A 57,129-nucleotide genomic window follows, 5' to 3' on the forward strand; every position below is an offset into this window, starting at 1 on the left:
GCGTGAGCCGCCCTCCGAGGGCAACCACTACAGATCTTCGCAGGCATTGCCGGGACCAGGGCATTCGCTCCTGACGTCTTCAGCCTCAAGAGCCGATAACGCAACAGGCCCCTTGTGGGAGAGGGTGGCTCGTCGCGAAGCGACGAGACGGGTGAGGGGCATGTCTCTGCAAACACCGATCTAAGTTTGAGGAGCCAGACCCCTCATCCGGCGCTTCGCGCCACCTTCTCCCACAAGGGGAGAAGGAAGAAAGCTACGCCACAGCCCTGCGCCCAATAATCGCAAACCGCAGCTTGCTCGATATGAAATCAATCGCGGCCACTGCGACCAGAATCATCAGGATCAGGAACGACACCTTCTGCCATTCCAGCACGCGGATCTGCTCGGCAAGCTGGAGGCCGATGCCGCCGGCGCCGACGATGCCGATGATGGTGGCCGAGCGCGTGTTCGACTCGATGAAATAGAGTACCTGGCCGGCGATCACCGGCAGGACCTGCGGCAAGAGGCCGAAGCGGATCTCGTGCAGCGGGCTGCCGCCGGAGGCGCGGATGCCTTCGACCTGCTTCTGGTCGGCGCCTTCGATCGCCTCCGAGAACAGCTTTCCGAACGCACCGAAATCCGACACGGCAATCGCCAGCACGCCGGCGAACGGGCCGAGGCCGACGACATTGATCCAGACCAGCGCCCAGATCAGGGTGTCCACGCCGCGGATCGAATCCAGGAAGCGGCGAACCGGAAAACGCAGGATCTGCGAGGGTATGACGTTGCGCGCGGCCAGCAGGCTGACCGGAAGCGCGAACACCGCCGCCAGCGTCGTGCCGAGCAGCGCGATCGACAGCGTCTCGCCAAGCGCCTTCAGATAGACCGGCAGCGAGGAACCAGGATCGGGCGGGATCATCATCACGCTGATCCAGCCGAGCTGGCTCAGGCCTGCGAAGAAGCGCGATGGCGAGAAGTCGAGATCGACGAGGCCGTAGACCAGGATCGCCAGCGCCGCGACGATCATCGCCGGCGTCGCAAGCCGTGCGGAGGCGGGCCGGTCGAACACATCAGGATAGCGCGCGCGGATCTGCGCGGTATCGACCTCGCGCTGCTTCGTCACGTCCGCGCCTCCTTGCCGAACAGGCGGCCGCGCAGCCAGCCGGTGCTGATGTCGATGATGAAGACCGTGACGATGATGGCGAGCAGGATGGCGCTGACGTCCGAATAGTAGAATTTGCGGATCGCGACGACGAGTTCCTGGCCGATGCCGCCGGCACCGACGAAGCCCATGACCGAGGCCTCGCGGACGTTGATCTCGAAGCGCAGCAGCGCGTAGCTGGCATAGCCCGCGGTCACCTGCGGCACCATGGCGAAGCGCATGCAGGACAGCCAGCTCGCACCGGTCGAGCGGATGCCCTCGACCGGCTTCATGTCGGCGTTCTCGACGATCTCGGAGAACAGCTTGCCGAGCGCGCCGGTGGAGTGGATCGCGATTGCCAGCACGCCCGCCATCGGGCCGAGCCCGAAGGCGATCACGAACACCAGCGCAAAGACGATGCCAGGAACGGTGCGGGCGAATTCAAGCAGGCGCCGCACCACGAAGCGCAGCCAGGGCGACGGCGAGGTATTCTCTGCCGCGAAGAAATTCAAGGCGAAGGCGAAGGTCGCGCCGATCAGCGTGCCGACATAGGAGATCAGCAGCGTCTCGCCCAGCATCTTCAGCCATTTGCGCCAGCCCCACAGCCACTCGCCGAAATCGGTCCAGACCCGCTGGCCATTGTCGAGCGTGAGGATGCGGTCGAAGTAGCTGATGAAGTTGCCGAAATAAGTGAAAAGCGTGCGCAAATTCACTTCGGCGCCGATCGCGGCGAGAACCAGCGCGGCGGTGAAGATCACAACTCCCAACAGGAGGCGGAGTCGCTTGCGCGCGACCGCCCGGTCATAGGCGGCGTTCAACGCAGCCAGCTGCTGCTCGGGGAGGATCGAAACCGCGACGGTCATCTGGCCAGGAAAGGTGGTCGATCAAAGAGAAAGAGCCGGGTCCATCGACCCGGCTCCAGTGCTATCGTCCTGAAACTCAGGACGCCTTCTTCTTACGCAGTGCATCGACGAACTTGATCAGCTCGATCGTGCCATCCCAATCCTTGGTGGTGGCGGGATGAAAACCCTTCTTCTGGCCGTCGGAGAGGCGGTCGAACGCGGCCTTGTCCTTGGACGGCGCGTCGAAGAACGCCTTGGCGATGGCGGCCTTCGCGTCTTCCGGCAGGTCGGCATTGTAGGCGTAGGGACCGTTGATGATCGGCGCCGACTTGTGGATGATGCGGAAGTCGTCCTTCTTCATCGCCGAGCCGTCGGCATTCTTCAGCATGTTCTTAGTCAGCATCTGCGCCAGCGTGGAATCGTCGTCGCTGGTCCACTGGTTGGCGGCGACGTCGACGGTGCCCTGGGCCAGAGCGAGGATCGCGTTCTCGTGGCTGCCGGTGAAGACCACCTTGCTGAAATAGGTGTCGGCATCCGGGATGCCCATCTTGTCGAGCTCGAAGCGCGGCACGTTGTTGCCGGAGGTCGAGTTCGGGTCGACCAGGCCGAGGTTCTTGCCCTTGAGGTCATCGACCTTCTTGTACGCGCTGCTCGCCTTGACGAAGAACACCGAATAGTAGCCGGTCGAGCCGTCGGCGTTGATGTCGTTGGCGAAGGCGTCGGTCTTGACGCCGGTCAGGCGGGCGCGCGCGAACGAGGCCGAGCCGTAGCTGGCGATGTGGATGTTGCCGGCGCGCTGGCCCTCGATGACCGCGGCGTAGTCGTTGGCGATACGCAGCGTGACCTTCACGCCCAGTTCCTTGGAGAGGTAGCTCACGAACGGCGCCCAGCGCTCGGTGACGCCGGAGGCGTTCTCGGCCGGAACGACCGCGAAGGTCAGCTCCGGATATTTGGCTTTCCAGTCTTCGGCGAAGGCGGAAGCCGTGAAGGCGAGCACGGCGGCGCCGGCAAGAACGAGTCTGCGAGTGATCATGATACCCTCTTCATCGGTTGGGGTCGGTTGACGCGAAACTTATCAGCAGGACGTGACAGCGTTGTGCCGCTCAGGCCGCCGCGGCCGTTCCGAGCGCCGGCACGCCCTCGGGCACCGGTGCAGATGCACCGCCCATGACGTCGGCGGCTTCGAGATCGTAGAGTTCACGCGCGACGTGGTCGGTGAGCTCGGACGGCACGCCGTCGAACACCACGCGGCCCTGCGCCATGCCGATCAGGCGATCGCAATAGCTGCGGGCGAGATCGAGCGAATGCAGATTGCACAGCACGGTGATGCCGAAGTGTTTGTTAATGCGCAGCAGCGCATCCATCACGATCTTGGTGTTGCGCGGGTCGAGCGAGGCAATCGGCTCGTCGGCGAGGATGATGTCGGGTTGCTGCACCAGTGCGCGCGCGATCGCAACACGCTGCTGCTGGCCGCCGGAGAGCTGGTCGGCGCGCTGGGCGGCGAGTGAGGCGATATCGAACTGTTCGAGCGCCGACATCGCCAGCGCCTTGTCGTGCTCGGGCCAGGTCTGCGTCAGCGAGCGCCAGGCCGGCATCGTCGCGAGGCGCCCCATCAGCACGTTGGTCAGCACATCGAGCCGGCCGACCAGGTTGAACTGCTGGAAAATCATCGCCGAGCGCGCCCGCCACTGCCGCAATTCCTTGCCGCGCAACGCCGTGACGTCGAGGCCGTCGAACAGGATGCGGCCCTGCGTCGGCGTCGCCAAGCGATTGATCATGCGCAGCATGGTCGACTTGCCGGCGCCGGAGCGCCCGATCACACCGACGAAGCCGCCGGGGGAGATTTGAAACGAAGCGTCGTCCACCGCGGCTTTTGCGCCGAAGCGGCACGTCAGACCTTCAACCACCAGCATAGAGGGCTCCAGAGTAGCTCGAAGCCACCGCTAACGCTGGCGCTTGACACTTGTGTGACACCGGCGTTGCGGTGCGGCGATCCTACACACCTCTTCCCCTGTCATCGCATCGTCATGACATTGTCATCAGGCCGCTCGAAGAGGTACGCCCGCCCTCGACCTATCGGATGCAGCATGGCCGGCAAAACGCTCTCGGTTCAACCGACCATCGACCCTTCGGCGAAGCTGCATGAGACCAGGCTCGGCACCTATACCGAAGTCGGCGCGCGCACGATTCTCACTGAAGTCACGATGGGCGATTACTCCTATGTCGTGAACGACGCCCAGATCACCTACACCACGATCGGAAAATTCTGCTCGATCGCGGCGATGACCCGCATCAATCCCGGCAATCATCCGATGCATCGCGCCACGCAGGCGCATTTCACCTATCGTTCCAGCGCCTACTTCGAGCGCGAGAGCGACGACACCGAGTTCTTCGACTGGCGGCGCCAGCATCACGTCCATATCGGCCATGACGTCTGGATCGGCCACGGCGCGATCGTGCTGCCCGGCCGCAACATCGGCACCGGCGCGGTGGTCGCGGCCGGCGCCATCGTCACCAAGGACGTGCCGGCCTACACCATCGTCGCCGGCAATCCGGCGCGCATCGTGCGGCGGCGGTTCTCGGAAGACGTCGCCGGACGGTTGGCGCGGCTTGCCTGGTGGGACTGGGATCACGACAAATTGCGTGAAGCACTGCCCGATTTCCGCAAGCTCGGGATTGAAGATTTCCTCTCGGCATATGAAGCACGGGCAAGCTCCCTCACCCGTTCCCCTGCCAGCAAACGAAGCGCGATCGCGTGACAGACATCTTCCTTGAGGGCGGCCGGGCCCTGATCGGATCCGAGCTCGTCGAAACTTCCATTCTCGTGTCCGGCGCGGACATTGCGCGGGTCGATGCCTCTCGCGGCCGTGCGCGGCTGGCGATCGATGCGCGCAACCTGCTGGTATTGCCCGGCATCGTCGATCTGCACGGCGATGCCTTCGAGCGGCAGATGATGCCGCGCGCCGGCGTCGACTTCCCGATCGACGTCGCGCTCGCCGACAGTGACCGCCAGGCGATCAGCAACGGCATCACCACGGTGTTTCACGCCACGACCTGCTCGTGGGAGCCGGGCCTGCGCAGCGCCGGCAATGCGCGCGCCCTGATGGAGGCGATCGAGCGGCAGCGCCCGCAATTCGCCGCCGACACCCGTTTCCACCTGCGGCACGAGACCTACAATCTCGATGCCGAGACCGAGATCGGCCAGTGGCTCGCCGAGGGCCGCGTCGACCTGTTCGCCTTCAACGACCACATGGACGGCACCGTTGCCGACATGGCCAAGCCGCGCAAGCGCAACCGCATGGTGGAGCGCACCGGCCTCTCGGGCGAGGAGTTCGACCGGCTGGTGGAGCGTGTGCTTTCGCGCGCCAGTGAAGTGCCGGCTTCCGTGGCGCGGCTCGCCGCAACTGCTCGCGCGGCCGAGGTGCGGATGCTCTCGCATGACGATGCAACGCCGGCGATGCGACAGCAGTTTCGCGAGCTGGGCGCTGACATCGCGGAGTTTCCGATCAACGAGGAGACCGCGCGCGCGGCCGCGTCCGCGGGCGATGCCATCGTCTACGGTGCGCCGAACGTCGTGCGCGGCGGCAGCCATACCGGCTGGACCCGGGCATCCGACATGATCGCGAAAGGGCTCTGCTCGGTGCTCGCGTCGGACTATTACTATCCCGCACAGCTGCTCGCCGCGTTCCGCCTCGTCGCCGACGGCGTGCTGCCGCTGACCGAGGCCTGGAACCTGGTGTCCGCGGGACCGGCCCGCGCGACCGGCCTTGCCGATCGCGGCGTGCTCGCGGAAGGATGCCGCGCCGACATGCTGCTGATCGACGACAGCGTGCCGCTGCGGCCGCGGCTGATCGCGGTGGTATCAGGCGGAAAGCTCGTGCATCTCACCGATGCGACGCGACTGCTCGCTGCGGCGGCGACGCCGCGCGAGGCTGTTGTTGCCGCCTGAACCGGTTATGCTCGGGCAATGACAGATTTTCCCCGCTACGCGATCTATTTTACCGCCGGCGCCGACAGCGCCCTCACCCGCTTCGGCGCCGAGCTGCTCGGCTACGATGTCTACACCGGCGACGAGGTGCCATTCCCTGCCGACGCATCGCGCGTTGCGCCGGACTGGCGCGACGTCACGGCCGATCCCCGCAAATACGGTTTCCACGGCACGCTGAAGGCGCCGATGGCGCTGGCGCCCGGCAGGACTGAAGCCGAGCTCGTCGCAGCCTGCGCGGCCTTTGCCGGCAAGGCGCGGCCGATCCCGTCGATCCGTCCGGTCGTCGATTCCATCAGCGGCTTCATTGCGGTGATTCCGACCAAGCCGGTGGGTGCGCTCCAACAACTTGCCGCCGATTGCGTCCGCGAATTCGACGACTTCCGTGCTCCCATGACGGCGGAAGACCGCGCGCGGCGCAAGCCCGACAAGCTCACCGAGCGGCAGCGCGACCATCTCGACCGCTGGGGTTACCCTTACGTGATGGAAGAATTCCGCTTCCACATGACGCTGACGGGACGGCTGGATGCGGAACGGCGCGGGCCGATCCTGGAGATGTTGCGCGCGAGGTTTGCGGCGCTCGGTCTCGAGACGCTGGCGATCGACCGGATCGCGCTGTTCAAGCAGGATGATGCCAGGGCGCGCTTCCGCTTTGTCGGCGAGTGGGCGTTGGCGAAGTAGGCCTCAGCGCCAGCTCGCGAGATTGAAGGCGAGCGCCACGGCGCCAACCAGAATGAGGCTGGTCGCCCAGATTGCATCCAGATTGAACCAGCTTCGCGCGACGAACCTCAATCCCAGATAACGGTAGACCAGCCACGCCAGACATCCGCCGGCACTGACCATGGCGACAACGTGCACCAGGGACACCAGCACCGCCATCCCGAGACTTGTCTTCAGAAGACTTGCCTTCATCAGCGCGCCCGCCGCCTCATGGCCGGCATCGAGCTCGAAAGCCTGGCAGAGCCCGAGATAGATCGGTACGAGCATCAAGGCCGCGCCGTGGGCAATGGCAACGGCGAATGACCAGAGCGCCAATTGCGTTGGCGGAATTCGTGCCAGCGTGCGCGGATGGCGCCGCTCGATCAGCCGATAGACGCCGAAGCCGATGACGAGAAGGCTCGCGCCGAGCTGGATCGAACGCTGCCACTCGGCCAGCACGAGCAGGAACGCGAACGGCAGCAGCACGAGAAGTGTTGCCAGGAGATGTCCGGCCGCCAGAGCCCACAACGCGCGGAACAGCGCGCGCGGGCTCTTGTCCATGAGCCCGGCCGACACGGCGAGCGGCCATCCCATTCCCGGATTGACGCCGTGATAAAGACCGCTCGCAACAAGAGCGAGCCACAGCCAGCCGAGCGGCCAACTCCCGTACTGCCAGCCTAGGCCGACGGGTAGCAAAAGGAGTCCGTCGAACAATCGCCGCCCTCCAGCCTGATCTGGTGCGCACGATATCCGTCGGGGAAGCTCACGAAATAGTCCTTGGCGAGCTCGAGGCCGCCGTCGCGACCGACATTGGCCATGACTTCCACGCCCGGAACCCCGTCGGGATAGAACTGGTCATCCCAGGTGGAATACAGCGAATTGGTCCAGTACACGCGCTTGCCGTCGCGACTGATCTCGACCATCTGCGGACCGGCCGCAAATGCCTTGCCGTTCGGATGGGGCGTGCGGCGCGCGATGCCGCCGATGTGAACCGAGCCCGCAAGCTTCGGCTTTCGCGGATCACTCACATCGTACTGGCGCATTTCACCCGTGCCCCAGCACGAGACATAGAGAAACCGATCATCCATCGACAGGTCGATGTCGGTCACCAGCGGCGGCACGGCGCCAAATCCCTGCAGCAGCGGCGGGAGCTTCTCCTTTGGCGCGGGCTCCGGCGGGATCGTCGCCGTCTTCTCCGCATGGAATTTTCCGCCTTCGCGCCACCATGTCCAGATCGATGCTTCGAGGTTGGTGGTGTCGACCACAACGCCAACGAAGCCGTATTCGCGAACCGGATCGTGCGCGGGCCGCACCTCCAGCGCCATCTGATGATTGGCGCCGAGGTCGATGGTCTGCACGTTACGACGGGCGCGGAGATCCCAGAAGTGGAGACGATGGCCATATTTGTTCGCCAGCAGATCTTCCGCGACGATCCCGTTCTCGAACTGCGGCGGCAACGCCCATTCGCTCGTCACCATGTAGTCGCGCGGCAGGTTCCACCAGAAATCATAGTGCAGCGTCTGCGGACCGCGGTCGATCTCCCATCGTCCGAGGACCTCGAACGTCTCGCAATCCATGATGAAGACGCCTGGAGGCCCGTTGGTGCCGTCCTTGCCGCCGCCGCCCAGCGTGCTCACATAGACGCCGTCTGGCCCGCAATGGATGGTATGCGGCCGCGAGTAGCCGGTCTTTTTGAAGATTTCCTCGGGCTCGATGATCTTGTGAATTTTGGCTTGGGTCGGATCGGGCTTGGTATCGATGATGTAGATTCGCGACGAGCGTATCCCGGGGATAATGAGATAGCGCCGCTCGATGAAGGCATGTCCGGCGAGCGGCGACAAGGCGGAGGAGCAGGCATTCCAGCCGAAGTGATGAAACTCATCGCCCTTGTTGGGCATCGTCACCGTGTGGACGATTTGGCTGTAGGTCGGCGATCCCGGCTTGACGTCGATGACCGCGAGAGCATCCGGCTTTGAGAAATCCGGACTGAGCAGCAGCGTGTAGGCAAAGTTCTCTGCAGGTGCTTCCATCGCCAGCTTGGGCGATGCGTGAAAGGTGGGATCCGGCCTCATCGTCATGGCACTGCCTCCCTGTTTCGTCGGCTCGCTCCAACCTGGCTCCGAATAGCGGCATAATGAAGAGCTGCTCACGACGTCTTGAGAAGCTCGGCGGACCTGGTTGGCGAGCGTGCAAGGAGCGTACAATATGTCATCGCCGGCGTGCGGAAAACCGCCCGAACCGCGCTAATTCGACGCCCTCAGTCAGACGGAGGCCAGCGGGATCAGGCCAGCGCGCACCTCACACTCGGCGTCGCCCCCGCGAAGGCGGGGGCTGCCGAGAGGCCTGGCGACAACCGAGTGGGTGCGGCGCTACTTGCCCCACCGCAACGCTAGCGCATCCCGCTCCTTCGCCAGCTCCAGCAGCCCAGCCCGCGTCGCCGGGTGCAGCGGCTGGAGCGGATGCCGCACGGCGTCCGATTTGATCACGCCGCCGGCCTGCATCATGGCCTTGCAGGCGATCAGGCCGCATTGACGGTTTTCGTAGTTGATCAGCGGCAGCCAGCGCTCATAGGCGGCCTTTGCCTCCTCGCGCTTGCCGGCGAAATAGGGATCGATGATCTGGCGGATGCCGTCGGGATAGCCGCCGCCCGTCATCGCGCCGGTGGCGCCGGCGTCGAGATCGGCGAGCAGCGTGATGGCTTCCTCGCCGTCCCACGGGCCTTCGATATCCTTGCCGCCCGCCTCGATCAGGCTGCGCAGCTTTGCCGCCGCGCCCGGCACCTCGATCTTGAAATAGCGGATGTTGGCGAAGTCACGCGCCAGCCGCGCGAGCAGCTCGACCGACAGCGGCGTTCCGGCGACAGGCGCGTCCTGGATCATGATCGGAATGTTGATCGCGCCCGAGAGCACCTTGAAGAATTCGACGATGCCCTTCTCGGGCACGCGGAAGGTCGCGCCGTGATAGGGCGGCATCACCATCACCATGGCGGCCCCCGCAGCCTCCGCCTGCTGGCTGCGCGCGGCGCAGACGGCCGAGCTGAAATGCGTGGTGGTGACGATCACGGGAACCCGGCCCGCGACATGCTCCAGCACCGCATGCATCACGGTTTCGCGCTCGGCATCGGTGAGCACGAACTGCTCGGAGAAATTGGCGAGGATGCAGAGACCATTCGAGCCCGCATCGATCATGAAATCGATGCAGCGGCGCTGGCCCTCGAGGTCGAGCTCGCCGCGCTCGTCGAAGATGGTGGGCGCGACCGGGAATACGCCGCGATAGGGGCGCTGGGCGTTGTGTGGGGTGGCCGGCATCGAACTCTCCATCCTTGATACGTCTGTTGCTGCACTCCCGCAGCGGCACAGATGTACCCGCCACGTGAAGCGGCGGCAATGCCGTTCGCGCGACGCCTAGACGGATGACGATCGAAGTTATGCCGTCTTCACGGCCCCCAAAAAGCCTTCGACCGCGACGCGAAGACGATCGGCATCGCCCGACATCTTCTTCACGGATTCGGACAGCACCGTGCCGGCATTGCCGGTTTCCTGGTTGAGCCTGGCGACGCTGCCGATGGTGTCGGTGACCTCGCGGGTGCCCTGGGCTGCCTGCTGGAAGTTACGTGAGATCTCGGTGGTGGCCGCGCGCTGCTCCTCGACGGCGGCTGCGATCGCCGTCATCTTCTCGTCGATGCCGCTGATGGCGCCCCCGATCGAGCGGATGGCGGTCACGGCCTGGCCCGTCGCGCCCTGGATCTCCTCGACCTGGCGCGAGATCTCTTCGGTTGCGGTTGCGGTCTGCGCGGCGAGGCTCTTGACCTCGCCGGCGACCACGGCAAAGCCGCGGCCGGCTTCGCCCGCACGCGCCGCCTCGATGGTCGCGTTCAGCGCCAGGAGATTGGTCTGGCCGGCGATGGCGTTGATCATCTTCACGACCTCGCCGATCCGGCTCGCGGTCTGATCGAGGATCTCGACCGTCGCGTTGGTCCGCTCGGCCTGCGACACGGCCTCGCGCGCCTCGCGGGCGCTCAACTGCACCTGTGCGGAGATTTCGCCGACGGATGCGGAGAGTTCCTCGGTCGCTGCCGCGATGGTCTCGAGATTGTTGGTGGCCTGCTCGGCCGCGAAGGAGACTGCCGCGGTCTGACTGGTCGAATCCGAAACCAGTGTGCGCACATCGGTCGCGGTGGCATCGAGCTCCCTCGCCGACGCAGCGACGCTGTGGATCACCGCCTGCACGGTGTCGTCGAAGGTGCGGCACGCGTCGTCCACGGTACCGGAGCGGGCGAGTTGCATTGCCTGCTGCGATTCGCGTTCCTGGCCCAGCCGCTCGGCCGTCGCCGCGCTCTCGCGCAGGCTCTCGAGCGCGGCAGCCATGGTGCCGAACTCGTCGGGATATTTCGACTGCGGCACCGGTGTCGTGTAATCGCGGGCGCTGATTCGCGCGATGGCGTCAAGGATGGCGCGGACCGGGCGCATCAGGCGATTGCGCACCACGTAGACGCCGGCGAGGGTCACGGCGAGCGCGAGCAGAAACGCGAGCGACTGCACGATGAGGTTGGTGAGCGCCTTGGTCTGCACGGCCTCGGCACGCGCGATCGACTGATCCAGCGCCTTGGTCGCGACCCCGACGATGAGCGGGAACGGCGACTGGCACAGCGCATTCCACTCCGAAGCGGGCATCGCAGGCTTACCGCTGCCGTCGAAATTCTTGGTGAGATCGCCGATCTGCTTCAGGACGCCATCGGTCTTGGCCTTCGCGTCCGACGCTGCCGTCACCAGCCCCGCGGTCACGTCGGGTGCAGCCAGCAACTCGGCCATGCCCGCCCAGCCGGAGGCGATCGTGCCGTCCCATTGCGCCACGGACCGCTTCTGGGCGTCGTCGAGCGGCTTGCTGCTGTTGACGTTCGAGCGAAGCGACGAGCAATGGATCCCATAGCGGTCGCGCACCTGCCAGGCGAAGCGGCGGACCTGGATCATGCGCGCGATGTAGGGATCGTTCATCCAGGCGCGGTTCGACACCGCGGTGGAGGCGAGGTTCGCCGTGTCGATGACCTTGGTGACAGCATCGTACCAGGAATTGGTCCGCTCCATCTTGCGCTCGGCGCGCGGAAGCCTGGCCTCGTCGTAGAACAGCTGGAATTGCGGCGCGGCTTCGTTCCAGCGCTGCTTCAGCGTGCCGGCGAGTTCGTCGCGGCGTGCGAAATCGACGGTCGAGAGTGCAGCGCTGATCCCTTCATAGCCGCCCTGCTCGGCCTTCTCGGCTTCAGCGAGCTTTGCCTTGGGATCGTCCTCGCCAAGGATGGCGCTCTGGGCATCGCCACGATTGTTGCGCAACGCGAGCACGCCATGGAAGATCGCCTTGTCGGCAGCAGCAAGCCGCGCCGTCTCGAGACTGTCGCTGTAGCGACCGAACGCTCCGAACATCTGGATCGCCGTAGAGGCCAGCGCACCGGCGGCCAGCAGGGCCATCAAGGTCAGGAGAAGCGAGCTTACCGATTTCTTAAACATTGCCATGAGTCAGGGGGCCTGCATTGTACTGCCGGCCACCCTGCATCGCGACATGCCAAGGATCGGTTAAGGTTTTAGTCAAATTACCGGGAGTGCCCGGTCTGCAAGCGCTTTAAGACTAGCGAAATCAGGCAACCTTGGTGAAATCAGGCGGCCGGCGCTCGGCGAAAGCGGTGAAGGCCTCACGCGCTTCCGCCGTGCGCAAACGCTGCGCGAATTGCTCGCCTTCGGCCTGCATCTGCGCGACCAGCGCCTCGCCGTTGCGCATCAGCTTCTTGGTGGCCGTGAGCGCGCCGGCCGGCTGGCGAACGAGCCGCTGCGCCAGCGCGAGCGCCTCGGCATCGAGCTTGTCGAGCGGCACCACGCGGTTGGCAAGGCCCCATTCCAGCGCCGACCTGGCCGGCACGGTCTCGCCCAGCGCGAACATCTCGTAGGCGCGGGCGTAGCCGATGCGTGCCGGCATCAGCAGGCTGGAGGCGGCCTCCGGCACCAGCGCGAGGCTGACGAAGGGCGTCGACAATTGCGCGTTGTCGGCGAGCACGACGAGGTCGCAATGCAGCAGCATCGTGGTGCCGACACCGACGGCGCGGCCCTGCACGGCCGCAACCAGCGGCCGGGTGCAGCGCGCCAGCGACTGGATGAAGCGCACGACGTTGCGGCTGCCTTCGGACTTGCCGGCTGCGACGGCGGCGAATTCGCCGACATCGTTGCCGGCGGTGAACATGTCACCCTCGCCGCGAATCAGGATCACGCGGGCGGAGGAATCGAACTCGGCGGATTCGATGGTGTCGGCGAGCTTGCCATACATCGCATCCGTCAGCGCGTTCTTCTTGTCGGGGCGCGCCAGCGTGAGGGTGAGAATTCCGTTGTTGTTCTCGATCCGGACGTGCTCGGTCATGAGTCTCTCCTTTAGTCGTCTGAAGGTCTTGGAAACTTGTCCTGAATGCTGATCAGCCAGCGCGCGACGATGTCGATCTCCGCGCTGGTAAAGCCGTCCGTCAGCGCGGCGTTGATCTGCGCCGCATCGGTCTTCGCCTGCGCCAGCACGGTGCGCCCCTTCGGCGTCAGCCATACGCGCCAGGCCCGACCATCCTCGCGATCGGCCCGTCGCTCGACCAGCCTCGCCGCGGCACTGCGATCGACGAGGCCTGAGATGCCGGCCGGCCCCATGTCGAGTGCCGCGCCCGCCTCGCCCATCAGCACGCCGTCCTGCCTGCCGAGGATGAACAACAGTCCCGCCTGCGCCGGCGTGACCTCGTTCTGCGGCTGCGCCGCCATCCAGCGCTGCAAGCGGCGTTGCGCGACGTTCAGGAGGTAAATAAGCCGATGATGCCTCGCTGCGGCTTCTTTATTTCGCATGCGAAATAGATAGCCGAGCCGAACCGGATTGTCAAAGGGAGACCGCTACGCGGCGCGGCAGCCATCGAGGAACAGGGACGCGCAGGTCTGCACGCGGCGTTCGATCTGCTTGCGTGACGGCAGCGGCATGCCGCCATAGATCGCCGCGCGCTGCGGCGCCGATGCCACCATGCCGATCAGCATGCCGGCAACTTCCTCCGCATCGTCGATGGCGATGCGCTTGCGCTGGACCTGGACGCACAGCCAGCCCGCGAGCGTCCTGACGGTGCGGGAAATGCCGTTGCTGTAGAAGTTGGCGGCGAGCTCGGGGAACGCGGCGGATTCCTGCAGCACCATGCGCTGCAACGCTACGACCTCTGGATCGAGTGCGAGATCGGCGCAGGCCAGCAGCGCGGCACGCAGGCCCGTCTCGATATCGACCTCGTCGCTTCCTTGCAGATCGACGGCGGAGAGCAGCTGCTCGAGCCTGTCCGCGCACATCGCCTCGAACAGCGCGGCCTTGCCCGGAAACAGGCGATAGAGCGTCTTGGTCGAGATGCCGGCGCGGCGTGCCAGCTCTTCGGTGCTGGTCGCGGCATAGCCGTCGACGGCGAAGGCGTGGCGCGCGGCGTCGAAGACGATCCGCCTCGTCTCCTCGTCGCTGCGCAGTTGCGGCCGCCCGCGGGGGCGGCATTCACCTGATGGTTTTGCCTGAGCCATGCTTTTAAATGACGCCTGTCATTCCATTGACAATTCCAAAGCTAGTCTCATTTTGGAAATCGTCAAGTTTCCTAATTCAGGGGAGCCGGCCATGTCCGTCCACACCACCCCATCTGCTGCGACCCAAACCGTTATTCCAGCAACCGTGCCGGAGGGCGTGCTGCCCACCGCCCCGACCGGCGTCCGCCGGCAAAAACTCAATCTCCGCAAGCTGTTGCTGATGGGTGCGGCGATCGTCGCGCTGGCCGGCGCAGGCTGGTATGGCTACGACTACTGGACCGTCGGGCAGTACCTCGTCTCCACCGATGACGCCTATGTGAAGGCCGACAACACCACCATCGCGCCGAAGGTCAGCGGCTACCTCGACCGCGTCCTGGTCGGCGATAACGAGCATGTGAAGGCCGGCCAGGTGCTCGCCAGGATCGACGATCGCGACTTCCGCGTCGCGCTCGACCAGGCCAAGGCCGATGTCGCCGCCGCGAATGCGACGGTGACGAGCAAGCAAGCGCAGCTCGACGTCCAGCAAGCCGTGATCGCGGCCGCCAAAGCGACCATCGACGTCGACACTGCTGCAAAGACTTTCGCGGAGCAGGAGAACAAGCGTTACACCGACCTCGCCAAGACCGGCTATGGCAGCGTGCAGAATGCACAGCAGGCCCAGGCGCGCGATGCCGGCGCCGATGCCGCGATCCAGCGCGACACCGCCAATCTCGCCTCGGCTCTGAAACAGGTCGAGCTGCTGAAGGCCGAGATCGTACAAGCCAGTGCCGCGGCTGCCCGCGCGACCGCGCTTCAACATCAGGCCGAGCTCAATCTCAGCTACACCACGATCGTCTCTCCGATCGACGGTGTCGTCGGCAACCGCACCTTGCGCATCGGCCAATATGTGCAAGCGGGAACGCAGCTGATGTCGATCGTGCCGGCCGAGGGCGCCTATGTCGTCGCCAATTTCAAGGAGACCCAGCTCACCCATGTCCGCGCGGGACAGCAAGTCGAGATCGAGGTCGACACCTTCCCGGGCCAGGTCGTGCACGGCCATGTCGATTCCATCGCACCCGCCAGCGGCCAGGAGTTCGCCTTGCTGCCGCCCGACAACGCCACCGGCAATTTCACCAAGGTCGTGCAGCGCATCCCCGTGAAGATCGCGCTGGATGCCGAGACGCACTCTGCGATCGAGCTGCGGCCTGGCATGTCCGTGATCCCGACGATCGCAACCCGATCAGCGCCGACCGCGCAAGCGGCAACGACGCCCCAAACGAAGTCCAAAGCGAAGCTTGTTTCCGGAGGGTCGTGCCATGTCAAACAGCCTCACAATCTCGACGCCAGCACAAGCAACACCGGCCGCGACGCCTGATCGCGCCGCCAGCGATCCCAACCGCGCGAGCGCCACGGTCTGGATCGCCGTCTTCGCGGCGATGATCGGCGCCTTCATGGCGATCCTGAACATCCAGATCACCAACGCCTCGCTGCTCAACATCGAGGGCGGCATCGGCACCGGCGCCGACAACGGCTCCTGGATCTCGACGTCCTACCTGATCGGCGAGATCATCGTGATCCCGCTGACCGACTATCTGTCGCGGGTGTTCTCGTTCCGTAACATCATGCTGAGCTTCGCGACGCTGTTCGCCGCGTTCTCGGTCGCCTGTGCCTTCACCCACGATTTGCCCTCGATGATCGCGATGCGCGGACTTCAGGGCTTCTTCGGTGGCGTGCTGATTCCGATGGCCTTCACGCTGGTCTTCACCAAGCTGCCGAAGGGCCAGCAGCCGATCGGCCTTGCCATGTTCTCACTCGCCGTGACGTTTGCGCCGGCGATCGGGCCGACCATTGGCGGCTATCTCACCGAGAATTACGGCTGGCAGACCATCTTCTTCGTCAACGTGCTGCCGACCGCCGTCATGGTGACGATCCTGTTCTTCACCCTGGAGCGCCAGCCGATGAATCTCGGGCTGTTGCGCGAGGGCGACTGGTTCGGCATCGCGACCATGGCGCTTGGCCTGGCCTCACTTCAGGCCGTGCTCGAGGAGGGCAACAAGGACGACTGGTTCGGCTCGCCCTTCATCGTGCGCCTTGCGATCATCGCCGCCGTCAGCCTGTCGCTGTTCATCTATAACGAGCTCGTGGTGGAGAAGCCGTTGCTCCGCCTGCGCCTCTTGACGCAGTGGAATTTCGGCGTCGGCACGATCGCTGCCGTGTTCCTTGGATTTGCGCTGTTCGGCTCCGTCTATCTGCTGCCGGCCTATCTCGGCCAGGTGCAGGGCTATAATGCCGAGCAGATCGGCAACGTGCTGGCCTGGACCGGCCTGCCGCAGCTCCTCCTGATTCCGCTGGTGCCGAAGCTGATGCAGCGCTTCGACGCGCGCTACATCGCGGCCGTGGGCCTGCTGCTGTTCGCCGCGAGCTCGTTCCTGAATATCGAGATGTCGCTCGACTATTCGGGCGACCAGTTCTTCATCCCCAACGTCGTGCGCGCTGTGGGCCAGGCCTTGACGCTGGCGCCGCTGTCGGCGCTCAGCCTCGGCAGTGTCGCACCGCAGGACGCGCCGGCTGCCTCGGGCATCTCCAACATGATGCGCAATCTCGGCGGCGCCATCGGCACCGCGGTGCTTGCGACCATCGTTACCAAGCGCGAGCAGTTCCACTCCAACATCATCGGCCATTCCGTCACGCTCGGCCGCGAGGAGGTCCGTGCCCGCATCGCGCAGATGACCAATTACTTCATCGCGCACGGCGTGCCCGACCCCAACGCCGCGCGCGAGCAAGCCATCATCGCACTCGGCAAGACGGTGAAGCGCCAGGCGCTGGTGATGGGCTATTCCGACACCTTCGCGGTGATCGGCGTGGTGCTCGTGCTCGCCGCGATCGCGGTGCTGCTGACGCGGCGGGTGAAGGCGGCGGCCGGCGGGGGCGGTGCGCATTAGCAAGAAGTCGTCATGCCCGGGCTTGTCCCGGGCATCCACGTTCTCAGTGCTCCGTCGAAGGCGTGGATGGCCGGGACAAGCCCGGCCATGACGCTGTGGAGACGTCGGTGCCTCACGGCGCGCAAGCAAAACTCGCCGCCTCCGTGACCGGGCCGCTCTTGTAACGCGGCCAGGACGGCCAGCGGCACAGCGGCATCGCGCGGAGCGTTGCGAATGTGGGCGCCTCGACCTTTTGCTCAGAGACCTCCAGATCGCCGGGCGCCTTGCCCTTCTCGACCCAGTCGACCAATGCTCTCAGCATGTCGACATTGGCCGGCGCGCCGGAGCCGACATGGTCGACGCCGGGGGCGGTGTAGAGCCGCGCGAACTCCGCCGTCTCGGCCTTGCCGAGCTTGCGCTCGACGCTCTCGAAATAGCGGATGCCGGCATAGGGGCTCTGCGCATAGTCCGCCATGTGCTCGAGCATGATCAGCCGGCCGCCGCGTCCGCGAAAACGGCTGAGATCCGGATCGGTCGAATCCATCAGCTTCGAGACTTCGAGCAACCGCGCCTTGTGGTCCTCCACCTTGTAGGTGGTGACGTCGAGCTTGGGATCACGCGCGAACACATATTGAATGCCGCCGGCGCCGTAGATCCAGGCGATGCCGTTGTTGGGTGCGGGCGGCTGCGCCGGCGGCGCGCTGCCGAGCCACCACGCGGACCAGCCGCCGGTTGGCCCAAACGCCGGCGTATCCTCGCCAGAGACGCCCCAGCCCGGATAGTCATCGAGGTCATTGGCGAGCACGAACGGGAATTTGTAGGTCCCATGCAGCGTGCTGACTGCCTTGATCTGCGCCTCGGTCAGGCACTGATCGCCGGCCTTGCCGGCCTCGCAGCGCAGCGTCTCGACCTTGAACACGGCCTTGCAGGCCACGGGATCGTGCACCAGCGTCTTATCGGAGCCGTCGGCCTTGTCGCAGGCAGTGCGCACCGCATCGGCAAAGAGCTTGACCTGCGCCGGATTGATCCAGCCCTCGCCCATGGTCACAAGGCCGGAGCGCGTGCCGGCATGCTGCAGGCCGACCCAGTTGATCACGGGCACGCGGGCGAAGATGCCGTCGAAATCGTCGGGGTAGCGCTGGGCCATGGTGAGGCCTTCGCGGCCGCCCTCGGAGGAGCCCATGAAGTATATTTTTTCCGGCTTCTTGCCGTAGGCGCGCTCCATCAGCGCGACAGAAGCATCGCGCACCTTCTTGTAGGCGCGGTGAGCGAAATTCTCGAAGGCTTCGTCGTTGAGCGCGAAGACCTGCGGCGGCTCGCCGGGCTTGGACTCATGGCCGGAGTCGGTGCCGTAGGTGACAAAACCGCGCGCCAGCGGCGACGGCTTGTCGAAGGGATAGGCCGGCGGCAGCCCAAGGCCGGTGATCAGCACGCCGTTAAAGCCGCCGCCGCCATATTGGACGGAGCGACCGTTCCACTCGACCGGGAGGTTGACCTGAAACTTGATCGGCGGCGCCTTGGGATCAATGGGGTCGATGTGGCCGAGCACCTTGCAGAAGGCAGGATTGGCGGGCGTGACGCGCCCCAACGGGGTCGGCCCGCGTTCGGCAACAGCCAGTTGTGTCGGCGCCAGCAATGTCGCGGAATCGATCTTCACGGCATCGGCGCCGCCGATGAGCCCTTTGCAGACCGTGTCGGCATCCTCCGCCAGCGTCACGGCGAACGCGCTGCTCGCGCTCATCGCGGCCATCGCACCCACGAGCCATGCACAGAGCTTCGCTCTCTTTCGCGTCATCGTTTCCACCCGGCGTTCGCTGTTTATTGGATTTGGTCAGTTGGCCGCATTGAATGCAACCTTCGCCGTTCCGTCAATCGCTCACGTTCGCATTCTGGTCAGAACGATCCCAGCGCACTACCCAATGCGATTACGGCCACCAGCGCCAGCAGCGACGTCGCGATGCCGACCATCACGATGTCGAAATAGCTGTCGCGATGCGTCAGGCCGCAGATCGCGAGCAGGCTGACCACCGCACCATTGTGCGGCAGGATGTCGAGCGTCCCCGCGCCGATCACCGCCACGCGGTGCATCAGCGCAGGGGCGATGCCGGTGCGCGCGGCGAGCTCGACATAGGTCTGGCCGAGCGCGTCCAGCGCAATGGTCAGGCCGCCTGACGCCGACCCGGTCAGCGCGGCCAGGATGTTGGTCGCAACCGCTAGCGAGACCAGGGGTCCCCCTTCAATCGCCAGCACCCAGTCGCGCACGATCGTGAATGCCGGCAGCGAGGCGACGACAGCGCCGAATCCGACGAGGCTGGCGACGCTGAACGCGGGCAGGACGGATGCATTGGCCCCCGCGTCCATGGTGCGGCGAAGCGCCGGCAGGCGAGCCCGGTTCAGCACGATGGTCGTGACGATGGCCGCAGTCAGCGCGACCGCGACCGACCACACGCCCGCGACGGCCGCGAGTGACGTCTCCCCAAAGCGCTGTTCGGCGAGATAGCTGACATCGAGCCGCGGCAGCACCACGAGCGACATCACCAGATTCACGATGACGACCACGATCAGCGGCGCGATCGCACTCCACACGGGCGAAGGCCGCTCGCTACGTTGACCGTGCTGGAGTTCCGCCGGATCGAACTCGCGCGCGGTCGTGGCGCGCTCGCGCACGAGCTCGTCGGCGGCGGCGCGCTCGGTCGCGCCCTCGATATCGTCGCCATAGCCTTCTCCGGCACGGCGCGCCGCGGCTTCGGCGCGGTGCAGCCACCACAACCCTGTCACGAGCATGATGAGGGAGGCGATGATGCCGAGACCTGGCGCTGCGAACGGCGTCGTGCCGAAGAACGGCATCGGGATCGAATTCTGGATCGACGGCGTGCCCGGCAAGGCCGACATGGTGAAGGTCGACGTCCCCAGCACGATCGCAGCCGGGATCAGGCGACGCGGGATCGAAGCCGCGCGGAACAGCGAGCGGGCCATGGGAACGATGACGAAAAACGCAACGAACAGGCTGACGCCGCCATAGGTCACCGCGGCACCGGCGAGCACCACCGCCAGGATCACGCGACGCTCGCCGAGGCGCTCCGCCATGAAGGCGGCGACCGACGTGACCGCCCCGCTATCGTCCATCAGCTTGCCGAAGACCGCGCCAAGCAGGAAGATCGGGAAGAACTGCGCCAGAAATCCCGCCGCATGCACCATGAACACCTGGGTCAGGTTCGCAAGCAGCGGTTCGCCGCCGAACAGGGCGGCAACGAGCGCTGCGAACGGCGCCAGCAGAAGCACGCTCCAGCCGCGAAAGGCGAACAGGACGAGCAGGGCGAGCCCGACGAGGAGGCCGAGAAGACCCATGCCTCAGCACTCCGACAGGAGGACGTCGAGATCGGCGGTCGATTGCCGGCCGATGTCGGCACCGTGCGCGGCGAGAAACGCGTCCGCGGCCAGGCGCCCCTCGGCGCGCAGCATCGAGACGAACTCCCATTCGGCGTTGAGCTTGGATGACGCGCCGAACTTCGCCAGCATGTCGCTCTTGACGCGGTGGGTCCGCATCTTTGCCCAGCGCGCGCCCTCGCCGCTGCCGGGGTCGGCCGCCTGGCGCAGCAGCGCAATCATGCGCAATTCCTTCATCAGGGGCGAATTGAACGAAATCTCGTTCAATCGATTGAGAATCTCCGCAGCCGTCCGCGGCTCTTCGAGCGTTTCGGTCGGATTGATCTGCACCAGGATCGTGTCGTGCGCATCGCTTTCGCGAATGAGCGGTGTGATCGTGGGGTTGCCGGCGAAGCCGCCGTCCCAATAGGGTTCGCCGTCGATGTCGATCGCGCGGAACATGGTCGGCAGGCAAGCCGATGCCAGCAGCACGTCCGCCGTGATCTCGGCGTTGCGGAAGATGCGGCCGCGGCCGGTGCGCACCCGCGTCGCGGTGATGAACAGCTGGATCGGCGAGCGCGCGAGGCGTTCGAAATCGATGCTCTCGGTCAGCACGGCGCGCAGCGGATTATAGCCGGTCGGATTGAGATCATAGGGCGAGAGCACCCGCGACATCAAATCGGTGAGGATGTAGGCCGGCGACGTATCGAGCGTCCAGCGCCCCATCAAGCGATCGAGCGGCGAGCGCTGCAGCGGACTGAAGGCGGCAGCCTTCGAGACACGGCGCCAGTATTTTTCGAGCGCGTCGCGCGCGCCCTCGGCGCCACCCGCGATCCACCCGTCCGCGAGCACAGCCGCATTCATCGCACCCGCGGAGGTACCGGAGATCGCGGCGATGGTGAGCCACTTCTCTTCCAGAAGACGGTCGAGCACGCCCCAGGTGAAGGCGCCGTGCGAACCGCCGCCTTGAAGCGCGAGATCGATCAGTACGGCGTCCCGTTCCATGGCGGCACCCACGCAACTGAAGCTCAAATTCGACGCGATTGTAGCACGCCGAGGATGACAGCAGTGTGGGAGCAGTGGCCGCAAGATGCAACCGGAACGTCGGGCGATTCAGTGCTCGAATACCAGCCGTGCGCCAACCGTGCCCTCGAGCGCCCGGATCTGCGCAAGCAGCGCGGCCGAATCCTCACCCCCCAGATCGGCGTCGAGCACAACGTAGCCGAGGTCGCCGGCGGTCTCCAGATATTGCGCGACAATGTTGATGTCGCGCTGGAGGAAAACCTCGTTCAGCCGCCGCAGCATGCCCGGCACGTTGCGGTGGACATGGCTGAAGCGCGCACCGGCGGGACGCAGATGCAGTTGCACCTCCGGGAAATTCACCGCGCCCATGGTCGATCCCGTGATGAAATAGTCGACCAGTTTTCGCGCGACTTCCCCACCGATGCGCTCTTGCGCCTCCTCGGTCGAGCCGCCGACATGCGGGGTGAGGATCACGTTGTTGAGGCCCTGCACCGGGCTCTTGAATCGTTCCGCGTTCGAGGACGGCTCAACCGGGAAGACGTCGATCGCAGCGCCCGCGATGTGACCGTCGCGCAAGGCGCCTGCGAGCGCATCGAGATCGACCACGGTACCGCGGCTGTTGTTGATGAAGAATGAGCCCGGCTTCATCGCCCGCAGCTCCTTCTCGCCGATCATGCCTGATGTCTCCGGCGTCTCCGGCACGTGCAGGCTGACGACGTCGCTCTGCGCCAGCAGCTCTTCGAGCTTCTCGACCGGCTCGGTATTACCGTGTCGGAGCTTGTCGGTGCGGTCGTAATAGATCACGCGCATGCCCATGGCTTCAGCAAGGGTCGAAAGCTGCGAGCCGATATTGCCATAGCCGACGATGCCGAGGGTGCGGCCACGCACCTCGCGGCTGCCGGCAGCGGACTTGTCCCAGCCGCCTTCATGGGCGGACACCGAGCGCGGAAAGATCTGACGCAGCAGCATCACGATCTCGCCGATCACGAGCTCGGCAACGCTGCGCGTGTTGGAGAACGGCGCGTTGAACACGGGAATGCCACGCTTCCGCGCTGCCAGGAGATCGACCTGGTTGGTGCCGACGCTGAAGCAGCCGACCGCGAGAAGCCCATCGGCGGCCGCGAGCACCTCATCGGTGATCTGGGTGCGCGAGCGGATGCCGAGCAGCGATACGCCCTTCAGCGCGCGCCGCAGATCTTCGCCGTCCAGCGCCTTGGTCAGCCGCTCGACATTGGCGAAGCCCGCGCTTCGGAACAGGTCGACAGCGCTGTCATTGACGCCTTCGAGCAACAGCGCCTTCGCGTTCCGCTCGGGGCTTTGGCCTGGGGCTGGCATGGAATCTCCGTAGGTCACAGCTTTGCCGCAGCTCATAGACCGCGGGGGAGATGCAGCACAATAGGGTTTGGATATGGGGAGAAGATGGCGGGGTGGGGGAGGCGTGCTTGGCATCCCACCACTAGCTCCGTCATCCTGAGGTGCGAGCTACGCGGCGAAACGCGTCGCGTGGGGAGCCTCGAAGGATGAACGGCCCCCATACAGCCGGGCCGTCGCCCTTCGAGGGCCGCTACGCGGCCACCTCAGGGTGACGGATTTAGATCACATAAAACCCGTGCGTGCCGTCGAGCCGGAGTTGCTCGACGAGACCGTATTCCCAGTCGAGATAGGCCTGCATCGCGCGCTCGGCGACGTCCGTGCCTTCGTAGGGCCGGCGGTAGCGATGTGCCGGATCGGGCTTGGGCAGCACGCGCGGCGGGCCGACCTCGAGCTCACCCTCGTAACCGCCTTCGAGGACGTAGACCTCCCAACCCATCTGCGCGAGCCAGGATGCCGTCATGTCGGCACGCACGCCCTGGTCGTCGGTCAGGAGGATGCGCGCGCCACGTACGGGCGCGGCCATGTCGGTTTCCTGGACGAGCTGGCCACCGGGATAATGCCGGAAGCCGGGGAGATGGCCAGCCGCATACTCTTCTGCGTCGCGCACGTCGAAACGATAGAGCGTGCGATCGGTCCGCGCTGCGAGCGCCTTCGCCTCGTTCGCGCCGATATGGCGAACACCGGCACGATAGGCGACGTCGCGCGCATTGGCCGGGCCACCCTCGAACGGCCCGATCGCGCCACGCCTGTCGGCACCGTGATCGAGCGTGTGCCGCGCCAGCGTCCAGCCGATGGTGCCGTTGCGCAGCGCCCGCACCTTGTTGGGCACGCCGGCATTGATCAGCGACTGGGTGCCGATGATCGAGCGCGTGCGCCCGGCGCAATTGACGATGATGGTGGTCTCAGGGTCGGGCGCGGCCTGTCCTGCGCGCAGCACCAGCTCAGCGCCGGGCACGCTGACCGAGCCCGGAATGTTCATGGTCGCATATTCGTCGAAGCGGCGAACATCGAGGATGGCGATGTTGGCCTTGTCCGCAATCAGCTTTGCCACTTCGTCGGCGCTGAACGAGGGCGTGTGCCGCCGCGCTTCGACCAGCTCGCCGAATGCCTTGGAATAGGAATTGACGTCCTCGAACACCTGATAGCCCGCATCGCGCCAGGCCTTCAGTCCGCCGTCGAGGGCGCTGACATTGGTGTAGCCGAGCGCGGCAAGCCGTTCGGCGCCGGTTGCAACAAGTCCCTCGCCATCATCATAGAGCACGATCGCGACGTCCTTGCGCGGCAGCCTCACCTCGGCCTCGATCGCGATCCGGTCCGCGGCCATGTTGGCGGCAAACAGCGGATGGCCGGTGGCGAAGCTGGCCTCGTACCTGAGATCGAGCAGCGCGATCTCCTCGCGGAGCAGCAGCGCGCGGCCGATATCGGCGGGGGTGACGGTGGGGAGCTTCATGGCGTGAACCCTGGCAAGTACGGCCAAGGGCTTTTGAACGATTGTCGCGCGCTTGGCTAGCCTTCGCGGCCGTTCACTCGCCCGGAACCAGCCGCCCGAGCGGTGGCTGCGCGGGACGCCGCAGCCTGCGGCGCGACAGATAGAGCAAAATGCCAGTGACCGAGAACAGCGGCATCAACGCTGCTGCAATCATGAAGGCGAGCTTGCCCGGCCAACCCAGGAACGCGCCGCGATGGATGTCGAGCACGTTCGCGATGATCTTCTCGCCGAGCGTCTTGTCGGCATAGCGCTCCGCCGAGATCAACTGCCCCGTGACCGCATCCACGCGGAATTCGTCGCGCGTGGTATCGAGCGTCGAATCCTTCGGCCACGACCGGATCCGGATGACCGTGCCGGGTCCGGCGGGCAGCGTCAGCAACGCTCTGGAGAAAAGTTTCCCCTCCTCATGCTGGAGCGTCGTCCATGCACGATCGAATCCGACCGGCTGAGCCGGCTCGGCCCGGCTGGCTGCGCGCGGCTCCTTTGCGGACATCTTGGGCTGCATCTTCGCAGCAGTGACCTCTGGGCGCGACAGCAGCCAGACCACGCTGTCCTTATACCAGTCGAACGAGTACCAGAGCCCGGTCAGCGTCATCACCAGATAGACAGGCAGCACCCAGGTGCCGATGACGGCATGCAGCGAACGGTGCAGTCCGCGCCCGCTGAGTCCGAGATTGGGTTTCAGCCACATCTTCACGCTGCCGGCGTGGCGCGGCCAGCGCAGCACGAGGCCCGAGATGAGCATGACGATCAGGCCGAGCGCGGCGATGCCGGTGATCTGGCGCCCCCAGCCCTTGGCATCGCCGGGGATCAACAGCCAGCGATGCAGCCTGCGCACGGTCGCGAAGAACTCCTCGCCACGCGGCGCACCCAGCACGTGCGCGTCGTAGGGATCGACATAGAGCGATGTCGGCCGCGCGCCCTGCTCGTCGCGCGCGAAGCGGATACGCACCGCCGCAGCCGGATCGCTCGACAGCGTGACGGCCGAGACCTTGCCGAGGTCCTGCCCCGCCCTCAGCCGGGCCACCAGTTCGTCCGGCATCAGCGCCGGCGCCTGGCGCGGCGCCACCTGCATGATACCGCTATTCAGATAGTCGCCGATCTCGTCCTCAAAGCTCATGATCGCGCCGGTCAGCGCGATCAGGGCCAGCAGCAGCGCGAGCACGAGGCCCGCGATCGAGTGAATCTGGTGCAGAGCGGCCTTGATGTGATGCCCCACCCTACTCATCGAAGCCAACCTTCTTGATAAGCGAGATCGCGGCCTGCTGATGTGCGGCGATCTGGTCGATCGAAATTGCATCGGCGATGAACGTACCCATTTCGGCAACGATGGGTGCACGCTCCGCTGTAGCAAGCACGGGGTATTCCAACTCGGCAGCGGCAAAGATCCGCTGCGCTGCCGGCGTGACAAGGAATTCGAGGAATTGTCGCGCCAACGCCGGATGCGGCGCCTGTTGCGCGATCGCCGCGCCGGTAAGGTTCACATGCGTGCCGCCGCCCTTGAATGTCGATGGCACCGCCTTGACCTCCATCGCCCAGGCACGCCAGTCGGCCCCTTCCCGTCCGTCGCCCAATTGCGCCAATGCCACGGTGTTGCCGATGCCGATCTTGCACGTGCCTTGCGCGATCTCGCGGATCACGTCGTTGTCCTTGCCATCAGGCTTGTGCGCGAGATTGGCCTTCAGCCCGGCGAGCCAGGCCTCCGTCGCGGCCTCGCCGTGATGGACGAGATAGGCCGCAACCAGCGCGACATTGTTCTGATGCAGCGGCGAGCGCATGCAGAGCTTGCCGCGCCAATTGGGAGCGGCGAGATCTTCATAGTCGATCGAGGCAAGCGCGCTGTCCTTGCGCACAAAGGCAACACGCGGTCGGACGGAAAGCGCAAGCCATTGCGCGCCGTTACCACGGAGATTTGGAGGGACCACCTGGTCGAGGCGCGACGGCGTGAAGGCTTGCGTCAGACCGCGGCTGGAGAGCTGGGTCGTCTTGTCCAACCCGATCGTCATCAATACGTCGGCAGGCGACGCGTCACCTTCCGACGCAAGTCGCTTGACGAGGCTATCCTCGACGAAGACGATTTTCACCTTGACGCCGCTGGCTTCCGTGAAGGCCGCAACGACCGGCTCGACCAAGGCAGCCTCCCTGGTCGAATAGAGCGTGATCTCCTCGGCGCGGCTCGCACCTGTGGCAGTAAGGCAGGCAGCCGCCGCCGCGATCAGGACCGCGATGGCTTTGTGCCGCACCGCCATGGCTAGAACTTCACCGTTGCCGACAGCGACACGCGGCGCGCATCGCCGATCGCGACGTTCAGATTGTTGACGGCTGAGGGATAATAGACGGTGTCGAACAGGTTCTTGACGTTGAGCTGATAGATCACCGGCGTGTTCTGGTATTTCGTCTCATAGGTCGCGAAAATATCGGCGACCACATAGGACGGCAAGAAGAAGCTGTTGATCGCATCACCGGGACGGTCGCCGACATAGCGCGCGCCGCCGCCGAGGCGGAGCTGGCCCGGCAAAGCTGTACCGAAATCATAGACCAGATAGAGCGAGGCCGTGTTCAGCGCGACGTTCTGCAGCTTCATGCCGTAGAGCGACCGATCTTCGGATGCCGTCACCCGCGCGTCGGTATAGCCATAGCTGCCGATCAGGGCCCAACGGTCGGTGAGCCTGCCGGTCACGTCCAGCTCGACGCCGCGCGAGCGGGCGCGGCCGACGGTATGGAGTTCCACCACGCCAGCGCTGTTCGTCTTCGTCGTCTGCACGTTCTTCTTGTCGAGATCGTAGATTGCGAGCGTACCAGAGATGCGCTTGTTCAGATCGAACTTCAGGCCGGTCTCGTATGACACGCCTTCTTCCGGCGCGACATTGGAATCGATCACGATGCCGATCGGCGCAATGGTCGAGTTGGGCTTCAGCGACTCGGTGTAGCTCGCATAGAGCGAGACTTCCTCGGTCAGCTTGAGAATGGCCCCGCCCAGGGGAAGCACCTTGTCTTGCGACACGTTGGTATTGGTGATGAACGGTTTCCCGCGCCCGGCGATCTGGTCGTAGTCCATGTAACGGACGCCGCCGACCAGCGCGAACCGTTCGGTGAGATGCAGGGTGTCCTGGAAGAACAGCGACCATTGGCCGAGCTTGTCGGTCTGTGCGCTATCGCTGTTCGACACCGTCGTGCCCGGTCCGACCAACCCGTAGATGGGATTGTAGACGTTGATGGCGGGAGTGGCCTGCCGGATCAGATTGTCGCGATAGATGGTGCGATACTGGCCGTCGCCGCCGAATACCACCTCGTTGCGCATATTGCCGAGCCAGAAGCTGCCGGAAATGTACGACGTTCCGTAGCTGGCATTGCTGAGCGAGCCTTGCGTGCCGTCATTGCTGCGCGTCTCGTTGCCGGTCGTGAAGTTGATGCCGGTGATGCGGAGCTGGTTGGCGCTGGAACTCTCGGTGTTGTAGCTGTAGCCGGCGTAGAGCTTCCAGTCCTGGTTGAAGCGGTGCTCGATCGAGGCCTGCATCAGGTCGGTCGTGCCCCAGGTATTGTTGAAGGGCTCGTCGAGCCGACGCGTGGACGGCACGGCCAGTGGCGCCTTGGTCACCGGATTGAACGCCGTGCCGCGATCGAACGGATAGATGAACTCGCGGTGCTCGTAGTTGAGCTGGACCGTGGTGTCCTGGCCGTACCAGGCCAGCGACGGCGCGACCAGCATCTCGCGATGACGGCCGAAATTCCGCCAGTAATCCTCGCTGACGCCGTAACCGATGAAGCGATAGGCAAGGCCCTGATCGCCGATCGGACCGGTAACGTCGAGCAGGCCGTCGGCGCCGGTTTTCGAGGCACTGAATGCCGAGCCGAGCAACGTGACCGAACCGTGCTGATAGAGCTCCGGCCGCTTGCTGATCGTGTTGACGATGCCGCCGGGATCCATGATGCCGTAGAGCAGCGAGGCCGGCCCCTTCAGAACCTCGACGCTTTCGACCGCGGGATTGAAGCTGCGGCCCTGCACCAGCGGCATGCCGTTGCGCATGATCGAACCGTCACGATTATCGCCGAAGCCGCGGCGGATCACCGCGTCCTGGCTGCCGGCGAGCGTGTTGGTCTGAGTGATGCCGGAGACGTTGATGAGCGCATCGTCGATGTTCCGCGGGAGCTGATCCTTCAACACCTGTTCAGGCACGATGTTGACCGCCTGCGAGGTATCGAGGGGCGAGGCGCCGCTGCGCAGTGTGGTCGAACTCGGCATCGCGCGGTAACCGAGCTTGGCAGCCTGCTGCGCGGCGGCCGCGACTGCTGCACGCTCCGATATTGTCGGCGCTGCGGGTGCGGGATTGGCATTGCGCTGGCGCGCAACGGTTTGCGCGCGGCGTTGGGACTGTTGTGACGCGCGGGCCGGCTTTGGCCGCTGCACCGGCGCTTCCACCGTCACCGGCGGCAGCGCCGATTGCGCCAGCGCACTTGTCGTGTTCGAGGGGGATTCGACGAGCAGCACCGCTGCGCCGAGGAGAAGACCTGCACGGCTCTTGCCGGCACGATGACGATGGCCGCTGACGCGCTGGCCATCCACGGGGGCACGCACTTTCATTCCACTTCAAGTCAAGAACATTGAAGTGTGCGCCTGTAACAGTCGGCGGGATCGAAGAGAACTGTAGGCGAGCTTGAATCGCTCTAGTGTTGAATTGTTCTAAGCGCATCAGCGCACTGAACGGCAATCACCGATTGACGTCGCTGTTATCGCGACACGCTGCGCGCGAATTTGCGGCAACGTGTCACGAAGGTTTTACATTTCACGCGATGGCAGGAGCAATCAGCTCGTCAATCTTTCGCTTGAGCGCCGCGCCATCGGACGAGGCACGGAACGGCGGGCGTACGCGCAGCCAGCCTGCGTCGCCCGTCTGTGCGGCGAGGATTGCCTTCAGCGTCGCAAGGAACGACGGCGTGTTCAGCACGACGTCGGTCGCGGCTTGCATGCGCGCCTCGACGTCCTTACCGTCAACCATGCCCTTGACCAGCTCGGGCACGACGTTGGCCATGCCGCAGATGGTGCCGGCGCCGCCGGCTGCGATCGCGCGAGTGATGTCGGCTTCGTTGCCGACGGTGATGGCGAGATCGGGAGCAGCACTACGGAACGCCTGGAACTGCTTGAAGTCGCCGCTGGAGTCCTTGAGGCCCGCAACGACCTTGCCGTAACGCTTGCGCAAGTTCGCAGCGACACCGGTCGGGATCGCAACGCCGGAGACCTGCGGGATGTGATAGAGCGAGGCGCGCAGGCGATCATCAGCGACGCCGTCGATGATCGCGGCAAACGCGTCCTCGATCCCCTCGGGCGAGACGCCGCGATCGAAGTAAGGCGGCAGATACAGCGCGTGACGCAGGCCGAGGCCGAGCATGGCGCGTGTCAGCGCGATGCTGTCGGTGATGGCGGGAAAGCCGCCGCCGACGCCGATGCGCTCGGGCGCGACGCCTGCCTTGAGCACGGCCTCGATGGTCGCGACACGCTCGGTGACATTGAAGGAGGTGCCCTCGCCGGTGGTGCCGAACAGCACGACGCCATCGACGCCCTTGCTGAAGAGCTGCCTGGCGTGAGCGGCGAGCTTGGCGGAGTCCACACTACCATCAGTCGCCAGCGGCGTCGCCGACGCCACCCAGAACCCGCGAATTGCCTCCGTCATCTCACCACCCATTGCTGCGGTCCCGGACTAAGCCTCTGATCTCGAACGATCTTAAGAGGCCTTCCGGGCCTTGTTTTTGCTTTACTTTTTATGTTGTACCTTACATACAAGACGGACGCAAATCCTTTCCACCATCACGGCGCGCATGAGACGCAGCCAGATTCCGAGGAGGTCTCGCATGAACATGGTGAGCCCCATTGAGCGTCCCGATCAGTTGCTCGGCGCCCTGCGCGACAAGCTCGGCGCGGCCGCCGTGCTTGTTGGCACCGAGGTGCCCGCGCGCAATTGCAACGACTGGAGCGCGAGCCTGCCGCAAACGCCGCTTGCGGTGATCCGACCGGTCGATGCGCAAGGCGTTGCCGATGCGATTGCGACCTGCCGGCAGGCGCGGCTGCCCTTCGTGCCGCAGGGTGGATTGACCGGGCTGTGCCGCGGCGCATCGCCCGAAGCAGGCTGGGTCGCGATCTCGCTCGAGCGCATGACCGGCATCGAGGAGATCGATCGGGCGTCAATGACGATGACGGTGAAATCGGGCACGCCGCTGGAGACGATCCAGAAGGCCGCCGACGAAGCCGGCTTCTTCTTTCCGCTCGATCTCGGCTCGCGCGGCTCCTGCGCGATCGGCGGCAATCTCTCCACCAATGCCGGCGGCAATCGCGTGATCCGCTACGGCATGACGCGCGAACTGGTGCTCGGCTTGGAGGTGGTGCTGCCCGACGGCACCATCATCACCAGCCTCAACAAGCTGATGAAGAACAACGCGGGCTATGATCTCAAGCATCTCTTCATCGGCTCCGAAGGCACGCTCGGCATCATCACCCGCGTGGTGTTGCGGCTGTTCCCGAAACCGCGCTCGACCATGGCGGCGCTGTGCGCGCTGAAGGACTATGCCGCGGTGATCGCCCTGCTCGATGCCGCGCGAAGCGGGCTCGGGCCGCTGCTGTCGGCGTTCGAAGTGATGTGGCCGGACTATTGGGACGTGATCACGACGCGCGCCGGCGTGAAGCCGCCGGTCGCGGCGGGCCACGGCCTTTACGTGCTCGTCGAGGCCCAAGGCACCGACGAGAGCCTGGATGCACCGCGCTTCCAGGCCTGGCTCGAAGAGCTGATGGAGCGCGGACTGCTCGCAGATGCCGCCGTGGCGCAATCGCTGGCGCAGACGCAGGCGTTCTGGCGCGTGCGCGACATCTGCGCCGAGTTCGGCCAGGTGCTGGGTCCGCACATCTCCTATGACATCGGGCTTGCGGTGGCGCGGATGGACGAGTTCGTCACCCGCTGCAAGGCCGCGCTCGCCTCCGGCATCAAGGGGTGCGAGAGCGTCTATTACGGCCATATCGGCGACGGCAATCTGCATCTCGTGTCCTGGGTCACCGGTCTTTCCGTCGAGCAGCAGCCGAAGGAAGAGATGGACGCGATCATCTACGGTCTGGTGCGCGAGCTGGGCGGCAGCGTCTCCGCCGAGCACGGCATCGGCACGCTGAAGAAGAAGTGGCTGGGCCATGCCAGGAGCGAAGCCGAGATCGCGTTGATGCGGACGCTGAAGGCCGCGCTCGATCCCGATCACCTGCTCAATCCCGGCAAGGTGATCTGAGACAGCAGATGCGAACGCTCAAGCTCGATACGCCGAAATCGCTGTCGCAGCGGGTGGTGCTGCGGCTGCGCCAGGCCATCATCGACGGCGAGTTCGCGCTTGGCGCCGCCATCTCCGAGGAGATGGTGGCGAACTCCTTCGGCGTCAGCCGCACGCCGGTGCGCGAGGCGATGGGCCAGCTGCAGGCGCAGGGCCTGGTCGTGATCCGGCCGCAGGTCGGCAGCTTCGTGTTCACGCCGAGCGCGGAGGACATCACCGCGCTCTGCACCTTTCGGATCGCGCTCGAGCCCAAGGCCGCCGGGCTCGCGTTTCGTCATGATCGCGACGGCGCGATTGCGACGGTGAGCGAGGCAATCGCGGCGATGGAGCCGGCGATCGCAGCGAAGGACAACATCGCCTATGGCCGCGCCGATGCGAGCTTTCACGAAGGGTTGTTCGCGCATTGCGGCAACCGCTATCTCATCGAATCCTACCAGCTCGTCTCGGGCCGCGTCGCCGCGCTGCGCACCAATCTGACGTCGCCGATCGACGTGCGCACCCGCTCGTCCTTCGACGAGCATCGCAAGCTGCTCGATCTGTTCGCGCGCGGCGAGTTCGCCGCCTTCGAAGCGCTGATGACGACCCACATCACCAATTCCGGCCTGGTCTACGCCAAGGCCTTGAAAGTGGAGGCCTTGAAAGTGGAGGCTCTGAAGGTGGACTGAGCGCTTCTACCGCGCGTCCTTCGATCCCGGCCTGTCCAGAAAATCCAGCGCGGTGTTGATCTGTTCGAGCTGGTGCTCGATCTTGTCGCGATCGTCGACCGACTGCGCCTTCTCGAGCTGTTCCACAAGCTTCTGCTTCCGTGACAACAAGTTCTCTATGACCGTACTCACAAGTCCCCCATCGCCCCGAAACGAAGCGTCGAGGCAGAATCCGGTTACGGCACTGGCGCCGGGATGGTCGGGGCGCGCGCGAGCGTGGCTCGCACCGGTCCCTTGATCAGAATGTTCGCGGAGGCGGTTGGTTCCTGCAGATGAACCACAACTCCGATCGATGGAACTATTTGCGCAGGCTCGCCCAGACCCCGCCGAGGATCAGCACACCGCCGAATAGATGGATCAGTTTTGGCGGTTCACCGAGAATTGCGAACGACAGCAGGGCGCTCGCGATCGGTCCGAGATAAAGCACGAGCGAGGTTCGGACCGAACCGAATTTGCCGCCGAGCCACGCAAAGCCGGCATAGGCGAGCAGCCCGGGAACGATCCCGGCGAAGACGTAAGCCGACACCGCTTTCGTGCTGAAGACCTGCGCCGGCATGGTCCACATCTCGATCAGCGCCTGCGGTAGCGAGAACAGCGCGCCGGCGCCTGCGAACAGGCTCATGCGCGCCAGCAGCGACGCCTTGGGCGCCGCGCGCGATTGCAGCAGCGTGTAGCCGGACCAGCCGAGCATCGCGATCACGACCAGGCCGTCGCCCGCTGCCGTCTCCAGTGCGAATAAGGTCTCCGGATGACCGCCGGAGATGATGAGCAAGGCGCCGGCAAGCGCAAGCGCTGTTCCGAGCCATTGCAGCGGGCCGACATGCTCGATGCCGAGCAACGCAGAGATCATCAGCACCGTGATCGGCGACAGCGCCATGATCAACGCGATGTGGATCGCCGTCGTCGAGATGCCCGCGGCATAGACCGGGCCTCCGCAGAGGAACATGCCCATGAAGCCGGCGGCGAGGATCGGCCAGATGTTCTTGCCAAGTGGCACGCGGCCGGCGCGGATTTCGGCGAATGCGATCGGCGCGAGCCCGATGGCAACGATGCTCCAGCGGAAGAAGGCGAGCGCGAAGGGCGGGACGGAGCCCGCGAGGCCCCGCGCCAGAATCTGATTTGAGGCCTGCGCGGTTGCCACGAGGATGAAGCCGATCAGCGCAACCGCACCGCGCCAGGCCTCGGTGGACGGCGCCGCGCCGGCGTCATCACCGCCGTCAGAAATTTCCTTGCCCATGGAGCAATCGGATATCCGATGTCGGCCGCGGTGAGAACCCTGAAGCCGGATCGCTGGTGTGCATAGGCGGCACGCGCACTGTTCCGGGCGGCGCGTCGGTGCGCGCCATGCGCAAGGCCTGGATCGAGGCGGCGCTGCTGGGCTCAACAGTGACCAATCTCCGCCTCGTCCAGGACGCCGTACGGATGGTCCACCAGCATGGCGGCGAGCCGGCCACGACTGCCGAGGTCCGGCAGGGGTTCGCGAACGGTTAATGCGCTCGCGCGGGCCGGTTTGCCCCTGGCGGAACCGCGATCTTTCACGCGTCCGTCGGTTGTATTCGTACGCCCGGAGTCCTATGCGTAGGCGCCATGAACACCCAGATCATCACCGCCGAAAAGCCCCTGATGGCGCAAGCGCGCCCGCGCAAGCCGGCGCCGTTCCTCCCGATGAGCCGCGCCGAGATGGATGCGCTCGGCTGGGACGCCTGCGACATCGTGCTGGTGACGGGCGATGCCTATGTCGACCATCCGAGCTTTGGCATGGCCATCATCGGCCGGCTGCTGGAGGCACAGGGCTTTCGGGTCGGCATCATCTCCCAACCCGACTGGCATTCGGCCGAGCCGTTCAAGGCGCTGGGCAAGCCAAAGGTGTTTTTTGGCGTCACCGGCGGCAACATGGATTCGATGGTGAACCGCTACACCGCGGACCGCCGCCTGCGCCATGACGATGCCTACACGGCGGGCGGCGAAGGCGGCAAGCGGCCGGACCGCTGCACCGTCGTCTACGCCCAGCGATGCCGCGAGGCGTTCAAGGATGTCCCGATCGTGCTCGGCGGCATCGAGGCCTCGCTGCGCCGGATCGCGCATTACGATTACTGGTCCGACAAGGTGCGCCGCTCGGTGCTGGCCGACGCCAAGGCCGACCTCTTGCTTTACGGCAATGCCGAGCGCGCCGTCGTAGAGGTGGCCAACCGTCTTGCCGCCGGCGAAGCACCGCGCGAGCTCAGCGACATCAGGGGCGTCGCGCTGTTCCGCCGCGTCCCGGAGGACTACAGCGAACTGCACGCCGACGATCTCGATTCCGCCGACGAGGGCGCAACGCGCCAGAAGGGTGCGACCGTCATCCGCCTGCCGGCGCTGGAGCAGGTCGAGCAGGACAAGGACGCCTATGCGCGCGCCTCGCGCGTGCTGCATCGTGAGAGCAATCCCGGCAATGCACGGCCGCTGGTGCAGCGCCACGGCGATCGCGACCTCTGGCTCAACCCGCCGCCGATCCCGCTCACCAGCGACGAGATGGACGCGGTCTACGACCTGCCCTATGCGCGCGCGCCGCATCCATCCTATGGCGACGCAAAGATCCCCGCCTGGGACATGATCAAGTTCTCGGTGACGATCATGCGCGGCTGCTTTGGCGGCTGCACCTTCTGCTCGATCACCGAGCACGAAGGCCGCATCATCCAGAACCGCTCGGAAGGCTCGATCCTGCGCGAGATCGAGAAGATCCGCGACAAGACGCCGGGCTTCACCGGCGTGATCTCCGACATCGGCGGCCCCACCGCCAACATGTACCGGATGGCGTGCAGGGATCCGAAGGTCGAGGCGGCGTGCCGCCGGCCGTCCTGCGTCTTCCCGGAGATCTGCCCGAACCTCAACACCTCGCACGACGATCTGATCCGGCTCTATCGCAAGGTGCGCGAGACCAAGGGCATCAAGAAGGTGATGGTCGCCTCCGGCGTGCGCTACGACCTCGCGGTCGAGAGCCCCGAATACATCAAGGAGCTCGTCACCCATCACGTCGGTGGCTATCTAAAGATCGCGCCCGAGCATACCGAGCGCGGCCCGCTCGACAAGATGATGAAGCCCGGCATCGGCGCCTACAACCAGTTCAAGCGGATGTTCGATGCCGCGGCCGAGCAGGCCGGCAAGAAATACTACCTGATCCCCTACTTCATCGCGGCGCATCCGGGCACGACCGACGAGGACATGATGAACCTCGCGCTCTGGCTCAAGAAGAATCGCTATCGCGCCGACCAGGTGCAGACCTTCCTGCCCTCGCCGATGGCGACCGCGACCGCGATGTACCACACCGGCGTCAACCCGCTGCGCGGCGTGCGCCGCGGCGGCAGCGACAAGGTCGAGGCGATCAAGGGCCTGCGCCAGCGCCGCCTGCACAAGGCGTTCCTGCGCTACCACGACCCCGACAACTGGCCGGTGCTGCGCGAGGCGCTGAAGGACATGGGCCGCGCCGATCTGATCGGCTCCCGCCCCGACCAGCTCGTCCCCGCGCACCAGCCCCCCGGCACCGGCAAGGCCGCCGGCACACGGCGCCCGGTCCGCCCCGGCGGCAAGACGCAGCGGTTCACGACCAAGGGCCTGCGGGTGATGAAGTAGCGGGCGAGAGCCGGATGAGATCCGGCTCAGCCCGCGGCTGTCGTGCCTCCAAAACAAAAATGTCGAAAACAACCCCATGCACAGTAGCCGGCATGAGCGGGATCAATGGCTTAGGCGGTCTGCAGAGACGTTGACCTGTCGGGCAAAACGGACGCGGGATGGCAACGAGCTCCTTACGCCCGCTCCGAAACCAGTTGACCTCGGCGCCATCATGTAACATGTAAAGTTACATGAAACGAGACAGCCGCTTGTCCGGCGCGCTCCACGTCCTGCTGCACATGGCGCAGCAGCCTGGCCCGTTCACCTCCGAGACACTTGCGAGGGCGATGGACACCAATCCGGTGGTGATCCGCCGTATCATGGCGGGGCTGCGGGACCTCGGCCAGGTCCGATCCGAGAAAGGGCACGGCGGCGGCTGGACGCTGGCTTGCGATCTTACGAAGGTGACGCTGCGCGACGTCTACATCGCGCTTGGCAGTCCTTCGCTTCTCGCCATGGGCAACCGGACGGAGTCGCCCGGCTGTCTCGTCGAGCAGGCGGTCAACGCCGCGCTCAATCGCGCCTTTGACGATGCAGAGGCACTGCTGCTGATGCGCTTTGGCGAGGTGACGCTCGCAATGCTGAGCGACGATCTGCGTCAGCGCCTCGGGTCCCGAAAACATCAAGGCATGAGCGTGCACGCGTGACGTGCTCCATTCAGCAAGGCAATATCGTGACTGACATTCAAAGCGCGTTCGCCGATCCGCAGATGGTGGCGAAATACACTGAGGGACCGCCGCGCTTCGTTCCCGGCTACAATGCGATGTTGTCGATGGCCGCGATCCTGCTGGCCGAGCGCTCGCCTGAAGACGCCCGGATACTGGCGCTCGGTGCCGGCGGCGGCCTCGAATTGAGGGCCTTCGCGCAGGCCCAGCCGCGCTGGACTTTCGATGGCGTGGATCCGTCCGCGGCGATGCTCGATCTGGCGACACAAACGCTGGGTCCGTTCGCATCGCGCGCGCATCTGCATCAAGGCTATATCGACGATGCACCGGCGGGACCGTTCGACGGCGCGACATGCCTTCTGACTTTGCACTTCGTCGATGTCGAGGAACGGCGTCGCATCGCCTCGGAAATCCACCGCCGCCTCAAGCCTGGTGCGGCATTCGTGGCAGCTCATTTCAGCATTCCTGACGGCGATGGTGAGCGGCCGCGCTGGCTCTCGCGCTATTCCGCGTTCCCGGCTGCATCCGGAGTCGAGCCCGACAAGGCGGCGGCCGCACGTCAAGCGGTCGATGGGCAATTGAGCATTCTGTCGCCCGCACGAGATGAAGCGATTTTGCGCGACGCCGGTTTTACCGACCCAACCCTATTCTACGCCGGCTTCACGTTCCGCGGTTGGGTGGCGTACGCCTGAGGCAAATCAACTGCACCGCTTTGCCGGGAGCTGGCGGTCTGCGCGGCGATTGTCAGCCTGCCGTTTCGCTCTCTGCACAAAGCGGCACCTCCGCCAAACGGCTCGCTTGCGAAGCAAAGTCTTCGAACGCTGCGACTGCGTCGCGCATGTTGTAGCAGCCGCGGCTGTCGAGCGACGAATCAACGCTGAGGTCGAACAGCTCCATCCAGAAGAGCGGGCTCTCGGGCAAGCCGCCCCCAAGCGCTTCGAACATGCTGATCTCGCAATCCCCGACCCGCTCGAGCGCAACCGTCCGGGAGCCATGGGCGATATGAGGAATTCCGAGCAACGTTCCGTAACCTCGTAAAATCTTCACGTTTATGGGCGGCACGACGCCGTCACTACTGGACATCAAGGCCATCGTAGCTTTCGGGGAAAGGGGCTGCCCCGACAACGCAAGACCAGTCTGAGGGCAGACAAGCGATTTAAGTCACAAGACCCCCGGTTTCTTGTTATCGTGAGCCAATAAGTTGATTTTTCATGCCGTGGTCACGATCGGCGAGCCCAAAGAGCGAGGCCCGCAGCAGCAACGACGAAAGGGTTCGGTGTGCCGGCTGCCCATTCGCCCCATCCCGAAACAATGCCCAGTGCGACCGGCGGAATCGCCCGCCTGGTTTGGGCACGCCTGCAGGACGCCGGCATCGAGGCGGACGGTCTGCTGTCCAGGGTCGGATTGACTCTCAAGCAGATCGAGGATCGCAAGGCGCGCCTGAGCGCCGAGAGCCAGATCAGGTTTCTGGAACTTGGGGCCGAGGCGTTGCAGGACGACAGCCTCGGCTTCCACCTGGCACGAGACTTCGACCTTCGTGAAATCGGCCTGCTCTATTACGTGGCAGCATCTTCTGGGACGATTGCCGAAGCCTTCGCAAAGGCCGAGCGCTATTGCCGTCTCGCCAACGAGGGGATTTCGCTGCGATTCGCCGCGAAAGAGATGACGATCACGCTGAAATATATCGGCGTGGAACGGCGCTCGGATCGGCACCAGATCGAATTCTGGCTGACCTCAATCATTCGCTTGAACCGCGCCCTGACCAATCGCCGCCTGATCCCGAGCCGACTCAAAATGGTACATCGCCGTCGAACGACGCCCACAGAGGTCAGGTCGTTCTTGGGGTGCGAGATCGAGTTCGGGTCCGATGTCGACGAGATCGCTTTCCCGGTATCCGTGGGGCCGATGCCAATCGAAAGCGCTGACCACTATCTGAACGATCTGCTGGTGACCTATTGCGAGCAGGCGCTCGCACACCGGAAATCCGGCGAAATCTCGCTCAGATCGAGCGTCGAGAATGCAATCGCCCCATTGCTCCCGCATCGTGAGGCACGGGTCGAAGAGATCGCCCGTCGACTGGGGATGAGTCATCGCACGCTGGTGCGGCGCCTCGCTTTGGAGGGACTGACCTTCAGTGGCATCCTCGACGAGATGAAGATCGACCTTGCCAAGAGCTATTTGAAGAAAGATGAACTGTCGATTTCACAAGCCGCGTGGCTCCTCGGCTACGGGGAAGTGAGCGCATTCACGCACGCCTTCAGGCGGTGGACCGGGGTGACGCCGAGACAATGGCGCGCCGCCGGCGATCCCAAGCACGCCGGTGGCCTCGACGATACGCCGCTTCGTGCAAAGCGCGCACGCGCGAACTCCTCCCGGAGCTGACAGAATACGGAAATGTTCGTCGCTTGTACCCCGCCCCCCTCACCGATCCACCGGCAGGCCCGGCCCGAGATGATACCGGCTTGAGAAGAACACCAGTGGCGTGGTGTCGCGATAGTCGCAGCTCGAGACTTCGGCGATGATCAGCGTGTGGTCGCTGACATCGACGTGGCGTGTGACCTCGCAGGCGAACCAGGCCATGCAGCCGGAGAGACGCGGCAGGCCGTCGACGATGTCGTAGTCGGGAGCAGCGCCGGTGTTCGGCTGGCTCGCGAAGTGCCGCGACAGGTCCCGGCCATGTTCGGGCAGGACGTTGACGCAGTAACGTCCGGTCGCCGAGATCGCCCGGTGCATGCGTCCCGGCATGACCGACACCAGCACGGTCGGCGGGGACAGGCTGACGGTGACAAAGCTGTTCGCGGTCATGCCGCAGACGCGGCCGTGCTCGTCCAGCGCGGTCAGCACCGCGACGCCGGTCGTGAAGCGCGATGCGGCTTCGCGGAACGAGGCCGGATTGGCGCGCGGCATGTCAGTCCCCACTCGCATCGGTCCTCACGCAATCGCCCTGACCGGCTCAGGCGGCGCCGACATGCGCTCGATCCAGGCCTGGATGCGCTGCGGCGTGCAGATGCGATCCCACTGCCGGTCCGGGTAGTTGAAATTCTCGGTGAACTCGTTGGCCAGCGCCGGGTTCTGGCTCATCGCGCCGATCAGCATGCCCAGCGCTTCCGTCGGCGGCTGCAGCATCACATTGGTCCAGCGCGAGGCCGCCAGCACGCGGTCCTGTCGTTTCAGCTCGATCTTCTCGCACAGGCGCACGTCGAGCGCATCGGCGTTGACGATCTCCTCGCCGAGCACGAAAGCCGCATAGGAGGCGATATTGGCGCCCTGGCCCATCATGGGATCGACGATCGCATGGACGTCACCGAGCGCGATCGCGCATTTGCCGTCGTCGAACTCGACCACAGTGTTGCGCACCGTCGGGACCACGCCGCCTTGCAGCAGATCCTGCGGCTGCGCGAGATCGAACCGCGCGGTGTCGATGCGGTCGTAGGTCGTCGGGTGATGCTTCTCGAGCTTGCCCAGCAGCACCTTCAAGAAGTGCTTCGGGTTGTCGTCGTAGCTGAGCGTGGCCAGTTCCTCCATGTCGCCGCCGGGCACGTTCTCCATCAGCAGCGCGTTGGCGACACCGCCGAACGTAATCGTCGGGATCACGATCATCTCGCCATGGCCTGGAGACACCGAGAGCGTGACGTTCATGGGATCGGGCTGCCGCACGCCGGTGTAAAGCCCGACGCACAGCCGCCGTTGCGGCTGCGAATAGGGCGTGTGCTCCGGCCGGTAAGTGAAGAGCTGGCCCAGCGGGCCCTTCCCGGTCGAGACGACCAGGAGATCGAAGCGGGCGACCAGCGGACGAATGTCGCGCTCTTCGATGCGGCGGTATTCGATCTTGCCGCCGCGGCTGACAAAATCCTGCATCAGGGCAGGAAGATAGATCCGGTAGTCGACGGCGCGGCTCGGCTTCGAGAAATCACCGCGAAAACTCAGCGGCTGCGGAAAATTGAAGACGTGGTCGTGGTAGTAATAATGGTCCTTCGGATCGCTCCAGTGATTGACGCCGAGATAGTCCTCGCGCGCGATCGTCACGTGGTGATGCGCGACGGTGTTGAGCAGGCGGATGTTCTTGTATTCCTCGGGCGGTCGATCCGTGATGATCGTCGCGTCCACGCCGTGCTTCTGCAGGTAAAGCGCGAGATGCAGGCCGGCGATGCCGGCACCGACAATTCCGATATGGCGTGCCAATTTCGTCTCCTCCCCTGTGATTGCTTGTTTTGAGGGAGCCTAGCGATCCGCCGTGTTGCGCACTACGGAATAAATGGGATATAATTTATTCCAGATCGGAATGAATTATGGACCGGATCGATTGCCTGCGCGCTTTCGTTCGCGCCCTGGAGGGCGGCAGCTTCTCGGCTGCGGCCAAGGAGCTCGGGATCGGCCAGCCCGCGATCAGCAAGCGCATCGCGATGCTTGAAAGCGAATTCGGCACGCAGCTGTTTTCGCGCACGACGCGCACACTGAAGCCGACGGCCGAGGCGCACCGGATCTACGATCTCGCGCGGCAGATCCTCGACAGCTTCGACATGGCGCGGTCGAGTGTCGAACAGGCCGCATCCCGCCCGACCGGCACGCTCCGGATCGGCGTGCCGTCGTCGTTCGGACGGCGCTACATGATGCCCGTTATCGCCGAGTACGTTCGGAATTATCCGGAGGTGCGGGTCGACATCCGCTTCAGCGAGCGGTTCGTCAATCTGGTGGAAGAAGGCATCGAGCTGGCGCTGCGCATTGGAAACCTGGAGGCGAGCACGCTGGTCGCCCGCCGGCTCGGGACCGTGCAGCGCCATCTGGTTGCAACACCCACCTATCTGCACGGCCGCCCGCTGCCGCGGACGCCAGACGATCTCAGCTCGCACCAGTGCATCGTCTATTCACGGATGTCGCCGGCGCACCAATGGGCCTTCGAATCCGAGCATGGCCGTCACGTCGCATCGATCAACGGACCCATTCACGTCGACGACGCCGATGCGATGCAGGAGGCGACGATGCAGCATCTCGGCATCGCGATCCTGCCTGAATGGAATGCCGCGGAGGGCCTTCGCAGCGGCGAGCTCGAACATGTGCTTCCGGACTACACCATCGCCGCGTTGCCCCTGCACGCGGTCTATCCGGAGACGCAGTGGATGTCGCTGCGCGCGCGAAGTTTTCTGGATCTCCTGGTCGACCGCGCCGAGCATTTCGCGCCAGCCCCGTCGCATACCCGCACCGCCGGCGCAGGCGGTTGACGCCGCCCCCGCCATCATTAAATGACGCCCATGAAAAAGATCGGATTTCTGTCCTTCGGACACTGGACGCCCTCGCCGCAATCGCAGACCCGCTCGGCGGCGGACACGCTGCTGCAATCCATCGAGCTGGCCGTCGCGGCGGAACAGCTCGGCGCGGATGGCGCCTATTTCCGCGTGCATCACTTCGCGCGCCAACTGGCCTCGCCCTTCCCGCTGCTCGCCGCCGTCGGCGCGAGAACCAGCACAATCGAGATCGGCACGGCCGTGATCGACATGCGCTACGAAAACCCGCTTTACATGATCGAGGATGCGGGTAGCGCCGATCTCATCGCCGGCGGGAGGCTCCAGCTCGGCATCAGCCGCGGCTCGCCGGAGCAGGTGATCGACGGCTGGCGCTACTTTGGTTATCGCCCGGCCGACGGCCAGAGCGATGCCGACATGGGCCGGCGCCATGCGGAGGTCTTTCTGGACCTGTTGCGCGGCGAAGGTTTTGCCGAGCCCAATCCGCAGCCGATGTTTCCCAATCCGCCGGGACTGCTGCGCCTCGAACCACATGCGGCAGGCCTGCGCGAACGGATCTGGTGGGGCGCCGGCTCGAACGCGACCGCGGTGTGGGCGGCGAAGCTCGGCATGAATCTGCAGAGCTCGACGCTGAAGAACGACGAGACCGGCGAAGCTTTTCATGTGCAGCAGGCGGCGCAAATCCGTAGCTATCGCGCCGCGTGGAAGGAAGCCGGCCACACCCGTGAGCCCCGCGTGTCCGTCAGCCGCAGCATCTTCGCGCTGATGAACGATCGCGACCGCGCCTATTTCGGCGGGGAGCGCGGAGGCGAAGACCAGATCGGCTTCATCGACCCGCAAACGCGCGCGATCTTCGGCCGGAGTTATGCGGCCGAGCCGGAGGCGTTGATCGAGCAGCTACGGCAGGACGAGGCGATCGCCGAGGCTGATACGCTGCTGCTGACGATTCCGAACCAGCTCGGCGTCGACTATTGCGCCCATGCGATCGAGGCGATCTTGAAGCACGTCGCGCCGGCGCTCGGCTGGCGGTGAGACCGTCGACCGGTTCACTGCGACCGGTTCACTGCGAAAGTCAGGCGGCCTCTTGCTGACCCCTGATCTTCTCAAGCCAAGCTGTCAAACGCGGATGCTTCGTATATCGGCCCTCCAGGCCCGCCAGCTCCTGCTGAAAGACCGGGAGCGAGAGCAGCCGTTCGATATCGGGCTCCCTGATCTTCCAGATCGCCGGCGGAAAGAAGCCATGCACCTTGAGCTCGTAGAGCTCGAAGATCGCGTGAATGATCTCGTGTACCGCCCGGCGCTCTTCCGGTGTGATCTCAATGTCGCCGGCAGCCCCTCGCTCGAGGAATGCCGCGACCGGAAGGCGGCGTCGCAGGTCGGAGACCCGGTCGGAATATCGAAGGAAGATGTCCGCGCCCAGACGCCGATTGTTGGTGTGTAGCGCTACGTAGATCGCCGTCATGCCGACGATGATCGTCCCGAGCGTCATGAATCTGAGAATATGATCGAGCACGCGTCTGCCTCCTTGCGCAGGGCACCGGAGTGACAGAGATAAACCAGACCGTGGGCCGATAAAATGGGGCGGCCGAAGCTCACGGACGCCCCCCGCATCTCACATTTGTCAGATGCGCGGAGGATGAAGTCCCGTGAATTCGTGGTGATGTCAGTCCGCGCCCGGGCCTCACGGCGTCAATGACGGTCCGAATGCAAGGCGGATACCTTCGAGATGCCCGCTTTGGACGGGCTCCTGGGATGAGGACCTGCTTCGGGTCGAAGCGAGATGGCCTCGCGCGATCTCAGAACAAGGCGGCGTTGAGGGCCTGTCCGTAGATCATCGCGGCCACGAGAGAGAGCAGCAAGCCCGCGCCCGAGAAGATCACGAGCACCTTTACGGTTTCGACATCAACGTTGGTTCTCGTCGCGCGGGATATCGCCTTTGCCAGTGCAGCCATCATCGCCAGCTCCGAACCGGGCCGCGCGGAGGCGGGCCCTGGTTCATCTAGCTTCATTGGGCGCGTTTGCGTGTGAAGCAGATTACAGGTGCGCTTGCGCGCGGCGCCTCAGGCATGAGCCGCAGCTTTGCCTGCGGTCGGCATCGTCAAACCGCCCTGCTTAACGCGCTGCCCTCAGGCGCCACCGAACCCGCCGGCGCGCGATTGACGACGAGACCGGTCGGCACGGTGCCATATCGCGACAGCGCAGCGGTAACCCGCCGCATCGCCGCCGAACCGAGCTCGCCGGCGCGCACCACCGGGATGATCAGATCCGCGTGCGCGGCCAGCGCGATGGCGTCGGGCTGAAGTGCGAGATTGCTCGCATGGACGACGATCAGATCGAACTCCGAGCGAATATCGTCCTCGGGCCGCGCATCGGCTTTTCTGCCGGCGCTCAGCAGCTCGTCGATCGACTGCAGCCCTGCCGTGGTGGAGCCGTCCTGCCATTCGGTCACCGGAGGCTGATGACCGGCGAATTCCGGCTGGAGCCGGATCAGTACGCTCATCATGCCCCGATTCACCGCCGCGCGATTGAGCGAGCGCGCAACGGTGTTGCCGCCTGCCCCCTTTCCGACCGACAACACGAGGGCGACCTTGCAGCCGCGCACCGGCGCGCGATCGATCCGCTCGAGAAGCGGACGCAGATATGCGCCGAGATCGAGCTCGGCCGAGGCAGTGATCGGCCTTTGCCACACAGTGTTGGGCACGGCGCCAAGCGCCAGATCGGGAATGCGGGCCCAGACAGGCAGGTTCGGCATCGCCTCGGGTTGGCGCGCGGCCGGAGCCGGACGCTGGACTTGCGCGTCCGCCGCTTCCGCACGCGCAAGAGTTTGAGCAGGAGTTGGAGCGGCAGCCTCGGCAGGCGCGGGCCCGTCGGACATGCTTCCCATCGCCGCAACGGCCGCCGTCGAGGTCAGGATCGAGCCGATCGCGAGCGCCGCGAGCAGCAAGGCGAGGGGCGGACGCGTCGAGCGCATCGGCGGAATCGCGAGCGAGGCGATCTTGGTCTGGGAGCTCTGCAGCTGGCGCTGCTCGCTGGTCGTCTTGAACCGCGACAGGAACTGCTCGTAGATGTTCTTATTGGCATCGGCGTCACGCTGCAGCTCCTGCAGCTTCACCAGCGCCTGGCCGTCGACCAGCATCTGCGTCTCGACCGTCTTGAGCTGCTTTTCCAGCGCGTTCTGCTGCTCCAGCTGAGCCTCATATTCGGACTTCGCCGTGTCGATGTTCTTCTTCCGCTCGACCTCGATCTGCCTGTTGATGTCAGCCAGCTGGCTGTAGGAGATCGCGAGGTCGGGGTGGCGGTCGCCGTACACCGCTTTCTTCTGCGCGATCTGGTCGTTCAGGGTCGAGCGCTGCGCGCGCAGCATGCTCAGCAGGTCCTGCTTCACCGGACCTTCGACATTGGCCTTGAGATCGCGTTGCACCTGCTCGTAACGCGCCCTCGCTTCCTCGGTGCGTGCGCGCGCGGCGGAGACCTGCTGGTTGAGGTCGGTCACCCGCAATTGCTGGGTCGTGGAATCCTTGCCGGCATTGAGGATCTTGTGCTCGAACCTGAAGGCGGCAACGGCATCTTCCGATACGCGCAGGCGCTCGTTCAATGCCTTCAGCCGGTCCTTGAGCCAGTCGGCCGCCTCGTCCGTCGCCTCGGTGCGGACACGGCCCTGGCTCGCGACGAACGCCTCGGCGATGGCATTGGCGTAATGCGCGGAGCGTTCCGCACTGTTCGAGGTGAATGAAATCGCAATGACGTAGGTCAGTCCGCGGCGCGAGATATCGAGACGGTTGCGGAATTTTTCGAGCAGGCGCGTCATGTCGGTATAACCGCCCGCGATGTCCTGGTCGTCGGCGATCTTGAGCTGCTCGATCAGGGGCCGGAGAAAGCCGTCCGATTTCGCGATCTCGATCTGGCTCTGAAGCGCCGCGGCATCCTGGCCGATGCCCGGCAGCACGTCCTGCTCCGAGGTCACGCGCAGCTCGCGGGGATCGAGGACGACCAGGGCCGTCGCGGCATACCGGACCGGCAAGACCATCAGGACAATGACGCCCAGGGCGAACAGCGCCAGCGCCAGCGTCAGGATGCGCCGGCCATTCTCGCGCAGGAAGGAGAGCGCACCGGTGACGGTCAGCGATCCCTTGATCTGCGCAGGAGCAGCGCCGTCAGGCTTCGCCGTCGCAGCCCGCGGCGCTTCCCACGAAGCCGCAGGCTCCGTCGGGGCGATGCTTCGCGGAGATGCGCTTCGACCGAACGCCATGGGATTGGACTCGAAATCAACTGACAGCCCCGGTTCAGAGGCTTGCTACACCGTAAATATCCATGGTTAACCGGCGGTTACGGCTGGCGCGTCGTGGTCAATGAACAATCTGTTAACGCGCGTGCCGATGCGCCGCGCGGCATCGGCGCCTTCGGTTGAACCGGGCTGGCGCGACCACCACGACGTCGATCAACGCTCCGCTGCGGCAGTTCGAGGGCGATCATTTCGTCGTCGGCATTGCATTCCTCTCGACGACATTCGAGGTGTCGACGCCGCCTCACCGGGAAGCGGGAACCTGGAAAATGGTGGTCGATGGCGTGGAGCTGACCCGCACTCACTAGAGCCCGCTGCAGCGCAATCGGAACGGAGTTCCGGCGCGCCATTCAGAATAAAACCACGAGCTCATACAGATTTGAAATTACTCGTGATTTTTCTCGCCTCAGTGATTCGGCGTCGACCTCGGGCTCGCCCGCCGCCGTCGGGAATCTCGGCACGCCTCACAACAGCGTGCGCCTTTCGCACCGGGATCGTAGTATTGCCGTCGGGAGTCGCCGACGCACGAGACCGGGAATCTTGCGTATCCACTCGATCGCGGCGCTCGACGGGATGCACTCCAGAATTAGGCTGAGGATCGCGGCTGCGGTCGGACGGCGCGGCAAATGGAGGACATGATGGCGTGGCGTGACGACAAGGCCCGGGCAACCCTGATCCGCGACGCAGCAGGCAGCGTGCCGCCGGGCAAGAGCCCGCGGGCCTTTGCCGAGCCCTTGTTCGGCTACAGCAATATCGAGGATCTCGACAATTACGACGCCGCCTCGCTCGCCGTCCTGGCGGAACAAGCCTGGGAGCATGTGCAGCGGCGCACGTCGGGCAGCGCCGATATCCGCGTGGTCAATCCGACGTTGCCGAACGGGCGCGAGATTTCCGTGCTCGAGATTCTCAACGACAACATGCCTTTCCTGTACGACTCCACGATGGCGGAGCTCGCCGAGCAGGGCATTGAGGTCACCCTCGTCGCCCACCCGATCATCGCCGTGGAGCGCGATGCCGATGGCAAGCTGCTGCGGTTCTACGGCGAAGCCCTGCCGGAGGGCGCAAGAGGCGCGCGCGAAAGCCTGATTCACCTCCACATCACCCGCCTCGACGCCGACGCCGATCGCCAGAAGCTGATCGACGGACTCACCAGGGCGCTGAACAACGTCCGCGCCTGCGTCACCGACTGGCGCGCCATGCGTGACCGCGTCGAGGAAGCGATCAAGACGTTCGCTTCCAATCCGCCGCCGCTGCCGATCGACGAGGTCGCCGAAGCCAATCAGTTCCTGCAATGGCTCTGCGCGGACAATTTCACCTTCCTCGGCGTGCGCGAATATCGCTTCTCGCCCGACAGCGATGCGTCGGACGACATCACCACCGGCGAAGGCCTCGGCATCCTACGCGATCCCGACGTGAAGGTGCTGCGCCGCGGCACCGAAATGGTGGTGATGACGTCGGAAATCCGCGAGTTCATGCACGAGCCGACCCTGCTGATCGTCATCAAGGCCAATGTCTCGAGCCTCGTCCATCGGCGCATCCGGATGGATTATGTGGGCATCAAGCTCTATGCACCCGACGGCCGGCTCGAGGGCGAATTGCGCGTCGTCGGCCTGTTCACCTCCGGCGCCTATACCCGCTCGGTGCGGCAGATCCCTTATGTGCGCCACAAGGTTTCGCGGGTGCTGCAGCGCGCCGGCTTCGACCCGAACGGCCATTCGGGCAAGGCGCTCATGCATATCCTCGAAGATTATCCGCGTGACGAGCTGTTCCAGATCGACGTCGACACGCTCTACAATTTCGTCATCGAGGTCCTGATCCTCTACGAGCGCCCGCGCGTCCGGGCGCTGGCGCGGGTCGACAAGTTCGATCGCTTCGTCTCCATCCTCACCTTCATTCCGCGCGACAAATACGACACCGACGTCCGCACGCGCGTCGGAGCCTTCCTGTCGCAGGTCTACAAGGGGACCCTGTCGGCGTCCTACGTATCGTTCCCTGAGGGCGCGCTTGCGCGCGTCCACTTCATCATCGGGCGCTATGAAGGCAAAACGCCCGTCGTCGAGCGCGCCGCGCTCGAAGCCGGCATCAGCGCGATTGCCGCGACCTGGACCGACAAGCTGAAGGCCGCGCTCACGGCGTCGACCGACGGCATGCGGGCGCGCATGATCGCCAATCGTTATGCCCAGGCCTTTAGCGGCGGCTATACCGAGGTCTTCACGGCGGAGCAGGCCATCGCCGACATCGCCACCATCGAAAGGCTGACGCCGGCCCGCCCGGTGACGATTTCGGTGCACCGCGACAAGGGCGAGGACGATCCCAGGCGCTTCGGCCTCAAGGTGTTCTCCGACGCCGCACCGCTATCGCTGTCCTATCGCGTGCCGGTGATCGAAAATCACGGCCTGCGCGTGGTCGACGAACGCACCTATCAGATCGTACCCGGCAACAGGCCGGAGCCGGTCTGGCTGCACGAGATGACGATCGAGACCAGCGACTGCCAGCCGATCGAGATCAACCCGGAATTCAGCCATCGCCTCGAAGCCTCGATCATGGCGGTGGTCACGGATCGCGCCGAATCCGATGGATACAACGCCCTGATCCTGCGCACCGCGCTGGGCTGGCGCGAGGTCTCGACGATCCGGGCGCTGTCGCGCTATCTGCACCAGATCCGCGCTCCGTTCACCCAGGATTACATGTGGGAGACCTTGCGCAAGAACGCCGCGATCACGGCCACCCTGGTCGCACTGTTCCAGACCCGCCTCGATCCGCGCCTCGTGCTTACCGATCGCGAGCGTTCGGCGCGCGAGACGGCACTCCTTGCCGAGATCGAGGAGCAGCTCAAATCCGTCGCCTCGCTCGATGAAGACCGCATCCTGCGCCGCTTCACCAATCTGGTGCAGTCAACCATCCGCACCAATCTGTGGCAGATCGGCGACGATGGACATCCGCGTCCGGTGATCTCCTTCAAGTTCGACGCGCGGCGGATCGACGATTTGCCGGCACCGCGGCCTCTCTACGAGATCTTCGTCTCCTCGCCGCGGGTCGAAGGCATTCACCTGCGCTTCGGCAAGGTCGCGCGCGGGGGCTTGCGCTGGTCCGACCGGCCGCAGGATTTCCGCACCGAGATCCTGGGTCTCGTGAAGGCGCAGCAGGTCAAGAACGCCGTGATCGTGCCGGTCGGCGCCAAGGGCGGTTTCGTGCCCAAGCGCCTGCCGCCGCCCTCCAATCGCGACGCTTGGCTGGCGGAAGGCACCGAGGCCTATCGCATCTTCGTGCGTTCGCTGCTCGAGCTCACCGACAATCTCGACGGCGACGCCGTCGTGCCGCCCGATTCCACCGTGCGCCATGACGGCGACGACCCCTACCTCGTGGTCGCCGCCGACAAGGGCACCGCCACCTTCTCCGATGTCGCCAACGCGATCTCGGCCGAGGAGAACCATTGGCTCGGCGACGCCTTCGCCTCCGGCGGCAGCCAGGGCTACGACCACAAGAAGATGGGGATCACGGCGCGCGGCGCCTGGGAGGCGGTCAAGCGCCACTTCCGCGAGCTCGGCACCGACATTCAGACCATGCCGTTCACGGCCGCCGGCGTCGGCGACATGTCCGGCGACGTCTTCGGCAACGGCATGCTGCTCTCGCCGGCGACAAGGCTCGTGGCCGCGTTCGATCACCGCGACATCTTCATCGATCCTTCGCCCGATCCGTCGGCCAGCTTCGCCGAGCGCAAGCGTCTGTTCGACCTGCCGCGCTCGAGCTGGCAGGACTACAACAAATCGCTGATCTCGCAGGGCGGCGGCGTGTTCTCGCGCACGCTCAAGGCGATCCCGCTCGCACCGGAAGTACGCAGCCTGCTCGATCTCGACAAGGAGCAGGCCACGCCGTTCGAGGTGATGATGGCGATCCTGAAAGCGCGCACGGACCTGCTGTGGTTTGGCGGCATCGGCACCTATATCCGCGCGTCGGCAGAGAGCGACGACCAGGCCGGCGACCGCGCCAACGATCCGATCCGCATCGCGGGCACCGACGTTCGCGCCCGGGTGATCGGCGAAGGCGCCAATCTCGGCGTCACCCAGCGCGGCCGCATCGAAGCGGCACAAAAGGGCGTCAAGCTCAACACCGACGCCATCGACAATTCGGCCGGCGTCAACACCTCCGACGTCGAGGTCAATATCAAGGTCGCACTGGCGCGCCCCGAGCGCGAGGGCCGCCTCAGCTTCGCCGACCGCAACAGCCTGCTGGCCGCAATGACCGACGAGGTCGGCACGCTGGTGCTACGCAACAACTATCTGCAGACGCTGGCGCTCTCGCTCGCCGAGCGCAAGGGCGTGGCCGAGACCGGCTTCCTCACCCGCCTGATGCAGTCGCTCGAGCAGCGCGGCCTGCTCAGCCGCGCCGTGGAGTTCCTGCCCGACGACGCCGCGCTCACCGAGCGGACGCGGCGCGGCCAGGCTCTGACACGGCCCGAGCTTGCCGTGGTGCTCGCCTACGCCAAGCTGACGCTCTACGAGGACCTGCTCCTCACCAACGTGCCTGACGATCCTTATCTCGCCCGCAGACTGTCGCTGTATTTTCCGCGCGAGGTCCCCGATAAGTTCCCGGCCGCGGTCGAGCTCCATCGCCTGCGACGCGAGATCATCGCGACCAGTCTCGTCAATGCCGTGATCAACCGCGGCGGCCCGGCGTGTGTCGTCCGCCTGACCGACGAGACCGACGCCGATATCCCCACCATCGTCATGGCGCAGGTGGCGGTGGACGCAATCTACGAGCTCAGGCGGCTCAATGACGCGATCGACGCGCTCGACAGCCGCATCGACGGGCAGGTGCAGCTCGGCCTCTACGCGACGGTCCAGGACCTCCTGATTTCCCGCATGGTCTGGTACGTGCGCAATGTCGATTTCAAGGACGGCCTCGAGGCGGTGATCGGACGTTTTGGCCCGGGTATCCGCGAGATCGCGGCCTCCCTCGACACCACACTGCCGCCGGACCTGCAGGCCGCGCGCGGCAAGCGGCGCCAGGAACTCACCGATGCCGGCGTCCCGGCCGGCCTCGCCGGCGAGCTCGCCGATCTCGACGCGCTGATTGCGGCACCCGATATCGTGACGATCGCCGAGCGCACCTCGCGCGCCATCGGCGATGCTGCCGCAACCTTCTTCGCTGCGGAAGCCAATTTCCGTCTCGACCGCATCATCGCGGCCGCGCGCAGCGTGCCGGCAAATGATTATTTCGAACGCATGGCGGTCGATCGCGCCGTCGAGCAGATCGCCGGCGCCGAACGAAGACTGGCCGCGGATATGCTGGCAACGGGCCAGTCCGGCCAGCAGGCCGTCGAGACCTGGCTCGCGGCTCACCCCGAAGCGGCGCGCATCCGCCGCTCGGTCGAGGAGATTGCGGCCAGCGGCCTGACGCTTGCCAAGCTGACGGTGGCGGCGAACCTGCTGGGGGATCTGGTCAAAGTCTGAGCGCGTGCGAGGCAGCGATGTGAAACTGAGCCGGCGAACGGAGGAACCCCATGATCCACGCCACTTGCCACACCGCCGATAATGTCCGCTGCATCGAGTTCGATGCCACACCGTGGTTCAGCGAGGCTGACGCTCCGAGCATTGTCGATCTGGCCCGACGAGGCTGGACCAGCACGGCGATTGCAGAGTCCCTCGAGCACCGACGAGGATACGAGGGCTTGCACGACCTCGTTGAATATGCGGCGAAGCGACTGCAATCGGAGTCCCTGGAGGACCCGACCTGGGACACCTTCGCGTGCGTCGTCGATGGACCCGAGGCCGTCGCCTGGCTAAGGGAGAACCGGCCCAACGTTGTGGCAAGGATCCCGTAAGACACAGGAAGCGCAGCAAAGGCCACAATCGATCGGCGGCAAACGAAGCGGAAAGGCGCGCCCGGAACGATCCGAACCCCCGACCCGATTGCGGCGTTCGAGCGCGAGGCCTATGTTGGCATCCGGCAATCATGCGGCCGCCCATCGTGCGGCGGGGCAGCCTCACGGTGGATGGCTCGCATATCCATCCGAAAGGCTGCGCCATGACCATTGCCCCCACGCTCCACCGATACCTGGCTGCCGAGAACATCCAGTATGTCGAGATCCCGCACGTTTTCACCATGTCCTCCGCGCGCACGGCGCAGGCCTGCCACGTCTCGGGCGATCGTTTCGCCAAGGCCGTCGTGCTGCGCCATGACGGCGGCTATATGCTCGCGATCGTTCCGGCATCGCACCGTCTCAACTTGCCGGACTTGAAGGAGAAGCTCGGCGCGGATCTCGTGATGGCGAACGAAACCGAGATCAACAGGCTGTTCGCGGACTGCGCGCATGGAGCCGTTCCGGCGGTAGGCCGATGCTACGGGCTCGATCTCATCGTCGATGACAGCATCCGGGCGCAGCCTGAGATCTATATCGAAGCCGGCGACCATGAGACGCTGCTTCACCTGACGCATGCGCAGTTCGAGCGGCTGACGGCCAATGCGCCGCATGGACGCTTCAGCACGCACGGTTGACGCAGCATGGCGGCGGGATGATTTCCCCTGCGCCTTCGTCGCGGCGCGCGTGCGGTCGCGCCCGGTTCGTAGTATAATCGCGTCACGGGGGCTGCGTTCGCCACGGAGGTCCTCCATGAAGGTCAAGGACGTGATGCACAAGGGTGTCGATTGGGTCAGCCCGGACACCCCAATCACCGAGATCGCGAAGTTGATGCAAGGGCACGACATCGGCTGCATTCCGATCGGCGATGACGACCATCTGATCGGGATGGTGACCGATCGCGACATCGTCTGCAAAGGCCTCGCGAGCAAGAACTTCAACGCCGCGCGCATGACGGCGCGGGACGTGATGACCGAAGGCATCCATTGCTGCCGGGAAGACGACGATCTGGCGAAAGCCGTGCATCATATGGAGACGCTGAAAATCCGCAGGCTGCCCGTGATCAACAAGAGCAAGCGGATGGTCGGCATGATCAGCCTGGGCGATGTCAGCCAATTCGCCACCGTTGATCTGTTGACCCAATGCGTCAAGGGCGTGTCGGCCCATCATTGATGGCGACCGCCACCCGGCGCCCGGAACTTCGTCGCATCGCTGGCAGGACCCCGCTGCCGGCGAACGCGCACGCGCGGAAGTGCTGCGGGTAATCCGCCGCTCGATCGACGGCACGAGCGCGTAAGCGCGCTCACCTGCGCAGCTAATTCTTCAATTCGTTCTGCAGCTCATTCTTGGCGTTCCGCGTCTTGCTCGCTCCCCTGAGCGGGGGCTTCGGCGGCGGAGTCGGATTCGCCCAGCCTGCCATCTGCAGGCAGGTGAGCAGATCGACATAGCTTTCTATTCCCCCTGCCGCAGCCTCGCCTTCGCAACTATCGCGCGCGGGGCCCGGAACGGTCAGCCAGGTCGAGCTCAGCTGTTGCTGCGCAATTGTCTCGTCACGCACGCACTCGCCGGCGTCTTGCGCCAGGGTGAGCCCTGAGGCCTTGTCGTCGGCGAAAACGTCCCGGCAAAGGGCTTCCACATTGAAGATGGGCACGCGGTCTGAAATCGGAATCGTGGGCTGGCCAAGAAGCGACAGGACAAAGAGCGCTGCTTTCATAAAATCCTCCCTTGAATCGGGTTGGACGGGAAAGCTCGGGGAAGGTTAGGCTTGGTTTGTTTCCGGCCGGCTTCACCCGGCGTGCAAAGGGTTTCGTCCTTGCCCGATTGTGATCTTCGCGATGGACGCCGACGTAGGGGTGCCGAGCCTACCCGGCAGATATTCGCGAAGCTTACCCGGGTCTTCGCACGTAGAGCGAGATAAACCGGTCGATCATCGGGTTGATCTGCTCCGGCACCTCCAGCGACAGGAAATGCCCGGAGCCGACGGCCTTGGCCGTGACCAGCTGCGGGCACAGCTCCGCAAAACGATCCAGATCCGCGAGCCGATGGGCCGCTTCGATGTAGAGCACCGGGACCCGGCACGTCTGGGCGCATTCACGCGCCCGATGCACATCCCAGGGAAACAGACTTGTAAACGTGGACACCAGCACGTGCTGTGGCGTCGCCAGAAAGGTCTGTTCAACATGGGCGCGGCATCTGTCGGTCGGCAGACAGGAGTCCGCTACGATTTTCCGGACCTCGTCCGCAAAATTCGCGCCCCTTAGGCCCTCCAGATACCCGGCGAACACCGTCCCTGCCGAGGCAGGGAAGAGCACCCCTGAGTCGAGCAGCACCAGGCCTGCAGGAAAGTCCGGATAGCGGGCGGCGATTTCGAGGGCCATGTTGCCACCCATGCTTTGACCCACGATCACCGGCTTTGTGATCTGCTGTCGGTTGCACAGAAAGACGAGATCATCGGCGAAGCCTTCGATCGAATACGCCTGTTGCGGCTTGTCGCTCTCACCATGTCCCCGCAGCTCGGCATTCAACGCCCGACCTTGACGCGCGAAATACTCCATCTGCGGCGCAAAATGCGTGCGATCCCCGCCGAGGCCATGGACGAACAGGAATTGATGCGGTCCCGCGCCGGCAATGTCGAAGGACAGCTGGATGCCGTCATGCGCGAGCTTCATGGGTCATCTCCATATTCACCGACATGTCCAGGCGTCTCTGGCGAGACCTTAATCTAAACGGGCCATCACGGCCGGTGAAGATGGGCACGACTGGTTCGCCGTGGTGCCATGACGCTGCGGCCGACCAAGCGCACCGGCCGCACATTCGGCGATGCCACGCGATTTTTCGCTCCGCCGAGGCCGGCCGGAAAGGCCGTCACCAGCTCCAGGCTTACGCGGTGACGAACAGTGAGCAGCGGTGCGACGATCTCGCCCGGCGCAGAAATGGGAGGTTTTAGGGTGCTCAGTCTTGCAGCGAAATGGCGCGCCACGGCCGATGACGATGGGCAATACTGCATCGCCGTGGCGCTATGATGGAGCATCCAATTCGGCGCCGCTGGCGCCAAAGCCTGCCTAGCCCGGCCGATCATCGCCGGCTGGACGCGATCTTCATTCCTTTAACGCCAGGGCGCTGCAATACCCATAGGATTCTGTCCCGTTCCAACCCATTCTCACTCCCGCCTGGGTGCAGGCTGCGTAGGTTTTGTAGTTGTATACGTTTCTGCAAATTGTCGAGCCAGCAGAGGCGGAGCATCCGACCCAGGGTTTGTTGCCTGGCTGGAAGCTTGATACGGTGCTGCGGGCAACCGCGTGCTGCTTCGGCTTATGTGGCCTGGCGGCTTGCTCCGGCGCTTCGACCACGACGTTATGAAGCGAGGAGGTGGCGCGGCCCGAGGGGGTTGCGGCTTGCGACATGGCCGTGCCGCTGAGGCCGTACAGCAGCAGTGTCATCGATGAGACAGCGACGGCCCGACTTGCAGCGAAGAGTGGCGAAAACCTCATAGCTAAGCCCTCCTAAATGCAGGGACAGCCAATTCCATCCCTGAACGTAAAATATCACGTTGCGATGCAAGTTGGGCTGCTGCCAATCTAAAATTGTCAAAGCATCTGTCCCTCGTCAGCCTCGTGGTCGCGGACTATGACGCGGCGATCGCCTTCTTCACCGGCGCCCTGGATTTCGAGCTCTGGGAGGACACGCCGCTCGGCGGCGGAAAGCGTTGGGTAGTCGTGCGCCCACCGGGCGGTGGCGGCTCCGGTCTGCTATTGGCGCGGGGCTGACAGTCCGACCCTAGTGGCGCGCATTGGTGACCAGACCGGGGGGCGGCTCTTCCTGTTCCTGGAGGCGGATGATTTCGATCGCGATCATGCGCGCATGATCGCGGCCGGCGTACGGTTCGTTGAGGAGCCGCGGCATGAGGCCTATGGCGTCGTCGCGGTTTTCGAGGATCTCTGTGGCAACCGTTGGGACCTGATCCAGCGCAAGTCGAAGCACGCCTGCGAAACCAGTCCTTAGCCGACGCCGCCGCGCCAAGAGGCGGTTTGCCCCAGCGCGTCCTGACGTGCTCTGGCGTAGAATGGCGCGCCCGGAACGATTCGAACGTCCGACCCTCAGATTCGTAGTCTGATGCTCTATCCAGCTGAGCTACGGGCGCGTTTTTCGCGAACAGTGCGGGCTGGGCCCACAGGCAGCCTCCGGACAGCGCCGGAGGGGTGCGAAAGAGCGCTCTGACTAACCGCTCTTGCCTCGATTGGCAAGGTCTGGATTGGGGAGATTTTGCAGGGAGATGAGGGTTTCGGTGTGATTCCGGGATGGCCCAAAGGGCCAGGCCCGGAATCCATAACCCCGGCTGGTGGTTATGGATTCTCAGGTCCGCAATAGCGCACCATAGCTCGCGACTTCGGCGCGCCCCGGAATGACGGATTGATGAGTGATCGAGACCCGGAATGACGAAAGAGGGTCGGCCTCTGGCCGACTACGCCCTCTGCCGCTCGTTGCGGATGGAGAGGAGTTCCACGGGGCGGTCGGGGATGACAATCCGGAAGGTGGCGCCGATGGTGCCCTCGACCAGATGGATCTCGCCGCCATGGGCGCGGACCAGTTCGGCGGCAATGGCCAAGCCAAGCCCGCTGCCGCCGGGGCGGCCGGAGGTCTGGAACGCCTCGAACAGATGGTCCCGGGTCTTCTGGGGGACGCCGGGGCCGGTGTCGGAGACCTCCAGGATGGCGACGGCGCCTTCGCGCTTTCCCGTGATCCGGATCTGCTGCGCACCGCCGTCGCCCGACGAATGGCTTTCCAGCGCCTGGGCGGCGTTGCGGACGAGGTTGAGCAGCACGCGGAAGAGCTGGTCGGGATCGGCATCGACCGCAAGCCCGCGCTCGATCGCGGCGACCCAGGCGATCGAGGCGTCGCTGGCGAGGCCCGCGGTTTCGCGCACCTCCAGCACCACGGGCTCGATCATGATCATGCGGCGGTCGGGCGCCGCTTCCTGGGCGCGGCCGTAGGACAGCGTCGACTGGCAGAAGGCGATGGCGCGCTCGAGCGAGCGCACCAGCTTCGGCGCAAAGCGCTGCACCCGCGGATCGGG

General features: G+C 64.9%; 50 protein-coding genes, 1 tRNA gene and 1 pseudogene (1 of these 52 only partly in view). 20 read left to right on the forward strand and 32 right to left on the reverse strand.

Translation table 11 applies throughout. The features are described 5' to 3' along the window. Positions 1–253 precede the first annotated feature (253 nt). The 4 genes from phnE (QJT78_RS11945) to phnC all read right to left on the reverse strand — a co-directional run bounded on the left by phnE (QJT78_RS11945) (position 254) and on the right by phnC (position 3,875). The gene (phnE, locus tag QJT78_RS11945; protein WP_028148931.1) at positions 254–1,102 is read right to left on the reverse strand and encodes a phosphonate ABC transporter, permease protein PhnE; all 849 of its coding nucleotides are present in this window, start codon (positions 1,100–1,102) and stop codon (positions 254–256) included. Further along, positions 1,099–1,983 carry a phosphonate ABC transporter, permease protein PhnE gene (gene phnE, locus QJT78_RS11950; RefSeq protein ID WP_038942941.1) on the reverse strand — a complete coding sequence of 295 codons (885 nt, stop codon included), beginning with the start codon at positions 1,981–1,983 and terminating at the stop codon, positions 1,099–1,101. Before phnE (QJT78_RS11950) ends, phnE (QJT78_RS11945) begins: the two co-directional genes overlap by 4 nt. A gap of 76 nt (positions 1,984–2,059) precedes the next feature. Beyond that, positions 2,060–2,995: a phosphonate ABC transporter substrate-binding protein gene (gene phnD, locus QJT78_RS11955; protein ID WP_281460236.1), complete on the reverse strand. Its 936-nt coding sequence runs from the start codon at positions 2,993–2,995 to the stop codon at positions 2,060–2,062. Positions 2,996–3,065: 70 nt separating this feature from the next. Then, complete coding sequence (phnC, locus tag QJT78_RS11960; RefSeq protein ID WP_028148934.1) at positions 3,066–3,875, reverse strand: phosphonate ABC transporter ATP-binding protein; 810 nt, start codon at positions 3,873–3,875, stop codon at positions 3,066–3,068. A gap of 174 nt (positions 3,876–4,049) precedes the next feature. Between phnC and QJT78_RS11965 the strand changes: the two genes are divergently transcribed. From QJT78_RS11965 to QJT78_RS11975, 3 genes are read left to right on the forward strand one after another with little or no spacing between them, the layout of a single operon-like run. Beyond that, complete coding sequence (locus QJT78_RS11965; protein ID WP_028148935.1) at positions 4,050–4,721, forward strand: chloramphenicol acetyltransferase; 672 nt, start codon at positions 4,050–4,052, stop codon at positions 4,719–4,721. Continuing rightward, positions 4,718–5,911 carry an alpha-D-ribose 1-methylphosphonate 5-triphosphate diphosphatase gene (locus QJT78_RS11970; RefSeq protein WP_028148936.1) on the forward strand — a complete coding sequence of 398 codons (1,194 nt, stop codon included), beginning with the start codon at positions 4,718–4,720 and terminating at the stop codon, positions 5,909–5,911. Before QJT78_RS11965 ends, QJT78_RS11970 begins: the two co-directional genes overlap by 4 nt. Before the next feature lie 18 nt (positions 5,912–5,929). Beyond that, the gene (locus QJT78_RS11975; RefSeq protein ID WP_028148937.1) at positions 5,930–6,628 is read left to right on the forward strand and encodes a DUF1045 domain-containing protein; all 699 of its coding nucleotides are present in this window, start codon (positions 5,930–5,932) and stop codon (positions 6,626–6,628) included. Positions 6,629–6,631: 3 nt separating this feature from the next. Here the strand turns inward: QJT78_RS11975 and QJT78_RS11980 are convergent, their stop codons facing one another. From QJT78_RS11980 to QJT78_RS12010, 7 genes are all read right to left on the reverse strand, one after another. Next, positions 6,632–7,240: a hypothetical protein gene (locus tag QJT78_RS11980; protein WP_085965313.1), complete on the reverse strand. Its 609-nt coding sequence runs from the start codon at positions 7,238–7,240 to the stop codon at positions 6,632–6,634. Between the two features lie 83 nt (positions 7,241–7,323). Further along, on the reverse strand, positions 7,324–8,724 hold the full coding sequence (locus tag QJT78_RS11985) for a selenium-binding protein SBP56-related protein (RefSeq protein ID WP_038942944.1): 1,401 nt from the start codon (positions 8,722–8,724) through the stop codon (positions 7,324–7,326). Positions 8,725–9,015: 291 nt separating this feature from the next. Further along, positions 9,016–9,954 carry a dihydrodipicolinate synthase family protein gene (locus QJT78_RS11990; RefSeq protein ID WP_028148940.1) on the reverse strand — a complete coding sequence of 313 codons (939 nt, stop codon included), beginning with the start codon at positions 9,952–9,954 and terminating at the stop codon, positions 9,016–9,018. 117 nt (positions 9,955–10,071) lie between these two features. Further along, the gene (locus QJT78_RS11995; protein WP_028148941.1) at positions 10,072–12,153 is read right to left on the reverse strand and encodes a methyl-accepting chemotaxis protein; all 2,082 of its coding nucleotides are present in this window, start codon (positions 12,151–12,153) and stop codon (positions 10,072–10,074) included. A 121-nt stretch (positions 12,154–12,274) separates the two neighbouring features. Then, on the reverse strand, positions 12,275–13,045 hold the full coding sequence (locus QJT78_RS12000; protein ID WP_028148942.1) for an enoyl-CoA hydratase: 771 nt from the start codon (positions 13,043–13,045) through the stop codon (positions 12,275–12,277). Positions 13,046–13,056: 11 nt separating this feature from the next. Beyond that, entirely contained in the window at positions 13,057–13,506 is a 450-nt protein-coding gene (locus tag QJT78_RS12005) for a MarR family winged helix-turn-helix transcriptional regulator (RefSeq protein WP_028148943.1), read from the reverse strand. Positions 13,507–13,551: 45 nt separating this feature from the next. Further along, entirely contained in the window at positions 13,552–14,205 is a 654-nt protein-coding gene (locus tag QJT78_RS12010; RefSeq protein ID WP_028148944.1) for a TetR/AcrR family transcriptional regulator, read from the reverse strand. Between the two features lie 91 nt (positions 14,206–14,296). Here QJT78_RS12010 and QJT78_RS12015 point away from each other — a divergent pair, with 91 nt between their 5' ends. Further along, entirely contained in the window at positions 14,297–15,559 is a 1,263-nt protein-coding gene (locus QJT78_RS12015) for an HlyD family secretion protein (RefSeq protein WP_049807565.1), read from the forward strand. Then, on the forward strand, positions 15,501–17,126 hold the full coding sequence (locus QJT78_RS12020; RefSeq protein ID WP_038942947.1) for an MDR family MFS transporter: 1,626 nt from the start codon (positions 15,501–15,503) through the stop codon (positions 17,124–17,126). Before QJT78_RS12015 ends, QJT78_RS12020 begins: the two co-directional genes overlap by 59 nt. 112 nt (positions 17,127–17,238) lie before the next feature. On the opposite strand, the gene QJT78_RS12025 is transcribed toward QJT78_RS12020, so the two are convergent. The 9 genes from QJT78_RS12025 to QJT78_RS12065 all read right to left on the reverse strand — a co-directional run bounded on the left by QJT78_RS12025 (position 17,239) and on the right by QJT78_RS12065 (position 30,026). Then, positions 17,239–18,900 (reverse strand): tannase/feruloyl esterase family alpha/beta hydrolase, encoded by a 1,662-nt coding sequence (locus tag QJT78_RS12025; protein ID WP_038942948.1) that lies wholly within the window; start codon positions 18,898–18,900, stop codon positions 17,239–17,241. Positions 18,901–18,998: 98 nt separating this feature from the next. After that, the gene (locus tag QJT78_RS12030; protein ID WP_028148948.1) at positions 18,999–20,453 is read right to left on the reverse strand and encodes a GntP family permease; all 1,455 of its coding nucleotides are present in this window, start codon (positions 20,451–20,453) and stop codon (positions 18,999–19,001) included. 3 nt (positions 20,454–20,456) lie between these two features. Continuing rightward, complete coding sequence (locus tag QJT78_RS12035; protein WP_028148949.1) at positions 20,457–21,476, reverse strand: patatin-like phospholipase family protein; 1,020 nt, start codon at positions 21,474–21,476, stop codon at positions 20,457–20,459. A 108-nt stretch (positions 21,477–21,584) separates the two neighbouring features. Further along, positions 21,585–22,829, reverse strand: coding sequence for a phosphoglycerate dehydrogenase (gene serA, locus QJT78_RS12040; protein WP_014491432.1), 1,245 nt, complete (start codon positions 22,827–22,829; stop codon positions 21,585–21,587). Positions 22,830–23,085: 256 nt separating this feature from the next. Further along, positions 23,086–24,318 (reverse strand): rhodanese-like domain-containing protein, encoded by a 1,233-nt coding sequence (locus tag QJT78_RS12045; RefSeq protein WP_281460237.1) that lies wholly within the window; start codon positions 24,316–24,318, stop codon positions 23,086–23,088. A 73-nt stretch (positions 24,319–24,391) separates the two neighbouring features. Beyond that, the gene (locus tag QJT78_RS12050; RefSeq protein WP_028148951.1) at positions 24,392–25,585 is read right to left on the reverse strand and encodes a PepSY-associated TM helix domain-containing protein; all 1,194 of its coding nucleotides are present in this window, start codon (positions 25,583–25,585) and stop codon (positions 24,392–24,394) included. Next, positions 25,578–26,606, reverse strand: a complete 1,029-nt coding sequence (locus QJT78_RS12055) for an extracellular solute-binding protein (protein WP_038943002.1) — start codon at positions 26,604–26,606, stop codon at positions 25,578–25,580. The genes QJT78_RS12050 and QJT78_RS12055 overlap by 8 nt, the downstream gene beginning before the upstream one ends. Before the next feature lie 2 nt (positions 26,607–26,608). Further along, a complete protein-coding gene (locus tag QJT78_RS12060; protein WP_038952375.1) occupies positions 26,609–28,939 on the reverse strand; it encodes a TonB-dependent siderophore receptor in 2,331 nt (776 codons plus the stop codon). A 202-nt stretch (positions 28,940–29,141) separates the two neighbouring features. Beyond that, the gene (locus QJT78_RS12065; RefSeq protein ID WP_281460238.1) at positions 29,142–30,026 is read right to left on the reverse strand and encodes a dihydrodipicolinate synthase family protein; all 885 of its coding nucleotides are present in this window, start codon (positions 30,024–30,026) and stop codon (positions 29,142–29,144) included. Between the two features lie 178 nt (positions 30,027–30,204). Between QJT78_RS12065 and QJT78_RS12070 the strand changes: the two genes are divergently transcribed. Further along, positions 30,205–31,617 carry an FAD-binding oxidoreductase gene (locus tag QJT78_RS12070; RefSeq protein ID WP_028148956.1) on the forward strand — a complete coding sequence of 471 codons (1,413 nt, stop codon included), beginning with the start codon at positions 30,205–30,207 and terminating at the stop codon, positions 31,615–31,617. A gap of 8 nt (positions 31,618–31,625) precedes the next feature. Next, the gene (locus tag QJT78_RS12075; protein ID WP_028148957.1) at positions 31,626–32,321 is read left to right on the forward strand and encodes a GntR family transcriptional regulator; all 696 of its coding nucleotides are present in this window, start codon (positions 31,626–31,628) and stop codon (positions 32,319–32,321) included. 6 nt (positions 32,322–32,327) lie between these two features. Here the strand turns inward: QJT78_RS12075 and QJT78_RS12080 are convergent, their stop codons facing one another. Beyond that, positions 32,328–32,468 carry a hypothetical protein gene (locus QJT78_RS12080; RefSeq protein WP_162136493.1) on the reverse strand — a complete coding sequence of 47 codons (141 nt, stop codon included), beginning with the start codon at positions 32,466–32,468 and terminating at the stop codon, positions 32,328–32,330. Positions 32,469–32,658: 190 nt separating this feature from the next. Further along, on the reverse strand, positions 32,659–33,597 hold the full coding sequence (locus QJT78_RS12085) for a DMT family transporter (RefSeq protein ID WP_028148958.1): 939 nt from the start codon (positions 33,595–33,597) through the stop codon (positions 32,659–32,661). A 107-nt stretch (positions 33,598–33,704) separates the two neighbouring features. Between QJT78_RS12085 and QJT78_RS12090 the strand changes: the two genes are divergently transcribed. The 4 genes from QJT78_RS12090 (at position 33,705) to QJT78_RS12105 (ending at position 37,365) form a co-directional block, all read left to right on the forward strand. After that, a complete protein-coding gene (locus tag QJT78_RS12090; RefSeq protein ID WP_155257780.1) occupies positions 33,705–33,851 on the forward strand; it encodes a hypothetical protein in 147 nt (48 codons plus the stop codon). A gap of 96 nt (positions 33,852–33,947) precedes the next feature. Further along, positions 33,948–35,969 (forward strand): YgiQ family radical SAM protein, encoded by a 2,022-nt coding sequence (locus QJT78_RS12095; protein ID WP_038943003.1) that lies wholly within the window; start codon positions 33,948–33,950, stop codon positions 35,967–35,969. Between the two features lie 230 nt (positions 35,970–36,199). Next, positions 36,200–36,655, forward strand: coding sequence for an Rrf2 family transcriptional regulator (locus QJT78_RS12100; RefSeq protein WP_028148961.1), 456 nt, complete (start codon positions 36,200–36,202; stop codon positions 36,653–36,655). Further along, positions 36,652–37,365 carry a class I SAM-dependent methyltransferase gene (locus QJT78_RS12105; RefSeq protein ID WP_080586553.1) on the forward strand — a complete coding sequence of 238 codons (714 nt, stop codon included), beginning with the start codon at positions 36,652–36,654 and terminating at the stop codon, positions 37,363–37,365. The genes QJT78_RS12100 and QJT78_RS12105 overlap by 4 nt, the downstream gene beginning before the upstream one ends. A gap of 52 nt (positions 37,366–37,417) precedes the next feature. On the opposite strand, the gene QJT78_RS12110 is transcribed toward QJT78_RS12105, so the two are convergent. After that, positions 37,418–37,765, reverse strand: coding sequence for a hypothetical protein (locus QJT78_RS12110; RefSeq protein ID WP_240537567.1), 348 nt, complete (start codon positions 37,763–37,765; stop codon positions 37,418–37,420). A gap of 219 nt (positions 37,766–37,984) precedes the next feature. On the opposite strand from QJT78_RS12110, the gene QJT78_RS12115 reads away from it, so the two are divergent. Then, positions 37,985–39,055 carry an AraC family transcriptional regulator gene (locus QJT78_RS12115; protein WP_028148964.1) on the forward strand — a complete coding sequence of 357 codons (1,071 nt, stop codon included), beginning with the start codon at positions 37,985–37,987 and terminating at the stop codon, positions 39,053–39,055. 39 nt (positions 39,056–39,094) lie between these two features. Here the strand turns inward: QJT78_RS12115 and styB are convergent, their stop codons facing one another. After that, positions 39,095–39,580 carry a styrene monooxygenase NADH-dependent flavin reductase subunit StyB gene (gene styB / locus QJT78_RS12120; protein WP_028148965.1) on the reverse strand — a complete coding sequence of 162 codons (486 nt, stop codon included), beginning with the start codon at positions 39,578–39,580 and terminating at the stop codon, positions 39,095–39,097. Between the two features lie 24 nt (positions 39,581–39,604). Then, positions 39,605–40,855 carry a styrene monooxygenase subunit StyA gene (styA, locus tag QJT78_RS12125; RefSeq protein WP_038943004.1) on the reverse strand — a complete coding sequence of 417 codons (1,251 nt, stop codon included), beginning with the start codon at positions 40,853–40,855 and terminating at the stop codon, positions 39,605–39,607. A gap of 107 nt (positions 40,856–40,962) precedes the next feature. Here styA and QJT78_RS12130 point away from each other — a divergent pair, with 107 nt between their 5' ends. Beyond that, on the forward strand, positions 40,963–41,892 hold the full coding sequence (locus QJT78_RS12130) for a LysR family transcriptional regulator (protein ID WP_028148967.1): 930 nt from the start codon (positions 40,963–40,965) through the stop codon (positions 41,890–41,892). Positions 41,893–41,922: 30 nt separating this feature from the next. Continuing rightward, on the forward strand, positions 41,923–42,945 hold the full coding sequence (locus QJT78_RS12135) for an LLM class flavin-dependent oxidoreductase (RefSeq protein WP_028148968.1): 1,023 nt from the start codon (positions 41,923–41,925) through the stop codon (positions 42,943–42,945). A 40-nt stretch (positions 42,946–42,985) separates the two neighbouring features. Here QJT78_RS12135 and QJT78_RS12140 read toward each other — a convergent pair whose 3' ends face one another. The 3 genes from QJT78_RS12140 to QJT78_RS12150 form a co-directional block, all read right to left on the reverse strand. Continuing rightward, positions 42,986–43,426: a hypothetical protein gene (locus QJT78_RS12140; protein WP_038943005.1), complete on the reverse strand. Its 441-nt coding sequence runs from the start codon at positions 43,424–43,426 to the stop codon at positions 42,986–42,988. Positions 43,427–43,709: 283 nt separating this feature from the next. After that, positions 43,710–43,868 carry a hypothetical protein gene (locus QJT78_RS12145; protein ID WP_166104648.1) on the reverse strand — a complete coding sequence of 53 codons (159 nt, stop codon included), beginning with the start codon at positions 43,866–43,868 and terminating at the stop codon, positions 43,710–43,712. A gap of 143 nt (positions 43,869–44,011) precedes the next feature. Further along, a complete protein-coding gene (locus tag QJT78_RS12150) occupies positions 44,012–46,162 on the reverse strand; it encodes a GumC family protein (protein ID WP_028148970.1) in 2,151 nt (716 codons plus the stop codon). A gap of 155 nt (positions 46,163–46,317) precedes the next feature. On the opposite strand from QJT78_RS12150, the gene QJT78_RS12155 reads away from it, so the two are divergent. The 5 genes from QJT78_RS12155 (at position 46,318) to QJT78_RS12175 (ending at position 53,228) form a co-directional block, all read left to right on the forward strand. Next, positions 46,318–46,503 carry a hypothetical protein gene (locus QJT78_RS12155; RefSeq protein WP_193375933.1) on the forward strand — a complete coding sequence of 62 codons (186 nt, stop codon included), beginning with the start codon at positions 46,318–46,320 and terminating at the stop codon, positions 46,501–46,503. 318 nt (positions 46,504–46,821) lie between these two features. Continuing rightward, positions 46,822–51,648 carry an NAD-glutamate dehydrogenase gene (locus tag QJT78_RS12160; protein WP_028148971.1) on the forward strand — a complete coding sequence of 1,609 codons (4,827 nt, stop codon included), beginning with the start codon at positions 46,822–46,824 and terminating at the stop codon, positions 51,646–51,648. 50 nt (positions 51,649–51,698) lie between these two features. Then, the gene (locus tag QJT78_RS12165) at positions 51,699–52,019 is read left to right on the forward strand and encodes a hypothetical protein (protein WP_028148972.1); all 321 of its coding nucleotides are present in this window, start codon (positions 51,699–51,701) and stop codon (positions 52,017–52,019) included. Between the two features lie 203 nt (positions 52,020–52,222). Beyond that, on the forward strand, positions 52,223–52,693 hold the full coding sequence (locus tag QJT78_RS12170) for a YbaK/EbsC family protein (protein WP_028148973.1): 471 nt from the start codon (positions 52,223–52,225) through the stop codon (positions 52,691–52,693). Between the two features lie 115 nt (positions 52,694–52,808). Next, positions 52,809–53,228, forward strand: a complete 420-nt coding sequence (locus QJT78_RS12175) for a CBS domain-containing protein (protein WP_028148974.1) — start codon at positions 52,809–52,811, stop codon at positions 53,226–53,228. Positions 53,229–53,370: 142 nt separating this feature from the next. Here the strand turns inward: QJT78_RS12175 and QJT78_RS12180 are convergent, their stop codons facing one another. Together QJT78_RS12180 and QJT78_RS12185 are read right to left on the reverse strand one after the other, a co-directional pair. Further along, on the reverse strand, positions 53,371–53,769 hold the full coding sequence (locus QJT78_RS12180) for a hypothetical protein (protein ID WP_028148975.1): 399 nt from the start codon (positions 53,767–53,769) through the stop codon (positions 53,371–53,373). Positions 53,770–53,941: 172 nt separating this feature from the next. Next, the gene (locus tag QJT78_RS12185; RefSeq protein ID WP_281460239.1) at positions 53,942–54,724 is read right to left on the reverse strand and encodes an alpha/beta hydrolase; all 783 of its coding nucleotides are present in this window, start codon (positions 54,722–54,724) and stop codon (positions 53,942–53,944) included. 915 nt (positions 54,725–55,639) lie between these two features. Here QJT78_RS12185 and QJT78_RS12190 point away from each other — a divergent pair. Beyond that, positions 55,640–56,057, forward strand: a pseudogene (locus QJT78_RS12190) (VOC family protein). A gap of 62 nt (positions 56,058–56,119) precedes the next feature. Here the strand turns inward: QJT78_RS12190 and QJT78_RS12195 are convergent. Together QJT78_RS12195 and QJT78_RS12200 are read right to left on the reverse strand one after the other, a co-directional pair. Then, positions 56,120–56,196 (reverse strand) — tRNA-Arg (locus tag QJT78_RS12195). Between the two features lie 321 nt (positions 56,197–56,517). Beyond that, positions 56,518–57,129: the 3' portion of a HAMP domain-containing sensor histidine kinase gene (locus QJT78_RS12200; protein WP_028148977.1), read on the reverse strand. It continues 888 nt past the right edge of the window; only the last 612 of its 1,500 coding nucleotides appear in the window; its start codon lies beyond the right edge, outside the window — the gene reads right to left on this strand; the stop codon is at positions 56,518–56,520.

The organism is Bradyrhizobium sp. Mp27, from assembly GCF_029953005.1.
GTDB lineage: Bacteria > Pseudomonadota > Alphaproteobacteria > Rhizobiales > Xanthobacteraceae > Bradyrhizobium > Bradyrhizobium barranii.

Coding starts and splice junctions, on each gene's coding strand:
- QJT78_RS12020 (WP_038942947.1), top strand. CDS start 15,501: ATGTCAAACAGCCTCACAATCTCGACGCCAGCACAAGCAACACCGGCC.
- QJT78_RS12065 (WP_281460238.1), bottom strand. CDS start 30,026: ATGACGGAGGCAATTCGCGGGTTCTGGGTGGCGTCGGCGACGCCGCTG.
- QJT78_RS11980 (WP_085965313.1), bottom strand. CDS start 7,240: ATGGGATGGCCGCTCGCCGTGTCGGCCGGGCTCATGGACAAGAGCCCG.
- QJT78_RS12005 (WP_028148943.1), bottom strand. CDS start 13,506: ATGCGAAATAAAGAAGCCGCAGCGAGGCATCATCGGCTTATTTACCTC.
- QJT78_RS12000 (WP_028148942.1), bottom strand. CDS start 13,045: ATGACCGAGCACGTCCGGATCGAGAACAACAACGGAATTCTCACCCTC.
- QJT78_RS11965 (WP_028148935.1), top strand. CDS start 4,050: ATGGCCGGCAAAACGCTCTCGGTTCAACCGACCATCGACCCTTCGGCG.
- styB (WP_028148965.1), bottom strand. CDS start 39,580: ATGCCGCGCGCCAATCCGGCCTCGTTCCGCGAAGCCGCATCGCGCTTC.
- QJT78_RS12115 (WP_028148964.1), top strand. CDS start 37,985: ATGCCCAGTGCGACCGGCGGAATCGCCCGCCTGGTTTGGGCACGCCTG.
- serA (WP_014491432.1), bottom strand. CDS start 22,829: ATGCCAGCCCCAGGCCAAAGCCCCGAGCGGAACGCGAAGGCGCTGTTG.
- QJT78_RS12050 (WP_028148951.1), bottom strand. CDS start 25,585: ATGAGTAGGGTGGGGCATCACATCAAGGCCGCTCTGCACCAGATTCAC.
- QJT78_RS12170 (WP_028148973.1), top strand. CDS start 52,223: ATGACCATTGCCCCCACGCTCCACCGATACCTGGCTGCCGAGAACATC.
- QJT78_RS12180 (WP_028148975.1), bottom strand. CDS start 53,769: ATGAAAGCAGCGCTCTTTGTCCTGTCGCTTCTTGGCCAGCCCACGATT.
- QJT78_RS12175 (WP_028148974.1), top strand. CDS start 52,809: ATGAAGGTCAAGGACGTGATGCACAAGGGTGTCGATTGGGTCAGCCCG.
- QJT78_RS12095 (WP_038943003.1), top strand. CDS start 33,948: ATGAACACCCAGATCATCACCGCCGAAAAGCCCCTGATGGCGCAAGCG.
- QJT78_RS12015 (WP_049807565.1), top strand. CDS start 14,297: ATGTCCGTCCACACCACCCCATCTGCTGCGACCCAAACCGTTATTCCA.
- QJT78_RS12145 (WP_166104648.1), bottom strand. CDS start 43,868: ATGATGGCTGCACTGGCAAAGGCGATATCCCGCGCGACGAGAACCAAC.
- QJT78_RS12035 (WP_028148949.1), bottom strand. CDS start 21,476: ATGGAACGGGACGCCGTACTGATCGATCTCGCGCTTCAAGGCGGCGGT.
- QJT78_RS11975 (WP_028148937.1), top strand. CDS start 5,930: ATGACAGATTTTCCCCGCTACGCGATCTATTTTACCGCCGGCGCCGAC.
- phnD (WP_281460236.1), bottom strand. CDS start 2,995: ATGATCACTCGCAGACTCGTTCTTGCCGGCGCCGCCGTGCTCGCCTTC.
- phnC (WP_028148934.1), bottom strand. CDS start 3,875: ATGCTGGTGGTTGAAGGTCTGACGTGCCGCTTCGGCGCAAAAGCCGCG.
- QJT78_RS12090 (WP_155257780.1), top strand. CDS start 33,705: ATGCGCAAGGCCTGGATCGAGGCGGCGCTGCTGGGCTCAACAGTGACC.
- phnE (WP_038942941.1), bottom strand. CDS start 1,983: ATGACCGTCGCGGTTTCGATCCTCCCCGAGCAGCAGCTGGCTGCGTTG.
- QJT78_RS12150 (WP_028148970.1), bottom strand. CDS start 46,162: ATGGCGTTCGGTCGAAGCGCATCTCCGCGAAGCATCGCCCCGACGGAG.
- QJT78_RS12110 (WP_240537567.1), bottom strand. CDS start 37,765: ATGGCCTTGATGTCCAGTAGTGACGGCGTCGTGCCGCCCATAAACGTG.
- QJT78_RS12185 (WP_281460239.1), bottom strand. CDS start 54,724: ATGAAGCTCGCGCATGACGGCATCCAGCTGTCCTTCGACATTGCCGGC.
- QJT78_RS11985 (WP_038942944.1), bottom strand. CDS start 8,724: ATGACGATGAGGCCGGATCCCACCTTTCACGCATCGCCCAAGCTGGCG.
- QJT78_RS12130 (WP_028148967.1), top strand. CDS start 40,963: ATGGACCGGATCGATTGCCTGCGCGCTTTCGTTCGCGCCCTGGAGGGC.
- QJT78_RS12045 (WP_281460237.1), bottom strand. CDS start 24,318: ATGAAGCTCCCCACCGTCACCCCCGCCGATATCGGCCGCGCGCTGCTG.
- QJT78_RS12055 (WP_038943002.1), bottom strand. CDS start 26,606: ATGGCGGTGCGGCACAAAGCCATCGCGGTCCTGATCGCGGCGGCGGCT.
- QJT78_RS12060 (WP_038952375.1), bottom strand. CDS start 28,939: ATGAAAGTGCGTGCCCCCGTGGATGGCCAGCGCGTCAGCGGCCATCGT.
- QJT78_RS11995 (WP_028148941.1), bottom strand. CDS start 12,153: ATGGCAATGTTTAAGAAATCGGTAAGCTCGCTTCTCCTGACCTTGATG.
- QJT78_RS12135 (WP_028148968.1), top strand. CDS start 41,923: ATGAAAAAGATCGGATTTCTGTCCTTCGGACACTGGACGCCCTCGCCG.
- QJT78_RS12070 (WP_028148956.1), top strand. CDS start 30,205: ATGAACATGGTGAGCCCCATTGAGCGTCCCGATCAGTTGCTCGGCGCC.
- QJT78_RS12165 (WP_028148972.1), top strand. CDS start 51,699: ATGATCCACGCCACTTGCCACACCGCCGATAATGTCCGCTGCATCGAG.
- QJT78_RS12085 (WP_028148958.1), bottom strand. CDS start 33,597: ATGGGCAAGGAAATTTCTGACGGCGGTGATGACGCCGGCGCGGCGCCG.
- QJT78_RS12075 (WP_028148957.1), top strand. CDS start 31,626: ATGCGAACGCTCAAGCTCGATACGCCGAAATCGCTGTCGCAGCGGGTG.
- QJT78_RS12010 (WP_028148944.1), bottom strand. CDS start 14,205: ATGGCTCAGGCAAAACCATCAGGTGAATGCCGCCCCCGCGGGCGGCCG.
- QJT78_RS12030 (WP_028148948.1), bottom strand. CDS start 20,453: ATGGGTCTTCTCGGCCTCCTCGTCGGGCTCGCCCTGCTCGTCCTGTTC.
- QJT78_RS12160 (WP_028148971.1), top strand. CDS start 46,822: ATGGAGGACATGATGGCGTGGCGTGACGACAAGGCCCGGGCAACCCTG.
- QJT78_RS12100 (WP_028148961.1), top strand. CDS start 36,200: ATGAAACGAGACAGCCGCTTGTCCGGCGCGCTCCACGTCCTGCTGCAC.
- QJT78_RS12025 (WP_038942948.1), bottom strand. CDS start 18,900: ATGACGCGAAAGAGAGCGAAGCTCTGTGCATGGCTCGTGGGTGCGATG.
- QJT78_RS11990 (WP_028148940.1), bottom strand. CDS start 9,954: ATGCCGGCCACCCCACACAACGCCCAGCGCCCCTATCGCGGCGTATTC.